This is a genomic window from Paucibacter sp. B51, from assembly GCF_027863535.1.
Taxonomy (GTDB): domain Bacteria; phylum Pseudomonadota; class Gammaproteobacteria; order Burkholderiales; family Burkholderiaceae_C; genus Paucibacter_A; species Paucibacter_A aquatilis.
In genome coordinates, this window is sequence record NZ_JAPIVN010000001.1 from 3,973,784 (window position 1) to 4,031,454 (window position 57,671).

Below are 57,671 nucleotides of genomic sequence, written 5' to 3' on the forward strand. Positions count from 1 at the left end.
GCCCTCCCAGGTCTTGCAGATCCAGCCCTTCTTGGACAGCTTCTGAATCCAACCCGCCCGCTCGCCGCTGGAGTAGCTCCAATTCAAGGCAGCGTAAAAATAGGCCACAGCCAGAAGCACCAGAACCAGCAAAGCGATGAGCAGACGTTTGATCAACATAGGACCGTAGATTTCAATGGGAGGGGATGAGATGGGATGGGATGAAATTGGGCGGAAGCGCATGCCTTGGCGGCAAACCAGACGCGCCATCATCGCAGCTTGAACGGCGCTTGCCTGTGACAGACCCCGCTGGATGCAGCCCGCAGCTCTAGAATCCCGCCCCATGTACATCTGCAGCAGCGTCGCACCTCGCGAGTTTGAGGATTTCATGCACCATGTCTTGGAGTATGGCGCGCACAAGGGCGATCGCACCGGCACCAGCAAGCGCACGCGCTCGTCGCGCGGTCCCCAGATGCGCGTCGATCCGAGCCCGGGCTTTGCACGGGCCACGACCACGGCGGGGCAGCTGAAGTCGATCATCCAGGAGCTCCCCCGGCTCCTGCGCGGTGCCTCGAAGGTGAAATCGCTGCCGGAACGCGGCGACACCGTCTGGGACGAATGGCCGCGCGAGAACAGCCGCCAGGGTGCGGCCTACAGCGTGCAAATTTCGATGGGTACCGGTACACATCCGACCCCCCACTGACCAGCCATAAAAGCCGCCTGCGGATAGCTTTCTGTCCGGCGGGCAATGAACGTATACAAGTCAAGGTGACCGCAGTCACCGGCCTAACCTGGACGCGACATCCCATGCAGCAATATCTTGAGCTACTCCAACGCGTAATGGATGAGGGAACCGACCGGCCAGACCGGACCGGGACCGGCACGCGCGCTGTCTTCGGACATCAGATGCGGTTCAACCTGGCGAAGGGATTTCCAGTCCTGACGACCAAGAAGCTGCATCTGCGATCCATCATCGTTGAGCTCCTGTGGTTCCTCCGCGGAGACACAAACATCAAATGGCTCAAGGAGCACAAGGTCTCCATTTGGGATGAATGGGCCGACGAGAATGGCGACCTTGGGCCGGTCTATGGAAAACAGTGGCGCCACTGGACGACTTCGGACGGGCGCACTATTGACCAAATTGCTGAGCTAGTTCAGCAAATCAAGCGCGACCCAAACTCACGCCGTCAGCTCGTTACTGCCTGGAACCCGGGCGAGCTCCAACAGATGAAACTCGCTCCCTGCCATTGTCTTTTCCAGACGGCTGTGATCGGAAACAAGCTTCACCTCCAGCTCTATCAGCGCTCTTGTGATGTGTTTCTGGGCGTGCCCTTCAATATCGCAAGCTATGCGCTGCTGCAGTTGATGCTTGCGCAGCAATGCGATTTGGAACCCGGCGACTTCGTTTGGACGGGGGGGGATGTTCACATTTACAGCAATCACTTCGAGCAAGTGAAGCTGCAATTGACGCGCGATCCGCGCCCGCTTCCCAAAATGAACCTTGTTCGGAAGCCGGACTCGTTAGACGGTTATGTCCTCGAGGATTTCCAGCTCACCGACTACGAACCGCACCCCCACATCAAGGGCGCAGTCGCGGTTTAGTCCTTGTAGGGCAATGCCGCCTTCACTCCTTCGAACAGCGTGCTTCGAAGGAGAACGAACTCGCATCGCTTCTGGACGCGCCCCATCGCCAGCACGCCTCAGCATCGCTGGGCGCAGCGGACATTGCTTCAAGCTGGATCAGCCAGTCAAGATAGCTTGGCTGGACGCATGCTCACGCCCCTCCAAAGACCTGGTGTGAGCCCGAGTCAGATGGCTTGAAAAATGCGTTTTTGGGCACGCTAACTGAGCGATGCCCACTCAAGAAGCATTCTTAAGATGGTTGGCGAATCCGCCTCCTGCACCGTGCAGCCCCGCGCGCCCCACAACTGTGCAGGCATCAGGGCAGACCCGGTGCCAGGCAACCGCCCTCACCTGCCGTCTTCTGCCATGACTCCACGTATCACTTCCTCTGCCACCGACGTCGACACGAGCGCGCACGCGTTTCACGGGGCTTTTGCCAATCGCCCCTCACGTCGGCTGATGCTGGCGCAAGGCTGGGGCATTCTGTGCCTGTGCGCACCAACTGCAGCCTGGCCACAGGCGGTCACGGCCGGCCCCAACTATTACGTGTCCGATGCCCGCAGTGGCGCCAATGGCACCGCGGGCAAGGATGCGGTCGGCGGTGGCTCTTGCGTCAGTGGCCCCGTACCGGGTACGGCGGGCGGTACCGGCCCTTCGATTGACGAGACGATCAAGCTCGGCCTCGTGTCCCTGAGCTACCCAGGGACGCTCATCGGCGTGAGCAGCAGCGGCGGCAATGGCGGCAATGGCGGCAATGGTGACCCTTCCGGTCAATGCGGCAAGGGCGACTTTGACGGTCGCCCTGGCGGTGCAGGCGGCTCCGTGACCGTGTTCGTGAAGCCCGGCGCCAACCCGGCAGAAGCAATCTACAGCACCACGAGCACCGGCGTGGTGGCGGTCAGCCATGGTGGCTCGGGCGGCAATGGTGGCGACAACACCCGCGGCAAAGACGACTACAAGGGAGGCGATGGCGGGGCGGGCGGTGCTGGCGGCAATGTCCGGCTGGAGAACGCGCTGTCCATGCAGGTCAGTGGTGGGCTCGGTGCGGCGGGGCTGGTGGCCCAAAGCGGTGGCGGCGCCGGTGGCACCGGCGGCGATGCCGCCAACAAAGCCAATGCGGGCAGTGGCAAAAGCGGAGGCACCGGGGGTGATGTGGTGCTGCGCAACACCGCCAAGATCCTGACCGACGGCGGTAACGCGATGTCTGCGCAGAGCATTGGCGGCTTTGGTGGTGATGGCGGTGTGAACACCAAAAGCCACAGTGGCAGTGGCGGCACGGGTGGCAATGGCGGCACCCTGGCCGTGGACAACACGGGGGCGCTGCTGGTCGGATCAGGATCCCGCCTGGGCTGCAGCGACAGTGTCACCACGAACTGCAATCCCGTGGGCGGATTCGGCCTGGCCGCGCAGTCGGTCGGCGGCGGCGGCGGCCATGCCGGCGCCAGTGCAGGGCTTCATATCCTGGGTGCAGATGGTGGGGCAGCCGGGCATGCGGGCGCCGTGGTGGTGAACAACACCGGATCGGTTTCTGTGTTCAGTCCCGCGAGCACCGCCTTGTTCGCCCAGGCCATTGGCGGCGGCGGCGGCTCGGGCGGCATGGCCATTTCCAGCGGCAGCAAGACCACGGCCGTCGGCGGCGCCGGCGGCGCGGGCGGTGACGGTGGCGCCGTGACCGTCATCAACTGGAACAGTCTGTGCACCGGCGTCGCCTGCAACGGTCAGGACCGCTGGACGGCCGATGACTCGAGCGCAGGGGGTGCCATCGCGCTGGTGGCCCAGAGCATCGGCGGCGGTGGCGGCGTGGGCGGCTTTGCCAAGGCCAAAGGCAAGGCGACGACCATTTTCGGCAATGCCTCGGCCATGGCCGTGGGCGGAACCGGCGGCAGTGGCGGCGCAGGCGCGCAGGTGCTGGTCACGCATGTCGGTCACCTCGGAACCGCCGAGATCAGCTCACCCGGCTTGCTGGCCCAGAGCATTGGCGGCGGCGGCGGCAGTGCGGGCGGGGCCCTTGCTTATGCGACAGCCCTGGCCGGCGACAGTGCCGCCGTGTCTCATGGGGGTGCCGGCGGAGGCGGTGGCAACGGCGGCAATGTGCTGGTGAACTGCAACAGCTACAGCGCCCTCTCCTCCAGCTTCAGCCCCTGCGCCGGAACCCCTGTGCTGACCGCGGTCCGAACAGACTTCCGCATCGCCACCACCGGCCTCGCCTCGCCTGGCATCGTGGCCCAGAGCATTGGCGGCGGCGGGGGCGCGGGCGGCTACGCCATGTCGCTGTCCGGCAGCCTGATCGGCTCGCAGTCGCTGGGATTCGGCGGCAGCGGCGGCGCGGCAGGCACCGGGGGGCAGGTCTTTGCCAGCAGCAATGGGCAGAGCATCAACACCTCCGGGGCGCAATCACCTGGGCTGCTGGCCCAGAGCATCGGCGGCGGTGGCGGCTCCGGCGGCAGCACCATGGACCTGAGCCTGGCGTACACCGGCAGCTCGGCCTCTTTGGGTGTGGGCGGCAAAGCGGGCAGTGGTCAAGCGGCCGGTGCTGTGGCGGTCCACAACCCCGGTGGCGTGATCAACACCAGCGGCGAAGGATCACAAGGTCTGGTGGCCCAGAGCATTGGCGGCGGCGGCGGCAATGGGGGCTCGGCCATCACTTTGGCGGCCTCGGGACGCTATGCCGGCTCCCTGGCGGTCGGCGGCGATGGTGCCACGGGTGGAACCGGCGGCAACGTGACCCTCGTCAATGAGGACAGCAGCAGCAATCCGACTTACGGACGTGGCGCAATCACCACCCAGGGCAGCGGCGCGAGCGCCCTGGTGGCCCAGAGCATTGGCGGCGGTGGCGGCCATGGCGGGTTCTCGGTGGCCCTGTCCGGCGCGGAGTTCGTGGCCGGCGCGGTCAGCGTGGGCGGCAGCGGCGGCTCGGGCAACCATGCGGGCACAGTCAACGTCAGCAACAAGGGGGCGCTGACCACCCAGGGCGGTGGTGCCCCCGTGCTGCTGGCCCAGAGCATTGGCGGCGGCGGCGGCTCGGGTGGCCATGCCATCGCGGGCACCGTGGCGGGCATGGGCAGCATCAGCATCGGCAAGGGAGGCAGTGGCGGCTCTGGCGCTGCGGCTTCATCCGTGCAGGTCAACAACACCGGCGCCATCGCCGCCCAATCCAGTCAGGTCGGCCATGCGCCAGGCATCCTGGCGCAGAGCATCGGCGGCGGCGGCGGACAAGGCGGCTTCAGCGCCGCAGGTGCGCTGTCCTTTCAGGGCAGTGTCGCGCTGGCCGTGGGCGGTGGCGGTGGCAATGCGGGCAGTGCCGGCACGGTCAGCATCGACCATGGCGCGAGCCTGCTCACCCGCGGCGCCTTTTCTCCGGGCATTCAAGGCCAGAGCCTGGGCGGCAATGGCGGCAGTGGCGGGCACACCCTGGCAGGCGCCCTGGCCGGCGGGCTGAGCCTGGCCGCCAACCTGGGTGGCGGCGGTGGCAAGGGTGGCACCGGTGGGGATGTCTGGCTGCATGTCCATGGCCCCGAGCAGCGATTGGTCACCGAGGGCGACCAATCGCCTGGCGTGCTGGGGCAAAGCCTGGGCGGTTCGGGCGGCACCGGCGGCTGGGCCGCCAGTGCTTCGGTCAGCATGGCGGCAGCGCCCTCCGTCTCCCTGGGTGGCGCGGGTGGCGCCGGTGGCAGGGCCGGTCTGGTGGCCATGACGGCCCGCCTGCCCGTACAAACCAGCGGACACATGGCCCCAGGCCTGGCGGCTCAAAGCATCGGTGGCAACGGCGGCAGCGGCGGCTTCACGGCCGCCGGTTCGGCCACCACCATCGTGGCGATGGCAACCAGCATCGGCGGCACGGGTGGCTCGGGCGGACAAGGGGGTACGGTCAACATCAAGGCCGATGCGCCGGTGCTCACCAGCGGCCAGCAGTCATTCGGCCTGCTGGCGCAGAGCATTGGCGGGAACGGCGGCAATGGCGGCTCGGCCCTGTCGGCCAGCGCATCGACGGGCAACCCGTCCATGGCGGTATCCGTCGGCGCGGCGGGTGCAGCAGGTGCCACGGGGGGTAGTGGACAGAACGCCGGCAACGTCGCCGTGGTGGGCCGCAGCACCATCATCACCCAGGGTCAAGGGGCGGTGGGCGTGGTGGCTCAGAGCATCGGCGGCGGCGGCGGCCAGGGCGGGGCCACCGCCGCGATTGCGGCCTCAGCCTCTGGGGGCGACCCCAACAACAAGAGCATGGCCGCCGCTGTGACGGTGGGCGGCAAGGGGGCTGCCGGCGGCGCCGGGGCCGAGGCCGCCGTTCGCTTGCTGGATGCCGTGCAAACAGGCGTGCCCAGCCGCAACAGCGCTTCGGGCGCGGCCGGCCAGGGTGACCGTGCAGCAGGTGTGCTGGTGCAAAGCATCGGCGGCAGCGGCGGCCAGGGGGGCGCGGCCAGCTCGCACGCCATCGCCGGCTCCGCCGCAGCGGCTGTGGCGATCGGCGGTGGCGGCGGCAGCGGCAGCAACGCGGGCAATGCGCTGCTGAACTTCGATGCGCAAACCTATCTGGCCAGCAACGCCGACCTGCTCAAGGCTTATGGCAACAACCCGGCGGCTGCCCTCAAGCACTACATCGACTGGGGCTTCGGCGAGGCGCGCCCTACGCAGAGCTTCAATGCAGCGCAGTACATGGCGAACTACAGCGACCTGCAAGCCTCGTTCAACGGCGACCTGGCAGCTGCCACCAATCACTACGTGAGCACCGGCGTCAGCGAGGGCCGCAGCGCGAGCGCGCCCGCCGGCAGCACCCCGGTCTCACTGGCACTGACCGACAGCGCGAGTGCCTTCGTGGACCCGCTGATCTACATCGCGTCCCACCCCGACCTGATCCGCGCCCTGGGCAACGATCCGCTCGCCGGGCTGCGGCATTACCGGGACTGGGGGTATGGGGAAGGTCGCGTGACCAGCAGCTTCAACCCGGCCCAGTACCTGGCCAACTATGCCGACCTGCGGGCCAGCTTTGGCGACGACACCCGCGCCGCCACGGTGCATTGGATCACCAACGGCCAGGCCGAAGGGCGCTCTGCCAGCGCAGCGGCGGGCAGCACCCCGGTCAACAAGGTGAGCTTGCCCAGCGTCAGCACCTTCGGTCAGCAGGCCCCGGCCATGGTGGCTCAGAGCATCGGCGGCGGTGGCGGTCAGGGCGGTGCCGCGTCGGCCAGCGCCGTCAGCAACCAGCACGCGGCCTCGGTGGCCGTCGGCGGCTTTGGTGCCGGCGGCGGCGATGCCGGCATGGTGGTGGTGACCCCCACTGGCGCCCTCAACACAACGGGCGCGCAGTCGCCTGGGGTGCTGGCGCAGAGCATTGGCGGCGGTGGTGGTCATGGGGGCTCGGCATCGGCCTCCGCGGACGGCTCACAGGGCGCGGTGGAGGCCGCCGGTGTGGCCGCGTACACCGGCCTGGTGGGCTCGACCGTGGGCAATGCCACGGTGGCCGTGGCGCAGAAGTTCAGCCAGGACAACGGCGCCCCGAGCAGCTCGAGCGCCAAGAACGACAACGGCGTGGGGGCCTCCCTCAGCATCGGCGGCGCCGGTGGCCTGGGCGGCAAAGGCAACGCCGTGGCGGTGGACAGCAGCGCGCTGGTGAGCACCTTGGGTGACCTGTCGGCCGGTCTGTATGTGCAGAGCGTGGGCGGAGGCGGCGGTCACGGCGGCAGCAGCACCAGCAATGCCAAGGGCGGCAACAGTGCAGTCGCCGTCAGCCTCGGAGGCAGCGGCGGCACGGGCGGCGACGCGGGCTCGGTGCAGGTGCGCAACAGCGGCCGCATCGGCACGGCCGGAACCCAGTCCCTGGGCGTCTTTGCCCAGAGCGTGGGCGGCGGTGGCGGTGATGGCGGCTCGGTCAGCGCCACCTCACAGGCCGGCGGCAAGGCCGCCGCCTCCTTGGGTCTGGGCGGCAGCGGCGGCGGCGGTGGCAGTGGCGGCAACGTCAATCTGATCAACACCGGCAGCGTCAGCACCTGGCTGGGCAACGCCGGCGGGCTGTTTGCCCAGAGCGTGGGCGGAGGCGGTGGCAACGGGGGGGCGGCCAGCACGGCCGCCAGCGTGACCCCGGCCGCAGACGACGGCAAAACCAGTGCCAGCACCGGCACGGCCAGCTCATCGCCCAACAACCAGAGCAACTCGGCCAGCGCCGGCAGCGTGTCCGGCAGCACCCCGACCAAGGGCGGCGCCGCAGGGGCCAGCACCGGCTACGCAGCCAGCCTCGCCCTCGGGGGAGCGGGTGGCAAGGCGGGTCATGGCGGCACGGTGGTGGTGCAGCACAGCGGCAGCGTAAGCACAGGCCTCGCGGTGCAAGACGGTGTCGTGCACAGCATCGCCCACGCCCCGGCCCTGCTGGCCCAGAGTGTGGGCGGCGGCGGTGGCCAAGGGGGAAGCAGCAGCAGCAATGCCGATGCGGCCAAGAGCAGCGTGGCCATCTCGCTGGGTGGCTTGGGCGCTGGCGGTGGAGATGGGGGCACGGTGGCCGTGCATGCCAGCGCCGGCAATCTCAGCACGCGGGGCGCCTTGTCGTCCGGGCTGATCGCGCAAAGCCTGGGCGGCGGTGGCGGCAACGGGGGCTCGTCCACCTCCACGGCCAGCCAAGGCAGTTCGGCCTCGGTGGCCATGGGACTGGGGGGCACCGCGGGTGGCGGCGGCCACGGCGGTGCGGTGACGGTGTGTGGCACGCGCCAGGCCGATGGCAGCTGCGGCACTGCGCTGGGCAGCAGCATCAGCACCGGCGGCGTGCAGTCGCACGGCGTGTTCGCCCAGAGCGTGGGCGGCGGCGGTGGCAGCGGCGGAGCCGTCAGCGCGGCAGCCACCGCGGGTGACGCCAGTGGCAGTGACAACAGTGCCAGCACGGGCAATGGCAGCAGCTCGGCTTCCGCCTCCAGCGGCGTGGCGGTGGCCGCCGCCCTGGGGGGCAGCGGTGGCAGCGGCGGCTACGGGGGGGATGTCCGGCTGTCCATTGCGGCTTCAGTCAGCACCCTCGGGGCGCGCTCGACAGCTTTGTTTGCTCAAAGTGTGGGCGGCGGTGGCGGTGAGGCCGGCAGCAGCAGCACCAACGCCAGCAGCGGCGCCCATGCGGTGAGCCTGGCGCTTGGCGCCAGCGGCGGCAGCGGCGGCCGGGGCGGCAATGTGTCGGTGGACCTGGCCAGCAGCGCCCAGCTGCAAACCCGTGGCCTGATGTCTCAGGGCTTGATGGCCCAGAGCGTGGGCGGCGGCGGCGGCGTGGCGGGCAGCACCAGCGCTACCAGCGCCGATGCCGGCAACAGCAACACCAGCCTGGCCTTGGGCGGCAAGGCGGGGAGCGGCCAAGATGGCGGCACCGTCAAGGTCAACAGCGGCGGCAGCATCAGCACCAGCGGTTGGGGCGCAGATGGCCTGGTGGCGCAAAGCGTCGGGGGTGGCGGTGGCACCGGAGGCGCAGCGTCGAGCAGCGCATCGACAGGAACAGCTGCTGCGTCCCTCGCCCTGGGCGGCCAGGGCGGTGCATCCGGCAAAGGTGGCGATGTCGCGGTCACGCTGTTCTCTGGCAGCGTGAAGACCGAGGCCGAAGCGGCCCGCGCCCTCTTGGTGCAGAGCATTGGCGGCGGTGGCGGCAGCGGCGGCAACGCCAGCAGCAACACGGGTGGCGACAACACCAAGTCGGTCAGCCTCGCGCTGGGTGGCCAAAGTGGCAGCAGTGGCGGCGGCCAGGGTGGCACGGTGAGCGTCAACGCCAACGGTACCGCGACCTTGGCAACCCAGGGACATTTCGCCACCGCAGTGATGGCGCAGAGCATCGGCGGCGGCGGCGGCGTGGGCGGCAGCAGCCAAAGCAGCAGCAGCGCCAAGGGCAGCAGCTACAGCCTGGGGCTCAACCTCGGGGGCGCTGGCGGCGCCGGCGGCAACGGCGGTGCGGTGACGCTGGCTCTGCGTGATATCAACTCCAACATCAGCACGCAGGGCTTGGCCGCCTTCGGGGTCATGGCACAGAGCATTGGTGGCGGCGGCGGTGTCGGGGGCGCGGCCGCCTGGCAACAGTCCGGCAGCTTGGGCAGCGTCTCGATCAGCAGCCAGCTGGGCGGCAGCGGCGGAGATGGGGGCGATGGCGGCGGTATCTGGCTGCTGTCCGACCAGACCTTGAGCACCGCAGGACACCTGGCCGTGGGCCTGCTGGCCCAGAGCGTGGGCGGCGGCGGTGGCGTGGGTGCAGCGGCCACCTCGTCCAGCGAGGGCAGCGCCTTCAGCGGCAGCGTGAACCTCGGCGGCAGCGGCGGCAAAGGCGGCGCGGGCGGCACGGTGGAGCTGGCGCTGGGTCAGCGTGTCAGCACCTCCGGCAACCTGGCGCATGCGGCGGTGGCGCAGAGCATTGGCGGCGGCGGCGGTCTCAACCTCAGCCGGGCCAGCGGCACCGTCCTGGGGAACAGTCAGGCCAAGGCGGGCGCTCGCGTGCTGCTGTCCAGCAGCGCTGCGGTGGAGACCAGCGGCACGGGGGCCGCGGGCCTGGTGGCCCAGAGCATCGGCGGCGGCGGCGGCCTGTCGACCTCCTTCGGATCAGCCACCCTGGGTGGCGCGCCGGGCTTTGCCAACGGCGGCGTGGTGCGCCTGTGCAATGGGCTGGACAGCGCCGGTCAGTGCAGCGGCGATGTCGCACTGACGGGCAGCATCCGCACCCATGGCGCACTCGGCCACGGCCTGGTGGCCCAGAGCATTGGCGGCGGCGGCGGGATGGTGCTCAGCCCGGAGAACCCGCTGCAGACCACTTTGCGCGGCAGCGGTGCCATCGGCAGCGACGTGACCGTCTGGACCGCCCAGGCCATCAGCACACAAGGCCATGGGGCCGCCGGCCTGGTGGCACAGAGCATCGGGGCGGGCGGCGGCCTGGTCGGGGACCACTACTGGGGAACAGGCAGCGTCACCCACAAGCTGAGCGCGGCCAGCAGCACAAACCTGTCCACCGGTGCGGCGGTCAGCGTGGATGCATCCAAAGGCTCGCAGGCCTGGAGCACCAGCGGCATGAATGCGCCCGTACTCGTGGCGCAAAGCATTGGCGGTGGGGGCGGCTACTTTGCCCACACCAATCTGACTCAGGCCAGCCGGGTGGACCTGAGCTTCCAGCTCGGCGGCACCGACGGCAGCAGTGACGGCGGCACCGCCCGGGTGAACCTGGGCTCGCGAGCCATCAGCACCGCTGATGCGGGCAGCCTGGGTGTGCTGGCGCAAAGCGTGGCGGGCGGCGGCGGTGTGTTTTCCCGGGTGGCGCCGACCGTGGCGGCGCCCGGCAGTGCGACCAGCACCAACGCCACCCTGAGCGGCCAGCTGGGCCAGACCGGCAGTGGCAGCCGCGCCTTCGATGCCAGCGTCAGCGGCAGCCCTTCGATCAGCACCAGCGGCTTGCACTCGGCCGGGCTGGTGGTGCAGAGCGTCTCCAATGGCGGCGGCGTGGCCCTGGCCGCAGGACGTGCGGGCCAGGTCTTCAACGGCACGATGAACCTGGGTTCAACCGCCAATGGCAAGAACGATTGGAAGTTCAGCGGGCCGGTCACGGTGCAACTGGACGGTGGCAGCATCAGCACACGCGGCGACATGGCGCCGGCCTTAGTGGCCCAAACGGTCAGCGGCGGCGGCGGTTTGAGCCTGGCGCTGGCCAGCAATGCCAAACTGGGCGGGCTGCCTGGCAGCCCTGCCTATCCGGGTGAGGATCAGCGATCCAAGCCGGCTGTGCTCGTGAACAACCGCGCGGCCATCAGCACCACAGGGGCCGGATCCATCGGCATCGTCGCGCAGAGCGTGGGCAATGGTGGCGGCCTGGCCTATGCCAGCAACAGCGCCACAATCGGCGCGGGCGGCGGCGGCGGCCATGGTGGCAAGGTGGAGGTCAACAGCTATGCACCCATCCGCACCTCGGGTGTGAACGCCTACGGCATCCTGGCCCAGAGTGTGGGCGGCGGGGGTGGCGCCGTGATTGGCGTGGGCAATGCCTTGACCCCGACCCACAACACGGGCCGTGGAGACGCCGGCGCCGTGACGGTCAATGTCTATGCGGACATCAGCACCAGCGGAGATGGCGCTCACGCTATCGTGGCGCAATCGATCGCCGGCGGCGGCGGCATCATCGCCAGCGGAACCAAGACCACCACCTACAAAGGCAGTGACGGCAAGAGCGGCGATGTGGTGGTGAACTACGCCGCCGGTGTGAAGGTGACGGCCTCAGGCCAAAACGCACACGCCTTATGGGGCTCATCCTCGACCGACCCGATTGTCAATGTCGCTGAGGGCGCACGCTTGGTGGGCGGCAGCGGCGGAGCCGCCATGTACTTTGAGGGCCCCATCAACGAACTGCACAACCGGGGGTACGTGGGCAGCGCCGACGGGCACGCCGGTCGCGCAGTGCAGACCATTGGAGGCGACATCGCCATCCACAACCATGGTGAGCTGCTGGGTGACCTGCACCTCACGGAGGGCGCGCGCAACGAGGTGCACAACCACAGCGGCGGCAAGATGCTGCACGGTGGCACGCTCAACCTCGGTGGCAGTGGCACGCTGCACAACCAGGGCACGGTCATGCACGGCGGCGAGACCGGTGCTGCCACGCGCATCGACGGTCATCTGATTCAAGGGGAAGGCGGCACGCTGGCGCTGCGCATGGACCATGCCAGCGGGGTGGCCGATCAGTTGCACGTCACTGGCAACGCCACCCTCAAGGGCCGTTTGCAACCGGTGCTGCAGACCGCTCACGTGATCACGCCAGGCACGCACTCGCTGGGCACCATCTTCAGCGCGGGCGGGGGCCTGGACGCCAGCGCCTTGTCCGTGACCGACACGGCCATCCTGGACTTCCGCCTGCACCCTCAGGATGGCAAGCTGGGGTTCAGCATGCACGCCGATTTCAGCCCCGAGGGCATGAACGAGGACGTGCAGCGACTGGGCGACCTGCTGGCCACCGCCCAGTCGGAGTCACGCGACAACTACCGCGACCTGACCGCCCGCCTGGTGACCCTGTCAAGCCCTGAGGCGCTGCACCAGGTGTACTGGGACCTCAGCGGCGCCGGTGCTACGACGGTGGCGACGGTCGGCACTCGGCTGAGCACCCTGTTCGGGCGCCTGTTGACGGACCGCCTGGGCGCCCTGCCCGCCGCACCTTCATCGGGTCAGCTGACACGACATGCCTGGGTCCAGGCCCTGGGTGAACGCCACAGCGCCAGCTACGACGGCGCAGGCAGCTCGGATGTCAAGGCCCACTTGGGCGGTCTGGCCTTCGGGCTTGAAACTTCGCTCGACGCCAACACGATGGTGGGCGCCGCACTCTCGAGCAACCGCTCCAGCCTGGAGATGTCCCACGGCTACCAGGCGCGCGGGCCCGGCGTTCAGCTGGGCGCCTATGCGGTGCGCCAGGCGGACAGCCGCTGGGGCCAGCTGTACCTGACGGGCTCGCTGACGCATTCACGCCAGACGCTGGATACCGAGCGACGCTTTGAACTGACAGGCGCACACCACCAGGCTCAGATGCGCACCCAGGCCTGGGGTGCGCGGATCGAGACCGGCCTGCGCATCAATCCTCCAGGATGGCGCATCGCCCCCTTCGCGGCCTTGCAACTGCAGCATTTCACGATCCACGCGCACGACGAGGAGGCCTCGGCCCAGCCTCACCTGGCCCTGAGCTACCAGCGCAGCGCATTCACCCAGCTGCGCAGCGAGTTGGGCACGGCGGTGGAGGGCCGCATGATGCTGCCCAGCGGCGCCTCGCTCCAGCTGAAGGGACGCGTGGGTTGGGCTCACGAGACCTGGAGTGAGCACCGCATGTTTGCCGCATTCAAAACCCTCAACGGACGAGCTTTCAGCGTCAACGGCCTGATGCCCACGCCCGACCTGGCCATCCTGTCCGGCCAGGCCGAGCTGCGCCTGAGCCCATCGCTGGCCGTGGAGTTCAACCTGCAGGCTGAGTACGGCCGGGACACCCGCACGCGGGCGGGTGGTGTTGCGCTGCGCTACAGCTGGTAAGGAAAGCTGGTCAGGAAACTGCCCCTGCGTGCTCTGGTGCCGCAGGGGCCTGCAGCAGGGCCTGGGCAACCTGAATCCGACAGACCAGGTCAAAGCACCAGTCATCGGGCAGGCGACGACGCCGACAGGCGATTGACCATGTCCAGGGGTTCGGCATCGCCGGTGCCAGCAAGCTGACGCAGCGGGTCCATCACGCCCCCGCGTGCCTGGGTCTGAGCTTCAAACTGGAGGCCTCGGACATCACCGGTCCGATGGGCCGTGTTCAGCGTTGCAGAAGGCAGCCTCTCCTGCGCGGCAGAGTCCCCAAGGCTTCCCATCGAATCGGTTTGCGGGAACTTCTTGCCTCAGAGTTCGCCAGCAACAGGCGCAGGTCTTCGCTCAACAAGCCCCGCGGATCACCGCACGACAGCATCGCCTCGAGGGCCTCACGCGCCCGTACTTTGGCATCGATGCGAACCGATGCGACGCTGCGGCAGAGGGAACAGACACTGAAGGCGGCCTCAAGACAACCGACATCATCCCTGGCCTCATTGCGACTCATGTGCGGCCATCGCCCGGCGCGTGCTTCATGGCGCGGACCGTGCGGACGTTCCTAACGGGCCGGTTTGCGTCAGCAAGCCGTTCTCGAGGTTCTTCACCCTGGCAGGGATCGGCAGTCGGTGGGCCATGGAAACTCTTGCTCGCCAGATCGAGCGGGCCGTGATCCGACCTGGCAGCCCCACGCCCCGCATAATTGCGGCCCGCAGTCTCTGCACTACTTTCATGGGCGCCCGGTTGTGGGTACTTTTTTGGAAACCTCGTCAAGAACACCTATGCGTACCGTTCGGGCTCGGAAATGGGATGTCGCAAATCGTCACGCCACCTTTCGGTCTTTGCTCGCGACGCCTCAGACGCTGGGCCGGCGTGACCGCACGTCCTGCCCGTGCGACCAGCGCAACCTCGACGTTTTCCTGGGCCTGCCCTTCAAAATCACCAGCAACGCCTTGCTGACCCAGATGCTGGCGCCGCAGTGCGACCTCGACGATTTCGCCTGGACCGGCGGCGATCGCCCTGTCTACAACAGCCGTATTGACCAGATGCGTACCCAGTTTGGCCGCGAGTCGCGCGCCTACCCGCAGACGAAGATCCGCCGCCGGCCGGATTCCATCTTCAGCGATGAGTTGGAGGACTTTCAGCTGCTGGGCTACGCCCCTCACCCGGCCACCAAGGCCATGGAGGCCGTATGAGCGAGCAGCGGACACCCGCCATTTCCACACGACCCCGGGTCGTGCTGGTCGCCGCCCTGGGCCGCGGTCGAGAGATCGGCCGCGACAACGGCTTGCTCTGGCACTTGCCTGAAGACATGGCTCATTTCAAGGCCTTGACTCAAGGACAGCCGGTGCTGATGGGCCGCAAGACCTGGGACTCCCTCCCTGAGCGTTTTCGGCCCCTGCCGGGTCGGCGCAACATGGTTCTGTCACGGCAGCCGGGTCTGATGCTGGCCGGGGCCGAGGTATTTGCTGATGTTCCGAGTGCCTTGCGGGCCTGTGACGGCCTGCCCCAGGTCTGCGTGATCGGAGGCGCGCAGATCTACGCAGAAGCATTGGCCCATGCCGATGTGCTGGAACTGACCGAGGTGGCCGCCGACTTTGCGGATGCCGACAGCTGGTTTCCGGCCTGGCCCGCGACCGAGTTTGCGGAGACTGGGCGGCAGACGCTGCACAGCGAGAAAAATGGCTGGCGCTTCGACTTTGTGCGTTACGAGCGCCGCGCCCAGCCTTGAAACAGAACGATTGGATAGCGAGAGAGGACTGAAGCCACCATGTCTGGACACGGATTCCATGTGCACGGCCCGCACGACCACGAGATTGAACATGCTGCCCATGCCGACCCCAAGGGCCTGGCCGGTCAGTTGGCGGTGATCACGGCTGTCCTGGCCACTGTGGGCGCGATGTTCTCTTATATGGGCGGGGCCACACAGGCCAATGCCGGTCTGTACAAGAACGATGCCGCCATCAAGAAGACCGAAGCGGCCAACCAATGGGCGCTCTACCAATCCAAGAGCAACAAGCAAAACATGGCCGAACTGGCCTTGGCCCTGGTGCCCGAGGACAAGAAAGCCGGCTACCAAAAGGAAGTCGAACGCTACAAGGAAGAGAAAAGCGGCATCCGAGAAAAGGCCGAAGCGCTGGACAAGGAGTCTCAGGCTTTTGACGAAAAGAGCGCCGAGCAGATGCATTTGCACCACCGTTGGGCACAGGCCACCACCGCTTTGCAGGTTTCGATTGCCTTGGCCGCCATCGCCTTGCTGACGAAAAAGCGCTGGATGGAATGGGCCACGGTCGGCCTCGGCCTGCTGGGTTTTGGCCTGGGCGGCATGGCCGCGCTGCATCTGTAATATTTCAGTTTTCAGTCAAGGCCCGCGATTTTCACCGGCTCCCGCTGGCTTTTTCGGGCGTTTTGGCGTCCACTGCCTGGGCCGCTTGGGCCAGAAGGCAGTGACATATGACAGTCGTCGCCTTGTCACATGACAGGCGGCGATTTTCATTTGTGACGCCGGATGTCAAATTCCGTCATATCTCTGTCACGACCGCTGTTTAGCATCCGGGCTGCTTCAAGACAAAGCACACCCCTTCTAATCACTGGAGTTGACGAATGACCCCTTCTCGCCTTGCCGCTGCCCTGCAAATCGCAGGCTTGATGTTTGTCGCAACCTCCGCCACAGCCCAGGCTGTCAAGGTGGATCCGGCACTGCCCGCATATCAAAAGGCATCCGGCGTCTCCGGCAACTTCACCAGCGTGGGCTCTGACACGCTGAACAATCTGATGACGCTGTGGGCCGAGGAGTTCAAGCGCCTCTACCCCAACGTCAACATCCAGATCCAGGGCGCGGGTTCGTCCACCGCGCCGCCGGCCCTGACCGAAGGCGCCGCCAACTTCGGCCCGATGAGCCGTCTGATGACTGCCCGTGAAGTCGAAGGCTTCGAAAAGAAGCACGGCTACAAGCCCACCGCCGTCGGCGTGGCCATTGATGCCCTGGCTGTGTACGTCAACAAGGACAACCCGATCAAGGGCCTGACCATCACCGACCTGGACGCCATCCTGTCGGTCAGCCGCAAGTGCGGCGGCGCGTCTGACTTCACCAAGTGGGGCCAAGTCGGCCTGACCGGTGAGTGGGCCAGCCGCGACATCGCCATGTACGGCCGTAACTCGGTCTCGGGCACCTACGGCTTCTTCAAGGACGTGGGCCTGTGCAAGGGCGACTTCAAGCGCAATGTGGCCGAGCAGCCGGGTTCGGCTTCGGTGGTGCAGAGCGTGTCCACCCAGATCAATGCCCTGGGCTACTCGGGCATTGGCTACAAGACCTCGGGCGTGCGCGCCCTGCCGCTGTCGAAGAAGGCCGGTGAGCCCTTCGTCGAACCCGATGCCAAGCACGCCATCGACGGCACCTACCCGCTGGCCCGCGTGTTGTACGTCTACGTGAACAAGAAGCCCAACCAGCCGCTGAACCCGCTGGAGCGCGAGTTCTTCAAGATGGTGCTGTCCAAGCAAGGTCAGGAAGTGACCATCAAGGACGGCTTCGTGCCGGTGCCCGCCGCCATGGCCACCCGCTTCCTGGCTGAGATCAGCAAGTAAGAAGCAAGCCAGAGGATGACGCGGCTGCCGCCCAGCCCTCGTGGCGCAGCGGCAGCCCGACCTCAAGCTGCAAAGGAACCCAAGCAATGAAGACGACTGCACTGAACTCGGCCCTGCTCGTGGCCGTCCTGGGTTTGAGCGCTTGCGCCAACACCCAGCCTGTGGCCGCTCCGGCTGCCGCGCCGGCACCCGCTCCGGTGGTGGCCGCTGCGCCGGCACCGGCTCCGGTGGCTGCCCCGGTCGCTGCGCCGGCGCTTGAACTGATCAAGGAGTTGTATGTGGTGCTGCCCGAGTCGGGCCGTGTCCATGCCTTCGGTGATCTGAAGAACTACCAGGACTTCCTGAACCACGGCGAAGTGACCCTGACCCGCACCAAGATCGGTGAAGGCCCGGGCGGCGCGACCCTGGTGTTCGGCATCACCGGCGACGATGTCAAGGGCAACCGCCCCAGCCTCGGCGAAAAGGCCTTGAGCGGCCAGTTCGGCGGCGCGCCCGAGTTCTACGGCGAAGTGCTCAAGGGCAATCGCTTCTACGTGTTCGGCGACCTGAAGGACATGAAGGACTTCCTGGCCTTCGGAGAAGTGCCTTACAGCTTCACCGAGATCGGCAGCGGCCCCAAGGGCGAGACCCTGGTCTATGTGATGAACAAGGACAGCGTCAAGGGTGGCAAGCCGATGAACCGGGTGGAGCGTTTCAAGTCCCTGCGCGTGGCGCAAAAGTCCTGAATACAAAACCTGGCTCTGTCCTTACTTTGAGCCTCTGAGAGAAAAAGGGTGAGCAGGCCAGTCCTGCCCACCCTTGACCACCATCAGCGCGGAACTTTTCCAAGCCATGAATACTGCCAGTCCCACCCAAACGGCCATCAGCGTCGACCGAGCCATGAGCCGGCGCCTGCTGACCGACAAGCTGTTCGAGAAGTTGATGACCGTCGGCGGCCTCAGCGTCATCGTCGCCGTGTCGGCCATCTTCGTCTATCTGGTCAGCGTGGTGGTGCCGCTGTTCATGCCGCCTGGCATTGATCACCGCGCCCAGTTCGCCACCCCGGGCGGCAACGCTCAAGCCACCCTCACCCTGACGGGTGAGGAACAGCGCGAGATCGGCTCGCGCGTGGGCGCAGGTGGCGCCATCACCTTCTTCAAGTTCGCCTCGGGCGAGACCATCGGCCAGGTGCAAGTGCCCGTGCCGGAGGGTGTGCGCATCACCAGCGCCGAGACCGGCGAGCGCCGCAGCTTCTCACAGGCCTTCGGTCTGTCGGATGGCCGCGTGCTGCTGGTCAAGCAAAGTTTCTCGGTCAGCTTCCCCAACAACAAGCGCGTGATCACGCCCGCCCTGGCCTACCCGGTCGGCGAAGCACCGCTGGCCCTGGACCCGCAAGGCCGCGCCATTCAGCTGATCGGCATGCAGCAGTCGGACGATGGCTCGACCATCGCCGCCGTCACGGAAGACGGACGCCTGCTGCTCTCCGCCGTGAACATCAGCAACAATGCGATGACGGGCGAGACCAAGAGCGAGGTGCAGAGCTCCGAAATCGCCAACCCGCCCGCCGGCATTCGCCAGCTGGTGGTGGAAGCCAAGCAACGCGAGCTCTATGTGCTGCACGGCGACGCCAAGCTGGCGCGCTACAACATCAGCGACAAGAGCAATCCCAAACTGCTGGAAACCGTGGAACTGGCCAAGGGCCAGAAGGTCACGGCCCTGACCATGCTCAGCGGTGGCTACTCGCTGATCGTCGGCACCGACAAGGGTGAGCTGAGCCAGTGGTTCCTGGTGCGCACCGAAGGCGCCAACTTCAGCATGACCCGTATCCGGGACTTCAAGCCCATGCCGGCTGCGGTCACGGCCCTGGCGCCGGAGTTCTTCCGCAAGGGCTTCATCGTCGGCGATGCCGCCGGCAATCTGGGCAGCTATTTCGCCACCTCGCAACGCCTGCTCTTCGTCGAGAAACTCAGTGACAAGCCGCTGACCGTGCTCGGCGTGCCGCCGCGCGGCAATGGCTATCTGGCGCAGGATGAGGCCGGCCGCGTCTACACCGCCGCCGTCGACAACCATTACCCGGAAGTCTCCTTCAGCAGCCTGTGGAGCAAGGTCTGGTACGAGAGCTATGAAGAGCCTGACTACGTCTGGCAAAGCTCGGCCTCGAATGCTGACTTTGAACCCAAGTTCAGCCTGGCCCCGCTGACCTACGGCACCATCAAGGCCGCCACCTACGCCATGCTGGTGGCGATGCCGCTGGCCATCCTGGGCGCCATCTTCACCGCCTATTTCATGACCCAACGCATGCGCGAAATCGTCAAGCCCTCGATCGAGGTCATGGCCGCGCTGCCGACCGTGGTGCTGGGTTTCCTGGCCGGCCTGTGGCTGGCTCCGCTGGTGGAGAACAACCTCGCCGGCGTCTTGATGAGTTTGCTGCTGCTGCCGGCAGCCATGGTGCTTGCATCCTTTGTCTGGCACCTGATGCCCCGCAGCCTGGTCGAACGTGTCGGCCTGGGCTGGGAAGCCGCCCTGCTGATGCCCATTGTCGCCCTGGCCATTTGGGGTTTCTTCCAGCTGGGCCACCCGATCGAGGCCGCCTTCTTCGGTGGTGACCTGCCGCACTGGTTGTCCAACACGGCCGGTATCAGCTTCGAGCAGCGCAACTCGCTGGTGGTGGGCATTGCCATGGGCTTCGCCGTCACCCCGACCATCTTCTCGATCGCCGAAGACGCGATCTTCAGCGTGCCCAAGTCGCTGACCTCGGGTTCGCTGGCCCTGGGTGCCACGCCCTGGCAGACCATGATGGGCGTGGTGCTGCTGACCGCCAGCCCTGGCATCTTCTCGGCCGTGATGATCGGCCTGGGCCGTGCCGTCGGTGAAACCATGATCGTGCTGATGGCCACCGGCAACACCGCCGTGATGGACTTCAGCATGTTCTCGGGCTTCCGCACCCTGTCCGCCAATATCGGCGTCGAAATGCCCGAGGCCGGCGTTGGTGAAACCCATTACCGCCTGCTCTTCCTGTCCGCCCTGGTGTTGTTCGCCTTCACCTTCCTCGTCAACACCCTCGCCGAGCTGATTCGTCAGCGCCTGCGCGAGAAGTACAGCACCATCTGACGGAGCACGATCAATCATGAAAGACTGGTTCAAAAGCGGCTCGCCCTGGATCTGGCTCACCGCCGGTGCCGTGGCAGTGTCCGTGCTGGCTGTGGCCGGCGTGATGGCCCTGACGGCCCTGCGTGGCCTCGGCCACTTCTGGCCCAAGGCGGTCATCGAGACCACCTACAAGGAACGTGACGGCTCCACCATCGGCCTGATCGGCGAAATCCGTGAACGCGAAGAGGTGTCTGTGCGCCGCCTGCGCGAAGCGGGCTTCGTGATCCCGGGTGATGACACCTTCACCGACCGCGTGCTCATCAAGATGGGCAACCGCGATGTGTCGGGTGTGGATTTCCGCTGGTTCCCTCTGCCCTTGCTGGGCGAACAGACCAAGCCGCACGACGTCATCACCGTCGAGCGCCGCGAGTGGGGCAATTTCTACGGTCATCTGGTGGCCGTCAAGCAAGAAGGTCAACTGATTGCCAGCGGCGAAGCCGCCTGGGCGCCGCTGCAAGAACGCACCGCCCGTGCCCAGGACCTGTTCAAGCAGATCCACAAGCTCGAGAAGCAAGAGATTGGCAAAGTCAACTACGAGCTCGAGCGCCTGCGCCTGAGCGAACGCCGCCTGCAACTGGAAGACCACCTGGACGATGCCGCCAAGGCCAGTCTGGCTGCCAAGCGCGAAGCCCTGAACAAGGAGTTCGGCGCCCTGCAGGAAAAGACCGACGCCTTGCGCAAGCAACTGGCCCGCGACAGTTTTGTCGCCCGCGTGGCCGACGGCCGCGAAGTGGAAGTGCCCCTGGCCCAGGTGGCCGATGTCTACCGCGCCAACACCATGGGCCTGTTCGACAAGATCAGCCACTACGCCAAGAAGCTGGGCGAGTTCATCTGGGACGACCCGCGTGAAGCCAACACCGAAGGCGGCATCTTCCCCGCCATTTTCGGCACGGTGATGATGGTGCTGCTGATGGCCGTGATCGTGACGCCGCTGGGCATCATGGCTGGCATCTATATGCGCGAGTACGCCAAGCAAGGCACCCTGATCCGCATCATCCGCATCTCGGTGAACAACCTGGCCGGCGTGCCCTCCATCGTCTACGGCGTGTTTGGCCTGGGCTTCTTCGTCTACTTCCTGGGCGGCAATATCGACCGCCTGTTCTTCCCCGAAGCCCTGCCCGGCCCGACTTTCGGCAGCCCCGGCATCCTGTGGTCGGCCCTGACCCTGGCCCTGCTGACCCTGCCGGTGGTGATCGTGGCCACCGAAGAAGGCCTGGCCCGCGTGCCCCGCTCGGTGCGCGAAGGCAGCCTGGCCCTGGGTGCAACCAAGGCCGAGACCCTGTGGCGCACCGTGCTGCCCATTGCCAGCCCGGCCATGATGACCGGCCTGATCCTGGCCGTGGCTCGCGCGGCTGGCGAAGTGGCGCCGCTGATGCTGGTGGGCGTGGTCAAGCTGGCGCCGGCACTGCCGCTCGATGGCTTCTTCCCCTTCCTGCACCTGGAGCGCAAGTTCATGCACCTGGGCTTCCACATCTATGACGTGGGATTCCAAAGCCCCAATGTCGAAGCTGCACGGCCCCTGGTCTACGCGACCGCCATGCTGCTGGTGGTGGTCATCATCGGCTTGAACCTGACCGCCATTCGCATGCGCAACCGTCTGCGCGAAAAATTCAAAGAGCTGGACTCGGTCTGATGCCCTGATTGCATCGCCCTGCCCCACACTCTGCCCCACACTATTGATCTGGAGAGACTTTCATGAGCTCCCTCACCCAAACCGCCGAACTGCCCAAGCTGAAGATCGCCACCGCCGTGCCTGAGTCGGCCGTGCCGCTCAAGCCGCTGGAAGAACTGGACGTGGCCCTGGCGGTCAAGAACCTGAACCTGTTCTACGGTGCCAAGCAGGCCTTGCACAACGTCTCGCTGAACATTCCGCGCGGCCATGTGGTTGCCTTCATTGGCCCCAGCGGCTGTGGCAAGTCCACCCTGCTGCGCTGCTTCAACCGCATGAACGATCTGGTGGATGGCTGCCGTATCGAAGGCGAGGTGCAGCTGGACCAGAAGAACATCTTCGACCGCAGCGTCAACGTGGCCCAGCTGCGTCGTCGGGTCGGCATGGTGTTCCAGAAGCCCAACCCCTTCCCCAAATCCATCTACGAAAACGTGGCCTACGGCCTGCGCCTGCTGGGTGTCAAGGACCGTGCCCAGCTGGATGAAACGGTGGAGCGCTCGCTGCGCCAGGCCGCGCTGTGGAATGAAGTCAAGGACCGCCTGGACAGCAGCGGCCTGAGCCTCTCCGGCGGTCAGCAACAACGTCTGGTGATTGCCCGCGCCATTGCCCTGGAGCCCGAAGTGCTGCTGCTGGACGAGCCCTGCTCGGCCCTGGACCCGATCGCCACCGCCAAGATCGAAGAGCTGCTGCAAGAGCTCAAGACCAAGTACACCATCGTCATCGTGACCCACAGCATGCAACAGGCCGCTCGTGTCTCCGACTTCGTGGCCTATATGTACCTGGGTGAGCTGGTCGAGTACGGTGCCACGCGCGAGGTTTTCATGAAACCCAAGCGCAAGGAAACCGAAGACTACATCACCGGCCGCTTCGGTTGAGCCCACGGGCGGCACGGCCGCCTCTCAGCGCAAGCTGCTCGTTAGACTGCAACGATTGATTCAAATTCGCAAAGGGTAGAAGTCATGGGTGACAAACATCTGTCGAGCCAGTTCGATCTGGAATTGAGCGGTATCTCGACCCGCGTTCTGGAAATGGGCGGCCTGGTGGAATCGCAGGTGGAACTGGCTGTCTCGGCCCTGACCTCCTTCGACGGCGACATTGCCTCGCGCGTGCTGGTCGCTGAAGAGCGCGTCAACCAGATGGAGGTCGAGATCGACCACGACCTCTCCGCCATCATCGCCCTGCGCCAGCCCACCGCCCGCGATCTGCGCCTCTTGATCGCCATCTCCAAGACCATCGGCAACCTCGAGCGGGTTGGCGATGAAGCCGCACGCATCGCCCGCACCGTGCACCGCCTGATCAACTCGGGCGTGTTCAGCCGCCTGCGACTGCCGGTCAGCGACATCTCCTTCGAGGCCGAGCTGGCCACGGCCTCGCTGCGCAAGGCGCTGGACGCCTTCGCCCGCCTGGACACCGTGCAAGCGCTGGAAGTGATCAAGCAGGACAACCAGATCGACCAGGAATTCGACGGCCTGATGCGCAAGCTCATCACCTACATGATGGAAGACCCGCGCACCATCTCGGCCTCCATCGATCTGGTGTTCGTGGCCAAGGCGATCGAGCGTGTGGGTGACCACGCCAAGAACCTGGCCGAACAGATCATCTACATCGTCAAGGGCACGGACATCCGCCACAACCCCATGGACACCGTGGAATCCGTGGCCCTCAAAGACTGATCAACCTCATTCGAAAAGAAGAAGCACAGCATGTCGAGGATTCTTGTTGTCGAAGACGAGTCGGCGATTGCCGAACTTATCTCCATCAATCTGCGCCACTCCGGTTTCGAAGTGACCCTGGCCAGCAGCGCGGACCAAGCACAGTACGAGGTCGACAGGGTGCTGCCCGATCTGGTGGTGCTGGACTGGATGCTGCCCGGCCAGAGCGGTCTGGCCCTGGCCCGCCAATGGCGCGGCCAGCAACGCACCAAGGACCTGCCCATCATCATGCTGACGGCCCGTGCCGAAGAGACCGACAAGGTCTCGGGCCTGGACGCCGGGGCCGATGACTACCTGACCAAACCGTTTTCCACCAACGAGCTGCTGGCCCGCATCCGCGCGGTGCTGCGCCGCAAGGCGCCCGAGGCGCTGGATTCCGTGGTGACGATTGGCGGGCTGAGCCTGGACCCCGGCACCCGCCGGGTCAGCCGCGAAGGTGCCGAGGTCAAGCTGGGCCCGACCGAGTTCCGCCTGCTGCACTTTTTCATGAGCCACCCCGAGCGCGTGCACAGCCGCTCGCAGCTGCTGGACCGCGTCTGGGGCGACCATGTCTTCATCGAAGAGCGCACGGTGGATGTGCACGTCAAGCGCCTGCGCGAAGCGCTGGAGCGCGTGCAATGCGCGCGCATGATCGAGACCGTGCGCGGCGCCGGCTACCGCCTGTCGCAGCAAGCCCAGCCCGTTTCGGCCTGATGAATCCGCCTTCGCCTGGAAAGCGTTTTTCATGACCGTGATCGGTTTTCTCCCCCGCCTGGCCCTGGTGGGTTTGATCGTGTTTGCCGGTGATCTGGCCGGGCGCGGCATCGGCACGCTGACGGGCTACCCCCAGCTCAGCGAGTGGCTGGGCGTGGTCAGCGCCATCGTGGCCCTGCTGCTGATCGACACCTTGCGCATCCGCCGCCTGATGCAGTGGCTGCGCGAGAAGCAGCCCGGCGATGCGCCGCGCAGCAGCGGCTACTGGGGCGACCTGGCCTATCTGATCGAGCGCGCCCTGCGCAAACGCGACCGGGCCATCGCCCACGAACGCCTGCAACTGCAGCAGTTCCTGTCGGCCATCGAGGCCTCGCCCAACGGCGTGCTGATGCTCGATGCCCACGACCATGTCACCTGGTGCAACCGTGTCGCGGCCGACCATTTCGCGCTCGACCCGCAGCGCGATCTGCAGCAGCGCATCACCAACCTGGTCCGCTATCCGAGCTTTGTCAGCTATTTGCAGGCCGGGCGTTTCAACGAGCCCCTCTTGCTGACCAGTTCGCGCGGCTCGGGCACCTTGTCGGTGATCGTGCGGCCCTACGGCGACGGCCTGCGGCTGGTGCTGAGCCAGGACGTGACCGAGCGCGAACGCGCCGAAGCCATGCGCCGTGATTTCGTGGCCAATGTCTCGCACGAGATCCGCACGCCCTTGACCGTGCTCAGCGGCTTCATCGAAACCATGAGCTCCCTGCCCCTGAGCGAGCCCGAACGCCGCCGTGTGCTGACCTTGATGGGCCAGCAAACCGAGCGCATGCTGAGCCTGGTCAGCGACCTGCTGACCCTGGCCCAGCTGGAAGGCAGCCCGCGCCCCGGCTCGGACCGATGGATCGGTCTGGCGCCGCTGTTTCAGCGCCTGGGCACCGATGCCAAGGCCTTGTCCAACGGCCGGCACCAGCTCAAGGTCGGCGAAGTCGGCGCGCTGGAACTGGCGGGCGTGGAGACGGAGCTGATCAGCGCCATCAGCAATCTGCTGAGCAATGCCGTGCGCTACACCCCCGAGGGCGGCGAGATCGAATTGAGCTGGCGCCTGGCCGCCGATGGTCACGGCGAAATCTCCGTCACCGACACCGGCCCCGGCATCGCCCGCGAGCACCTGCCGCGCCTGACCGAGCGCTTCTACCGTGTCGATGGCAGCCGCAACCGCGAGACCGGCGGCACCGGCCTGGGCCTGTCCATCGTCAAACATGTGATGCAACGCCACGGTGGCGAGTTGCAGGTGCAGAGCGAAGTGGGACAGGGCAGCCGCTTCACACTGCTCCTGCCCCCCTCACGGGTGCGCCAGGCAGCGCCCTGATTTCGCGCAGGCTTCCCAGCGCTGCATCCTCACCAGGGCCGGCCAGGCGTTAAGCTGCCGGCCCTGCGTCATTTCTGACGCATTCGACCATTTGCTTGATGTACGCGACCTGCACCGGAGCACGCCCCATGAAATTTGCCACCTGGAATGTCAACTCCCTGGCCGTTCGCCTGCCCCAGGTGCTGGACTGGCTGGCGGCCAACCCGGTCGATGGCCTGGTGCTGCAGGAAACAAAACTGACCGACGACAAGTTCCCGCAGGCGGACTTCGAGGCTGCCGGCTGGCAGGTGCAGTTCTTCGGTCAGAAGACCTACAACGGCGTGGCCTTGATCAGCCGCAGTCCGGCTACCGACGTGGTGAAGAACATCCCCGGCTTCGAAGACCCCCAGGCGCGCGTGATCACCGGCACCGTCGACGGCGTGCGCTGCATTGGCGCCTACTTCCCGAATGGCCAGGCGCCCGACAGCGACAAGTTCGTTTACAAGATGGCCTGGCTGGAGGCCTTGCGCAGCTTTGTCGCGGCAGAGCTTCAAACCCACCCGAACCTGCTCCTGATGGGCGACTTCAACATCGCACCGGACGACCGTGATGTCTACGACCCGGTGGCCTGGGCCGGCCAGATCCACTGCACGCCGCAGGAACGGGCGCATTTCCAGGCCCTGATCGAGCTGCCACTCTGCGACGCCTTCCGCCTCTTCGAGCAAGCACCCAAGAGCTGGAGTTGGTGGGATTACCGCAACCTGGCCTTCCGCAAAAACCAAGGCCTGCGCATCGACCACATCCTGGCCAGCGCCGCCCTGCAGCCCAGGGTCAAGTCTTGCGTCATCGATCGCGCCCCGCGCAAGAACGAACGCCCCAGCGACCACGCGCCGGTCTGGGTGGAACTGGGCTGAACGCCCGCCGCGGCCTGCAGCCGCAGCGCCGCGCACGGGGGCTGGTCATGAAGCGCCCGGGCGCGTGATACTGCGCCCAGCAGACGCGGATGCGGCCGGGACCACCGGCGGCCACGGGCGATCTGCGCCGCGAGGACGCTGCCCATGCGAAGCAATCTTCCCGTCAGCCAGCAGGAATTCCCCTTCCCCAGCGGGCGCACGCTGGTGTCCACCACCGATCTCAAGGGGCGCATCCTGCACTGCAATGCGGCCTTCATTCAGGTCAGCGGCTACAGCGCGGACGAGTTGCTGGGCCAGCCCCACAACCTGATTCGTCACCCGGACATGCCCGAGGAGGCCTTTCGCGACCTCTGGGACACCGTGGCACGCGGCCTGCCCTGGTCCGGCGTGGTCAAGAACCGCCGCAAGAATGGCGACCACTACTGGGTGCTGGCCAATGTCACACCGCTGAGCGAGAACGGCAGGCCGGTGGCCTACCTGTCGGTGCGCACCCAGCCCAGCCGCGAGCAGGTGCAGGCGGCAGAGGCGCTCTACGCCACCATGCGCGGTGAAGCGGCGAAAGGCGCTTTGCTGCATGTGCTGCACGAGGGTCAGGTCTTGCGCCGGGACTGGCGCAGCCGCTGGCTGCGCGCACTGCGGCCCGGCCCCTGGTTGCCCACAGGCCTGATCGTGCTGCTGGTCGCGGGCCTGAGCATGGCCGTGGGGCGCTGGGGCGTGGCGCCAGCCAGCCCCTGGTTTGTGCCCCAGGTGCTGCTCCTGGCCGCCCTGACGTTGGGCCTCGCCCGCGCCTGCGTGAATCGCGATCGCGCGGGCCTTCAGCGCCTGCTGGCCTTTGCCCATCAGCTCTCCGCAGGCGACCTCAGCCAGGCACTCAAGCCTCAGGCGAGTCTGAGTTCGGCCAGCGATCTGCAGGCGCTGGAAACCGCGCTGAACCAGCTGCGCGTCAATTTGCGCGCCTTGGTGGCCGACACACTCGATGAGCTGCAGGACATGAACTGTCTGAGCCGCGAGATCGCCCAGGGCAATGCCGATCTGGCCCAGCGCACCGGGGCTCAGGCCGCCAGCCTCGAGCAAACTGCCGCCGCCATGGAGGAAATCACCGGCACGGTGCGCAGAAGCACCGACAGCGCCCACCAGGCTTCGTCGGTGGCCGAGGAACTGAGTCGGGTCAGCAGCCAGAGCGGCGACGTCGTCCACCATGTCACCGACACCATGGGCGGCATTGCCGGCGCCTCTCGGCGCATCGGTGAAATCATCCAGGTGATCGACTCCATTGCCTTTCAGACCAACATCCTGGCACTCAACGCCGCCGTCGAATCGGCCCGCGCCGGGGAGCATGGGCGAGGTTTCGCCGTGGTGGCCAGCGAAGTGCGTGCTCTGGCCCAACGCAGCCAGCAGGCAGCAGCTGAGATCCGCCAGCTGATTCACGATTCAGCCGAAAAGGTCGAGGCCGGAGAACGCCAAACGCGCAGCGCCCAGGACAGCATCGAACAGACCCTGCAGTCGGTGCAGCACTTCACGCGCCTGATCGGCCAGATCCACCTGGGTGCCGATGAGCAACTGCGCGGCATCTCGCAGATCAACCAGGCGATCAGCCATCTGGACGGCATCACGCAGCAAAACTCGGCCCTGGTGGAGCAACTGGCACGTGCGGCCAGCGTCTTGCAGGCCCAGGTCGGCGAGGTGCAGGCCGCGGTGCAGATATTCCGCCTGCAACATGGCGCAGCGCGCGAGCTGCCCGATGCAGTGGCATTGCGCCGCGCCGCGCGTCCGCCACAACAGGCTTGAGCCCTCGCCTGCGCGAAAAGCTGGGCAATTGCGGTCCACCAGTCCCGCTTCGCGGGTACCCAAGCGCCCAGGCTTCCGATATAAGCAAATCTGCATGTGCGCTTGACGGATTCGGGCTCGCACGCAGCCCGCGAGCGTGACAAACATCGCAGACCTAACTAGATACCAGTCTGTAAAATTGGTATCTAGTTGGTTTTAATGTTGTGTGCACAGGCCGAAGCGAATTCGCGGCCGTTTTTGGCCTGTTTGTCCAGCGCTTGCGAGGAATGATCTTGAACACTGCTCCTGCTGTTGCCCCCAAGTCCTCGACGGCCGCGGCCCCGGCCTATCGCCGCGCGCAGCCCACTGCGGCACAGACCGGTTTCACTCTCGTCGAGTTGATGATTGCCGTGGTCGTGCTGGGCATCCTGGCCGCCATCGCCATCCCCTCCTACACCAGCTATGTCAACAAAAGCCGCGCCAAGAGTGGCAGCGCCGACCTCGCCGCCCTGGCGCTGAACATGGAGAACCGCTATCAGCTGCAGCTGAGCTATCCGGTCAATGCTGCCGGCACGGTGGCCACCACCACCATGTTCCCCGCCTGGGCCCCCACGCAATCGGCCTACTTCAACTACACCCTGGTCAGTACGGCCACCAGCTACACCCTGACCGCCACCGGCAAGGGCAGCCTGGCCAGCTGTGTGCTGACCCTGAACAACAGCAACACGCGCACCGCCACCAATGCCTGTGGCTTCACGACATGGTGATCCGCGCATCGTTGGGCACGAGGCAATGCGGGGTGTCGCTGATCGAAATGATGGTGACCATTGCCATCATGATGCTGCTGGCCCTGGCCGTCGCGCCGTTCTCGGCCTCCTGGGGCGCCCAGGCCTATATGCGCCAGAGCCAGACCTTGCTGATGCAGGGCATGAGCCAGCTCAAGGCCCTGGCGCTGCGCAATCCGAGCGCCAGCAGCGCCGGCGCCTCGGCGGTGATGATCAGCATTCCCGGCAAGCTCTGCGTCGCCAGCGGCGTGCCTGCCGCACTGAACTGCACGGCCGCGGCCTGGACCTCCAACCCGCCAGCCAGCATCCAGGTCAACGGCGCCGACAGGCAGTGCGTGGCGCTGGACAGCGCAGGCATGCCGATCGCGGCCACGGTGGCCGGCACCGTGTGCGGCACTGCCCTGAATTTTCGCGTCAGCCGCGGCTCTGAAGCTCCGCTCGATGGCACGCTCAACTGAGATGACGGCACCCATGACAGCGACCTCTCCCTCCGTCCCTCACGCCTGCGTACCGGGCAGATCCGCTCGCCGGCGCGGCGAGCGCGGCGATGCCTTGATCGAGTCCTTGATCGCCATGGTGTTGCTGGGCGTGATCGGCCTGGGCCTGGTCTACGCCGTCAGCCGCGCCATGGTCGCGCAGAAGTACCAAAAGGGACAAAGCCTGGCCATCCAGAGCATCCGCGCCGATCTGCAAGGCGCAGGTGTGGCCAATGGCTGCCCGGCCACCGGCGCAAGCACCAGCAGCAGCAACCTCAGCCTCGGCGGAAGCCTGCAGGTTTCGGGTGTGCAAAAGACCTGCACCATCACGGCCGTGACGGTCACCGTCAACGGTGTGGCCAAGGCCACCAGCCTGCCGCAGATCCAGTACGCTGCCGATGCCCAAACCTTGTTCGGGCCTGGCACGCTGACGGTGAGCAATTGAGGCCCGAGCCAATGTCCACGCCCCGGCTCACCTCCGCAAGCCGACGCCCCCAAGCGGGCTTGAGCCTGATCAGCTTGATGGTGGGCATGGTGATTTCCTTGATCGCCGTGCTGGGCGCCTTGGCGCTGTACCGCAGCACCACGCAGACCGTCTTCGGCGACGGAGGCCTGGTGCGCAGCTCCATCCAGGACGGTCAGCTGGCCACCGGCCTGCTCAGTGCACAAATCGCATTGCAAGGCGCGGGCTACGGCATCAGCAGTCCGAGCAGCGGCAACCATTTGCTGCTGATTCGCAACGCCGTGCTGAACTCCAGCACGGGCAAGCTCGATGGCACCCCGGTCACCCTCAGCAGCGCGGCGCAAAGCGGCAATGCCCTGGTCTGGGTGCACAACCCGGGGCTCAGCGCCAACACCGCCAGCTACAGCTGCGGCGCCCTTCTCTCCAACAGCAGCAACAAGGCGCTCTACCTGCTGCAGGCCAGCAGCGGCTGTCACCCTTTGAGCAGCAACTGGAAAACCATCAGCTGGACCAGCCGCGCACTCGTGGAAGACCAGGTGCTGGCCCAGGCAGTCACCTTGAGCGCCCGCAACGGCAGCAATTGCTGGCCCTACGGCGCCGTGCCAGAGGCCATCAGCAAGCTCAGCGCGCCGGCCGCTTCGGTCAGCGTGAGTCTGGGTTATGCCTCAAGTGTGAGCGGCAGCAGCAACACCTACATCAGCTGCCTGGCCAATCTGATTTCCTGATCTCCCATGGCCATTCGCATTGTTTCAAGCACCCGCCTCGCACGCTCATTGCAGCAGGGCATCTCCTCGGTGCTCTTCATGCTGCTGACAGGCCTGTCCCTGGGTGGCATGGTGTTCGGCGGCATCTACTACGTGCGCAGCCTGCAGGTGCAATCGGTCACGGTGCATGCCCTGACGCAGGCGCAGCTGAAAGCCTGGAGCGGCATTGAAGCGGTGCGGCAGTACCTGTTCCAGATCGGGGCGGTCGAGGCGGCCAAGCTCAGCGCCAATCAGGTGGTCAGCTTCGCCGGTGTCAGCGGCATTGCCGCCACGGTCAGCGAGGTGCTGGCCAATGACACGGTCAACTGCGGCGGTGGCACCCGGGTGGGCTTCAACATCACGGGCAGCAGCGGCGGCGCGAATGCCCTGCTGGCGGCCACCTTCTGCGCCAAAGGCAGCCCGGGCGGCGGCGGTGGCGGCGGCAAGACCGCAGCCGTCAACATCAAGGGCAATCTCGACATCAGCGGTGACCTGACCGTGATCGGCGATGCCAGCAGCAAGATCGTGGTCGATGGCAAGGTCACCGGTGCCGGCAGCCTGGCCGGCATCTCGAATCTGTACGCCTCGGGCGACATCAGCCTGGGCGGCAGCACCAGCATCGAGACCCTGTTTTCCGAGGGCAGTATCGCCCTCAGCGGCAGCGGCAGCTACAGCCAGGTGCAGTCCCTCAAGAATGTGTCGCTGACCGGCGGCGTCAGCGCAGGCACGATCAAGGCCAACGGCACGGTCAGTCTGGAAAGCAATGCCGTGACCGAACTGCTCGCCATCGGCAATGTCACCCTGGGCAGCAGCGCCACCATCGCCACGCTCAAGACCAAGGGCAGCGTGGTCGCCAGCAATTCGCTGATCACGGGCTCGGCACAGGTGCAGGGCAACTACGAGGAACAAGTGGCCGGCACGGTGGCCGCCGGCAACTACGGCGGCAGCCTGACCGTGCAGCCCTGGAACACCGGAGTGCATATGAGCCGCGTGGCCGGCCTCAATGTCGCGATCACGCCGCTGACAGCCGGCACGATCAGCGTGCCGACCTTCGATGCCTACGCCTACCAGAGCTCCGCCAACTACGCGTTCGAGCGGGTCGGCAGTGACACCAAGGTCACGGTCAAGAACGTCAGCAACATCCCCGACGGCGTCTACTTTCTGGTCGGAAGTGGTGCCAACCAGGACTACGTTTGCAGCAGCAACAGCTACAGCCCCGCCAGTTGCCCGGCCAAGATCTGCACCGGCTACAGCGAATACAACAGCTGCCTGAGCTACAGCGGCGGCAAATGGACGCTGGCCGGCGTGACCATGGCACCCGGCATTGTCTGGTTCAAGGGTGATTTCGAAGCTGGCCAGGGCACCTTCTACAACAGCTGGCTGGCCACCGGCAACATCAACACCGGCGGCACCAATGTGTCCTACGCGGTCAACTATGCCGGTCACGCCTCGGTGTGCACCAACAGCAGCTACCCCAATCTGGCACCCAAGAACTTCTGCAAGGCCGGCAGCAGCACCCTGCTGTCGGTCGGCGCGGGCAATATCGCCTTCGGCGCCGGCGGTCAGGTGGGCAACAACTACACCGGCGGCAAAGTCACATTGGCTGCCTCCAACCATGTCTACGGCGATGTGCTGGCCGGAGACATCCTGGAAACCGGTGGCAGCACCACAGTGCACGGCTACATCTCGGCGGCGCGCATCGGTACCGCACCGGGTGCCAGCAAGATCGGCGCCAGCACCAAGATCGACCTGAGCAACCTGCCTTCCAGCTTCAAGCCGGGCGAGACAGCAGTGACCCCGTCCGCCGCCAACAGCGCCAACCTGCTGTGGTCGCGTTACCGCTGAGCTTCGTCGCCAGGCAGGGGCGCTGACGCCACCGCAGCGGCCGTTGCTGCAGCCGCTGCAGCGGCTTCCCTCAGCTTGTCCTTTTTGCTCTTGCGGCGGCCCTTGATGCCGCCGTTCGAGTTCAGAGCCTGTGCCTGCTCCGGGCTCAGGGGGCTGGCTGCGAAACCCGCGATCTGTTCACGCGGCACGCGCTGGCCCTGGCGCTTCTCGATCAGCCGGAAATGGGCCTCGGCGCTGGCCGGCACCAGACTGACGGCCAGACCGGTTTCGCCCGCACGCCCGGTGCGGCCGATGCGGTGGATGTAGTCGGCCGGCGAACGTGGCAGGTCGTAATTCACCACCACCGGCAGCTCGGGAATGTCCAGGCCGCGGGCCGCCACATCGGTAGCCACCAGCACCTGAATCTCGCCATGGCGCAAGGCCGCCAGCACCTGGGTTCGGGCACCCTGGCTCAACTCGCCGTGCAAGGCGGCAGCCTTGATGCCGTGGGACCAGAGCTTGTCGGACACATGCTCGGTCGCGTAGCGCGTGGCCACGAACACCAGCACCCGACTCCAACTGGGCTCGGTCTGCAACAGATGGCGCAGCAGCGGCGTGCGCCGGCTCTCGTCCACCTGAATGGCGCGCTGCTGGATGGCGGCCGTGCGCTGCGGCTCCGGCGCAATGCGGACTTCCACAGGCTCCTGCAGCAGGCCCTGGGCCAGGCCCTGCACCGCCTTCGGAAACGTGGCTGAAAAAAACAGGCTCTGACGGCGCGCCGGCAGCAAGGCCAGGATGCGCTGCAACTCCTCGGCAAAGCCCAGGTCCAGCAGGCGATCGGCCTCGTCCAGCACCAGCATCTCGACGCTGCGCAGATCCAGGGCCTTGTGCTCGATCAGGTCCAGCAAACGGCCCGGTGTGGCCACCATCACATCGGTGCCACCGCGCAAGCCCATCAGCTGCGGGTTGATGGAAACACCGCCGAAGGCCTCGGAAATCTTCAGGCGCGGCGAGCCGCTCAGGCTGCGCGCGAACTCCCGCAGCACCTCACCCACCTGGACCACCAACTCGCGCGTGGGCAGCAGCACCAGGGCCTGCAGGCGGCGCGGGCCTTGGCCGGGCGGCATGCGCAAGCGCTGCAGCAGGGGCAAGCCGAAAGCGGCGGTCTTGCCCGAACCGGTCTGCGCCAGGCCCAGCACATCGCGCCCGGCCAGGATGGGCGGAATGGCGGCGGCCTGGATGGCCGTGGGGGCGTGGTAGCCCTGCTCGCGAACGGCACGAACCCAGACGGGCGCAAGGCCCAAAGAAGCAAAAGACATGGTCGGACCTGGCTGCGAGACGGGCGCCGATTGTAGGTTGCCAGCGACGTCCGGCCGGCTTCAGCGGATCTTCACGGTGATTTGCCCCAAACCCTCGGCGCTGTGCTCCAGCACATCGCCTGCTTGCAGAAAGCGGCCCGACGCCAGGCCCTCGCGAATCTGAGCATCCAGCACATAGCGCACCGGTCCATGGTGCAGCCAGGACAGGCCGAAGAACCAGGCCAACCCATGACGCCACCGGAAGCCCAGGCTCGGCGCCCGGTAGACCACACCCTCGGGCGTGCCCGTCAGCAGCACCTGCCCCTGCCGCAGCACACCCGATTCCAGCAGCGGCACGGGCCGCCCCTGGTAGCGCCAGAGTGGCAGAAGGCCCCGTTGCCAGGCTTGCTGTAACAGGCGGTCGGGGGTTTTCAGCATGTCCGACGCCGCGGCGTCCTGGCGCAGTTGCCCGTTCACATGGCTGCGCAAGCGCACGCCCTGCAGCCAGCGGCGCCAGTCGCGCGGCACCACCAGATAGGGCCCGGTGGGCATGCGCCCTGGCCCGCTTTTCGCATCACTGAACCCATGGCCCGAAGTCAGGTCCTCGGTGTTGATGCGGCGCAGCAGCTCGGCACGATCGGTCAGATCGCCGCAGAGAAAAAAGCCCAGCTGCGCTGCCTGCAGATCGGCCAAGTTGGCCAGATCGCGATCGGCTCTCAGGCACAGTTCCACCTCATAGTCCAGCAACTGCCCCGCTTCATGGCGCAGCTCGCTGCGCGCCGGGCTGGGCGTGCTGAACTTGGGAAACAGAAAGACCTCGTCGATGTCGGCCTCGCGTGCATGCGCAGCGTAGTTGGTGCCCGCGGCAATATGGGAATGAGCCCTGGCGCTAGGCAGCAAGTCGCGCTTGTCGACCGCCACCCAGGGCAGCCGCTCCGAGAGCGCCTGCAGGCCCGCGTGGCCCATGCTGCGCACCAGCTCCAGACTGTCTTCGGGAAAGCGTTGCAAGCCCACGCTCAGGTCCTGCGCCAGCAAGCGCGCGCCCTGGTCCTCGCGCACCAGCAAGGTGTGGGCGCGCCCCTCGGGCGACCGGCGCTGCGCCAGCGTCCAGGCTTGATCCAGCGACGCCAGCTGCTGGGGCTGCGGTCCGTCTGGCTGTGTGTTCTGCGGCGTGCCTTGCGGCGCCGCGCAGACGGCCGGGCCCTGCACCATGAGTGCAACTGCAAGCCATGCACAGGCCCACGATCCGGCGCGGCGACAAGAGCGCTGCGCTGACAAAACCGAGGTGGGGGACAGGAAGGGATCTGAAATCGACATGAGGCAGCCTTGTGAACGTGAAGGGTCGGTCGGGTTGGAAAGGCTCGCTGGCCAAGCTCAGCGGCGCCCTTTCACCCTAGCGCCCGCCCTGTCACAAGCAGGTCAAATCGTGAGACAGCCCCTCAGACTCCAGGTCGGCGGACCGAGCCGGTCGGCTTCCTCGGTTAAGCTGCGCCGCCGCACGCGCTGCCTCCTGCTTCGCTCCCCCGGGCGGCGTGCTGAAACCAAGCTCGAACCATGCGTGTACTGATTGTTGAAGACTCGGCCGCCCTGGCCACCACCTTGGGTGACTACCTGGGCCTGCTGGACTGCAGCGTGAGTCATGCCCACAGCGCCGCCAGTGCATTGGCCAGCCTGCGCAGCCACTGCTTCGACGTGCTGTTGCTGGACATCAATATGGCCGGCATGGATGGCCTGAGCCTGTGCCGAAGCCTGCGCCAGGATCTGCAGATCGACACCCCCGTCCTCTTCCTCACCGCCCGAGATACCTTGCCGGACAAGCTGGCCGGCTTTGCCGCCGGTGGCGACGACTATCTCGTCAAGCCCTTTGCGCTCGAAGAACTGGGCTGTCGCGTGCGCGCCCTGCATGCCCGTCACATCGGCGCGCACAAGCGAGTCCTGCGATGCGGCGCGCTCGAACTGGACCTGGTCGGCCTGATCCTGAAACATCAGGACCGGCCCATCGCCCTGGATCCGGTGCAGCTGAAGATCTTGCGCCTGCTGATGCAAAAGGCCCCCGCCGTGGTCAGCAAGGCCGATCTGGAGTACGCGATCTGGCAAGACGAAGCCATCGAGGGCAGCGCACTGCGTACGCATGTCTACCGGCTGCGCCAGCTGCTGCCGCCCGGCTGCCTCAGCACCGTCCGCGGCCAAGGCTACCGGCTCGATGCGAGCGCTTGAATTGGCACTTGAACTGGCGCGTGGCCGAGTGGCCGACTGGTGGGCAGCCAGCCTTCGTCGCCGCGTGCAGCTGGCGGTGCTGGGTCTGGTCGCAGTGCTGTCCATGGGCATGGCAGTGATCGCTTGGGCAGCCACGGAACTGGCGGCCGACAGCTTCATCAACCAGGCGCTGGAGAGGCGCGCGCAGGATCTGCGCCAGCACTTGAGCCAAGGCGTCCCGCTCGCGCAACTGGCCGCCCAGGATTCTCGCCCTGCCTACCATTTCTACAGCAGCGCACAGGCGGGGCTGCCCGCCGTGCTGCAGCAATTGAGCGAAGAAGGCGTGCATGAACTGAGCGAGATCGATGCGCATGTGCTGGTGCTTGAACATCCGGCGCCCGAAGGCGGCCGCCGCGAGCAGGTCTTTCTGCTCTACCGGCCCGAGCTGGACAGCGAGTTGGCCGCCTACGACCGTGCGATCCGCGTCCACCTACTGCTGATGCTGGCCGGTGCCGCCCTGCTCGGCCTGTTCATGGCCTGGCGGCTTGGGCGCTGGACCGCAGCCCCGATCGAGGCCTTGACCGCCCAGGTCCAGGCCCAGACGCAGGGCCTGGCGCCAATGCGCAGCCCAGTGCTGGAGCGGCCCGACGAGATGGGGCGGCTCAGCCACAGCTTTGCCCGGGCTTACCAAGATCTGGCCGACTATGCCCGGCGCGAGCGCGACTTCACCCGCTTCGCCAGCCATGAGCTGCGCACACCGCTGAGCGTCATCCAGGGCGCCGCTGAATTGATGCGTTTGGCGCCCAACCGCGAACGCATGCTGGCACCGCTGCAACGGGTTCAGGAGGCCGGCGCTCGGATGCAGGCCTTGATTGAGCTCTTCCTCTTGCTCGCCCGCGAGCAGCAAGGTCCGGCGGCTGACCACGAACCCTTGTTGCAAGGCCTGCGCGCCTGTCTGCAGGAACTTCCCGCCGCGACCACAACGGCGCCTCATGTGCAATGGCCCGCGGACGGTGCGGAGGACTGGCGAGAGCTCGAACAGCTGTGCCTGCCCCGGGCACTGGGACGCATGGCCCTGGGCAATCTGCTGCGCAATGCCTGGCTGCATGGCGACGGCAGAATCTGCATCACCATGCGCGAGCGGCGGCTGCAGCTCAGCAATGGGCGGAGCGCCAGTGCAGCCATCCGCCACGCGGGCGCGCCGCCGGAGCCTGGCCACGGCCACGGCCTGGACATCGTGGCCGCCATCGCTGAGCGCCTGGCGTGGCGCCTCAGTACCGAGGTGCAGGCCGAGCGATATCGGGTCGAGATCGAGTTCCCGGGCGGCGCAGGGCCTGCTGCCGGCGCGCCGGCAAGCGCCGCCGCGGAGCCCTGCTTTCCGAATCATGCAAACCCTGCGAGCCCTGCGAACCCTGCGAACCCTGCGAGCCCTGCAACCGTGCCGCCCGACACGGCCGGTCTGACCGCCACGGCCCCGGAACGAACGCTGTGACCTGGCTGTGACGCGCTGATTTCTAGAGTGTCGACATCCCCATCACACAGGAATCGACACCATGGCATTCACCGCCTCTGTTCTCCCGCACGCCGCTCAAACCGCGTCGCCTGCCCACCGCCGAGCTGGCAGGGCGCCCGCCCTGGCGCACCGCCTCGCTTGGCGCCTCATTTGTGGGATCGGCTTGGGCCCGTTCCTGAGCCTGCCCCCTGCCCACGGGGCAGGCACGTCAGCCGCATCACCGGTACCGCAAGAAGCAGGCGACTCAGTCGGCCTGCACGGGCATATCAGCCTGCTGCTGATGGCCGAGCAGCGCCGATCCCGCCTGGACGGCGAGGGGCAAGCCCAGCAAGAGTCGCTGCAGTCCACGGTTGACGCACACCGGCAGCTGCTCCTGCGCCCCATGTTCGAGTTGCGTCAGCGCCTGGGGAGCACGGCGGGCGAGTGGCGGGTCAGCAGTGCCGTGGGCGGCGTGGCCGATGGCTATCACATGCTGCTCGGCTCTCGCATGCGTTGGGATGATGGCTCCACTCTGGGCCTGTACTGGATGCCGGCTCTGCCCCAGCGCGAAGTCTGGCAAGACCCCTATGCCCTGGGTGTCGTGCGCCAGCGCAGCCGGGAAAGCCTGCAGGGCTGGCAGATCGAGGCGTCGCAGTTGCTGGGCAGCAGCTACAACCTGCGCTTGAGCAGCGCGCAGCGCCGAATCGCCACGGAACTCAGTGGCCAGCAGTCGCTCGCGGAGGCCGAGCGTTTGCTGCTGCGACGTTCGGGCCGCGTCAGCGAGCTGAGCCTGTGGCGAAGCCACGATGTCGGCGCCCACCAGACCTTGAGCTGGCAGCTCGACGCCCGCCACGACACCGCCGAAGGGCAGGCCATGGCCCACCGGCGCTGGGGTGGCGAGCTGCGCTACCAGCAGCAATGGGGACGTCAGGGGCTGGCACTGAGCCTGGCCTGGCATCGGCAGAAGCAGCGCGGCCCGCATCCCCTGGCTCCAGCGTCGAGCGGGGTAGGCAGTGAACAGATCCACAGCGCGGCGCTGATGGCCTCTCACGCCGCACCCTTCGGGCTGCGCAAGTTCACGGCCTTCGGGCGCCTGTCCTGGCGCCATCGCCAATCGTCCTGGGACTTCCACGACGCGCGAGACCTGAGTGCGGCCATCGGCCTGCGTCGAGACTTCTGACCCGCCGTTGCGGGCAGCCGCAGGCCGGCACCGCCCGCCCCAGGCATGCTGCAGCTTCATGGCAATCGACCTACCAGAGTTGATAGGTTTCAAACCACAGCGCTTTGCGTATCGTCCGCACCGTTCCAAACGGAGGAGATGGACGTGCATATCAGTGCTGTTTCGCGAGACGAGATGGGGGCGCAACTGCTGGCCGAGATTGCGGCCTACCGCTACCAGGTGTTCGTCGAAACCTTGGGGTGGCAGCTCGACTGCCCTCCAGGCTGCGAGCTCGATCAGTTCGATCATGCCCATGCCCATTACCTCCTGCTGCGTGACGAATCGGGCGCTCTGGGAGGATGCGCCCGCCTGCTGCCGACGCTGAGGCCCTACCTGCTGCAGGAGGTTTTCCCCATGCTGGCGCCGGGGCTATTGCCGCGCGATGCGGCGGTTTGGGAGCTCTCGCGCTTTGCAGTTCTCAATCCGAGTCAAGCCTTGATCGATGCAGACCGGCCGCGCGCCCACAGCACGCTGCCCCAGTTTTCCTCGACCGAGGCCATCGCCTTGCTGCAGGCGGCCCTGGACCACGCCCGGGGCCTGGGCGTTCGCAGCCTGGTCACCGTCTCCCCCGTGGGCATCGAGCGACTGCTGAACATGGCCGGCTTTGTCACCCGCGCCCTGGCGCCCGCGCAGGTGGTTGGTGGCCACCGCCTGTTTGCCTGCCAGATCGAATGCCAATCCCGTCGCCCCCTGCGCGTGCAAGCGGCCGGCCGCAGCCCCAGCGTTCAGGCGGCCTGAGCCCGGCACCCAACCGCGAGAGCACCATGAGCTTCGACGACACCCTGATCGCCCCTTCCACCCGCCCTCGTGCGGTGGCCCCGCCGCAGGAGCACAGCATCAGCCATGAGCTGCCCGAGTGGCCCCGAGCGCGCAACTTTGCCGAGGCCTTGCGTCGCAATGCCGCAGAACAGGGCGACGCCCTGGTCTACCAATTCTGGCAAACCGAGGACGATCAGGACGAGCAACTGAGCCACAGCCAATTGGCCGCTTGGGTGGGTCGTTATGCCCAGGCCTTGCGCCAGCTGCCGGGTGCGGACGAGGGGCGTCTTCAGCTGGTCCTGGCCCTGCCGCAGGGGCGGCAGTTCGTGGTGGCCTTTCTGGCCTGCCTGGCGGCGGGTGTCGTGGTCGTGCCGACCTTTCCGCCGCGCAGCCCCTTGCAGGCCGATCGTCTGCGCCTGGTGCTGCGTGAGCTGGGCCAGGCCCATGTGCTGTGCCGCCGGGCCAGCCTCCATGAGGAACTGGCCGAGCTGCGCACCGACCCTGAGCTTGGCGCCACTCGATGGATCTGCGTCGAGGAGCTGGATCAGGCGCCCGCAGCCAGCCTGGCCGGGCTGGATCCCGACCCGGAGGCCCTGGCCATGCTGCAGTACACCTCGGGCTCGACCGGCCGGCCCAAGGGCGTGATGCTGAGTCAGCGCAATCTGGTCGAGAACTCGCAACTGATCCAGGATTGTTTCGGCCACCGCAAGGGGCACAGCCGATCGGTGATCTGGTTGCCGCCGTATCACGATATGGGCCTGGTCGGCGGCGTCTTGCAGCCGGTCCATGCAGGCTTCGCCACCTTGCTGATGCCCACCAGTGTGCTGGTGCGCAGCCCCGCCCGATGGCTGCAAGCAGTGAGCGAGTTCAGCCAGGGCTGCAGCGGCGGGGTCAGCAGCGGCGGCCCCAACTTTGCCTTCCAGCTCTGCGTCGACAAGGTGCGTGATCGCGAGCTGCAGGATCTGGACCTCAGTGGCTGGCGGGTGGCCTTCTGCGGCGCCGAGCCCATCCATGCGCGCTGCATGGATGCCTTCGCTCAACGTTTCGCCGCAGCGGGCTTCAAGGCCGAAGCACTGTTCCCCTGCTACGGCATGGCCGAGACCACCCTCATGGTCAGCGGCAAGCCCCTGGGTCAGGCACTGGGGCGACGCCACCTGGACGCACGCGCCCTTGCGCGCCAGCAATGGCTGCCGCAGGATGCGCAGCTGCCGCACAGCCAGACCGTGGTCAGCTGTGGCAGGCCTCACGCCAGCCTGGAGCTTCGCATCGTCGAGCCCAGCTCGCGACTGGCGCGCGGCGAGCGTGAAATCGGCGAGGTCTGGGTGCGCGGCTCCAGCGTCACCCACGGCTACTGGCAAGACCCCGAGCGCAGCGCCCAGAGCTTCAACCAATGGCTGGACGGGCAAGGCGGCTGGCTGCGCACCGGCGACCTCGGCGCCCTGGATCAAGGCGAGCTGTTCATCACCGGGCGCAGCAAGGAGCTGCTGATTGTTCGCGGTGCCAACTACTTCCCTCAAGACCTCGAACATGAAGCCCTGAGCGCCTGCCCCGAGCTGATCAACTGCCGTGCTGTGGCCTTCCAGCATGGTCCGCTGGGCGAGGAACAGGTGGCCCTGGCGCTGGAGGTTCCGCGCAGCGCGATCGACGAGCTCGACATGCAGCGCCGCATCAACGCCCGCCTGAGCGAGAAGTACGGCATCACGCTCGATACCTTGCTCTTCATCCCGCGCAAGACGGTGCGCACCACCTCCTCGGGCAAGCTGCAGCGCGTGGCGCTGAAGCAGGATTTCATTGAAGGCCGGCTGCCCATCTACCTGCGCATCGATGCTCGGACTGAAGCGATCGAAAGCCAGGCCGCGGCAAACACGCTGCCCACGCGCCTGGACAGCGCGGCCGCCATCGAAAGCTGGTTGCTGCTTCGCATCGCCCAGGCGCTGCGTTGCACGCCTGCGCAGCTGCACCCCGAGGACAGCTTTGCCAGCATGGCGCTGGATTCGGTGGCGGCGCTGGAGCTGCTGGCCGATCTGGACAGCAGCCACGGCATCCAGCTGGAGCCTGATGCGCTCTACCGCCACAACAGCCCCGCCCTGCTGGCCCAGGAAATCTGGCGCCGCACCCAATTGCACCCTCTTGCCTGCTGAAGGAGCACGCCATGGCTGACAGCCATTTCTCACTGACCCTGTGCCGATTCATCGCCGATGCCTTCCTGGGTGACGGCAGCCGCGTGCAGCGGGACACCCCCTTGCTGGAGCTCAACATCCTGGATTCCGCCGCGCTCTTCGATGTCGTGGACTACATCCGCCAGGAGTTCGGCGTGCAGATTCCGGTGGCCGACATCCACCCCGAGCATTTCGCCAATGTCGCCCAGCTCGAAGCGCTGGTGCTGCGTCTCAACCCCTTGGAGAAAATCGCATGATTCCGAACCAGTGGTATGCCATCCTTCGCAGCGAAGACGTCAAGAAGAAAAAACCCGTCGGGATTCGCCGCTTCAACAAGAACCTGGTGGTCTACCGGGACACCGCCGGCCAGGTGGTTTGTCTGGCCGACCGATGTGCCCACAAGGGCGTGCCCTTGAGCCACGGTCAGCAGCATGGCGACTACATCGCCTGCCCCTACCACGGCTTCCAGTACGACGCCAATGGCCGCTGCGTGCACATGCCGGTGCTGGGCAAGAACGGCGTGGTGCCCAAGCACATGCAGGTGCCCAGCTTCACGGTGCGCGAGCAACATGGGCTGATCTGGTGCTGGACCGGCGAGCAGGTGCCCGAGCAACTGCCGGAAGTGCCCATGTTCAAGGAGTTTGCTGAGTACACCGGCTTCACCTCGCGCTATGCCTGGCATGCGCCCACGCATTACACACGTTATGTGGAGAGCGTCTGCGAGGTCTACCATGTGCCCTTCGTCCACAAGGGTTCGGCCCTGAACATCTGGGACCCCAAGGGCGGACGCGTCGATGACTTCAGCTGCCATCTCGAAGGGCACCTGATTCGCAGCGATTTCATCCTGCGGCCCGACGACGACCGCACGGCCGAGGAAACCCTCAGGGCACGCCTGCCCTGGACCCGCGGCTGGCGCATCGGCGTGGATGTGCAGATGCCGAACATGGTGCAGATCCGCAACGATGTGTTCGACGTCTACCTGATCGCCACGCCCATCGACGATGAGAACTGCTGGCTCTGCATTTGCTACAAGGAGCCCAAGCGCGACCTGCTGTTCCCGATGGTGAAGCCCCTGCCCATCCCGGGCTGGCGCCGCGTGCGCCCCTGGCTGATGTGTCGCATGGAGCGCTTCATCCAGCAATCCAAGGACATGGCCGCGCTCAGGGGCCAGACTCCCAAGATCTCCAGCCTGGAGGCCAACCGGCTGATCTCGGTCGACAAGGTCAATGCCTACTACCTGCGTCTGCGCGATCAGCTGATCCAGGAGGCCCAAGCTCAAGCGCAGAGCCAGGTGAGCGCTGCCTCGGCCCAGCGAGCCGCCAACGAGCAGGAGGCGCCGCCTTGCGAGATCAAGCCCATCCACATCTTGCCGCACAAGCCGCAAGCCGCCTGAAGCCCAGCAGCCAGGCCAGCACTTCAGTCAGCCCCTCAACCACGCAGCACGCACCATGAACGCAGCACATCACGACATTGCGGCCACCGTCAGGGCGGTCGTTCAGAAGCACTCGCAGTACGCCGATGAGGCCTTGCAGGACCATGTCCTGCTGCAAGAGGATCTGGGCATCGACTCCATCATGCTGGCCGGCATCGTCAGCGAGCTCAACAGTCTCCTGCAAACGCGGGTGAGCGTGTCCCCGGGGGATTCCGACACCCTGGTGAGCCTGAGCGCGCGCTTTGCGGCCCAGCTACCGGCACAGGCTCCGGTGCAACAGCCGCCAAGCGCCGACCCGGCTGCGCTGGCACGGGCTGCAGTGGCCGCTGCAGCCGCCTTCAGCGCGCCCGCGCTGGCCACGGCTGACTCCAGCAGCAGCACGGGCAGCACGGGCAGCAAGACGACCATGCGTGATTTTGTCGGCAACGGCACCGACCCGGACATCTTCACCAAGACCCGTCGCTTCCAGCGCTTCCAGCGCGAGCGGGCCGAGCAAGGCCACTTCTGGTACGGCATGGCCTCGCGTGGGCGCAGCAGCAACCGTGCGCGCATCTTCGACCGGCACGAGGGCCGGGAGCGTGAGTTCCTGCTGTTCGCCTCCAACAACTACCTGGGCCTGGCCAATGACGAACGGGTGCTGGACGCGATTCAGCAGGCCAGCCGCGAGTACGGTGCCACCAACACCGGCAGCCGTCTGATCGCCGGCACCACCGAGGTGCATCAGGTGCTGGAGCGCAAGCTGGCACAGCTGAAGGGCCGCGAGGATTGCCTGGTCTTCCCGTCCGGCTACTCAGCCAATCTGGGCACCATCGCCGCCTTGGTGGGACCGGGCGATCAAGTCATCGGCGATGTCTACAACCACATGAGCATTCAGGACGGTTGCAAGCTCTCGGGCGCCACCCGCCGGCTCTACCCGCACAACGACATGCAAGCGCTGGAGGACATGCTGGCGCGCCATGAAGACCAGTCGGGCGGGCGCCTGATCGTCGCCGACGGGGTCTTCAGCATGCATGGAGACATCGTGCATCTGCCCGAGCTGCTCAAGCTGGCCCAGCGCTACCAGGCCCGCGTGCTGATCGACGAGGCCCACAGCACCGGAGTGCTCGGCACCACCGGCTCCGGTACCACCGAGCATTTCCAGCTCAAGGGCCGGGTGGATCTCGAGGTCGGCACCATGAGCAAGGCCCTGGGTGGCCAGGGTGGCTTTGTTGTTGGTGACGCCGAGGTAATTGACTACCTGCGCTACTACGCCAACAGCTATGTCTTCGCGGCCACGATTCCGGCCCCCGTGGCCGCGGGTTTGAACGCCAGCCTGGACATCATGGCAGCGGAGCCAGAGCGGCTGGCGCGGCTGTGGAGCAATATCGACTACCTCAAGGCCAGCCTGGACCGACTGGGCTTCGACACGGAGCAGTCAAACAGCGCCATCATCCCGGTACGCATCGGCGACGAGACCCTGGCCATGAATATGGGTCGCTCCCTGCGTCGGCGCGGTCTTTACTGCCAGACCGTGGTCTTCCCCGGCGTGGCCGTGGGTGATGCGCGCCTGCGCATCAGCGTGCTGGAATCGCACACCCGGCAGGATCTCGACCAGGCGCTGGACATGCTGCTCGCGGCCGCCCAGGAGAACCGCCTGCCCCTGCATGAGGCCTTGGCCGCATGAGCAGCCCCACGCTGGAAACGACCCCAGCAGCCATGGATCGGCGGTCCCTGGGACTGCAAGCCGTGCTGCAACGCGGCGTGCATCAAGCCCTGTTGAAATGGCCCGACGCCTGGCCGCTGCTGCGTGATGCTGAACATGAGCTGAGCTATGGCGATTGCCGCCAATGGGTGTCCACGGCGCGTGAGCAGCTGCTGGCGGACTGCGGCGACCAGGCCGTGGCCATCTGGATGGACAAGCAGGCGCTGTACGCCCAGTGCATTCTGGCGACGCTGTTCTCGGGCGCACGCTACCTGCCCCTGGACGGCGCGCAGCCGGTCGAGCGCGTGCAAGCCATCGTGGCCGACGCGCGGCCAGCATTGCTGATCCTGGATGCCGCCCATGCCGAACTCTGGCTTCAGGCCCAAGCGCAGCGCCGCGATCCCGACACACGCCCGACACGCCTGCTGGTGCTGAGCGAGCAGACGCCGGCACTGGAGGCCTGGGCGGACGCCTGGGCCGAAGCCCAGGGACGCTGGCTTTCTTCGAAGCTGACCGGCCTTCCCCCGGGACCGGCCTTGCAGGAGGAGCGCATCGATCCCGGAGCGGTGGCGGCCATTCTCTACACCTCGGGCTCCACCGGGCTGCCCAAGGGCGTGCAGCTGAGCCAGCTCAATGTGCTCAATTTCGTCAGCTGGGCCGCCCAGACCTTGGGCCTGCAGCATGAAGACCGCCTGCTCAATCTCGCAAGCTTCAATTTCGACCTCAGCACCTTCGATCTCTTCGCTGCCTTGCAGGCCGGCGCCAGCGTCTACATCAGCCACGAGTCGGAGCTGCGTCATATGGCGCGACTGGGCGAGCTGCTGGAGCAGCAAGCGACCACCGTGGTCTACGGCGTGCCTTCCACCTTCGGCCTTCTGCTGCGCAGCGGCGTCCTCACACCGGAACGCCAGTCGGCCCTGCGCCACCTGATCTTTGCCGGCGAAGTCATGCCCAAGCCGCTGCTGCAGGCCCTGGCAGCGCAGCTGCCGCGCGACTGTCGCCTTTACAACTTCTACGGCCCGACCGAGACCAATGTCTGCCTCTGGCATCCGGTCAGCGCCGAAGACCTGGCCAGCGATGGGCCTGTGCCAATTGGCCGCCCCATCCGCGGCGCCGAGGTCTGGCTGCAGGACGAAAGCGGTCGCCACATCGTCGAGGAAGGCCATCAGGGCGAGATCTGGGTGGCCGGTGACTGTGTCACGCCCGGGTACTGGCAACGCCCCGACGATGCCAACAGCCACCAGCACCGGCTGGGCCGCCATGCCACGGGTGACCAGGGCTCCTGGCATCGGGGCAGCCTGCTCTATCACGGTCGCCGCGACCGCATGGTCAAGATCCATGGCTTCCGCGTCGAACTCGGGGAGATCGAGGCGGCCCTGGCTCGCCAAAGCCAGTTGGCCGAATGCGCGGTGCTGGCCCTGCCAGGCGCAAGTGGCACCCGCCTGCTGGCCGCCTATGTGCCGCGCGAAGGCTGCTGCGTGCCCGGCACCCTGGCTCTGAAGCAGCATTGCGCCAGCCTCCTGCCGGCCTATATGGTGCCGCAGCAATGGGTGGCGCTGGCTCAGTTGCCCAAGAACGCCAACGGCAAGATCGACCTGCGCCGGCTTCAGGCCCTGATCCTGGATGAAGAGGCCGCCCAGTCATGAACGCTTCCGCCGCACACCTGCTGGGCATGGGCTTGCGTCACGCCAACCTGCCAGCAACCCAGGATTGGCTGGATCGGCTGGCGGCCGTCCGCTCGGCCTGCACGGGTTCAGGCGCGGACCATGCCTTGCCGCTCCATAACCTGCCGCCCTTGCCTGCCGAGCAGCGCCTGCCCGTAAGCGCGGGCGATCTGGGTCAATTCGGCATCCCACCGATCTATCGCGCGTCCATCCACCGCATTCAGATCCATCTGCTCGAACTCGCGCAAGAAGCGCTGCAGCAGGCCGAGCGGGCGGGCGTGAAGCTCGAACGCGAGCACTGCGATGTGATTCTCGTCACCGCCCTCGGGCTCAACCGCAGCCACGAAAACGAAGCTCGCGCGGCAGCGCTGCGCTGGGCCGCCGCGGGCTGGCGCGACCACCCCGATGCACGTGCTCTGCTGGAACTGTGGCGTCAGGATCTGGAGCAGGGCTTCACCGCCAGCTCGCACGACAAGGTGGGCGAAATGGCCAGCGCCCTGGCCGCGCGGGTGGCCGCGCATTTTCAGCTGCGTGGACGCGTGCTGGCCCTGGAGGCACGTGCCGAAGGTGGGCGCGCAGCGCTGGCCGCAGCCCTGAACTGTCTGTCGCATGGCGGCAGCCGGCAGGTGCTGATCCTGGGCGCGCAAACCCTGGACAGTCCCCTGCACGAACGCCCCGACCTGACGGACACCTCCACCCCTGAGCTGCCCACCTGGCGCGAGTCCGCCTGCGCCCTGCTGCTCGGCGATGTGTCCGCCGCCCACGCCGGGCAGATGATGCTGCAGCTGCCCCCCGCCACGCCCGTCTGTCCAAGGCCCGCAGCGACCGTGGCCGCCGGGCCGGTGGTGCACATCGAGGGTCAGGTCTTGCCTGTGCAGACGGTCTTGGGCTACGGCCATGCGATGCAAGACTTGCAGGCCCTGGCTCTGGCGGCCCTGGCTCAAGCACAAGCACAAGCACAAGCACAAGCACAAACCGCGGGAGCTGGTGCGAGCCGCAGCCCAGCCGTCCACGCCGAACTCGGCCCGCAGGCGCGTCTTGTGCTGCAGGCCGCCGGCCAGCCGCTGCCGGAACAGGCTGGCTCCGAGACGGGCCCGGTGGCCGTGGTCGGCTGCGGCAGCGCCTTTGGCGACACCCGGGGCAATGCCGAGTTCTGGGCAGCCCTGAGCCAGCCCGGCCACCGCTTCCGCCCGCTCGACCCGGCGCGCCATCATTGCGATCCCTTCCTGGACCCGCAAGCCCGCCACAGCCTGGCCTACTACATCGAGCAGGCCAGCCATGCCGGTCTCGAGCCGGCCGTGCACCCGCATGCAGCCAGCATGCATCTGGCGCGCAGCGTGGCCAGCGAGGCCTGGTCGGCTGTCGCCGGCCTGGCCCCGGAGCGCCTCGGCCGGCTGCAAGTCATCTGCGCCAGCAATCTGACGACGCCGGCCTTGCGCAGCGCCGGCGCCCAAGCCCTGCTGCCGCGCGTGCTGGAGCGCCTGGATGCGCTCGGCCGCCTGCAGGGCTGGAACGAGGCACTGCGCCAATCGCTGGCCCACGCCCTGCACAACCAGGCCCAGGCCGAACGCCTGCCTTCCGCCGAGGACCAGGGCCTGGCCACCGCCAGCGGCCTGGGCCGTGCCGTGGTCGGCGACCTGCCGGCCCAGGTTCTGGCGCTTGAAGCCGCATGTGCCAGCTCCATGGCGGCGCTCGATCTGGCCGGCCTGGCCCTGCGCGCCGGTCAGGTCGACACCGTGCTGGTGCTGGGTGTGGAGCTGCCGGTCAACAGCAGCGATCTGCTGCTCTGCGCCGCACAACGCATGCTGGCGCCCGGCTTGATGGCCAGCTTCGGCATCGATGCCAGCGGCTTCACGCCGGGCGATGGCGCCGGCGCGGTGCTGCTGATGCGCAAGCCCCAGGCTGAGGCCCTGGGCTTGCCAGTGCTTGCACAGTTGCTGGCTTTCGGCGCCAGCACCGACAGCAAATCCATGATCGCGCCGAACCAGGCGGGCCAGACCCAGGCCATGCGTCGTGCCTTTGCCGCGCTGACGACCCAGGGCATCGGCCCGTCGGCGCTGCAGTATGTGGAGACCCACGGCACCGGCACCTTGATTGGCGATCAGGTGGAAACCGCCTCGCTGGCCGAGGTCTACGCCGGGGCCACCCAAGGCCTGGCACTGGGGGCGCTCAAGTCCAAGTTCGGCCACTGTTTTGCCGCGGCCGGCATGGCCAGCCTGATCAAGACCGTGCTGGCCCTGGCCCATGAGCGCATGCCGGCCAACCACTTCGAACGCCCGCTCAAGCCCGAGCTGGAATGGCCGCGCCTGGGCCTCGACCCCTTGTTCACCGAGCGCCCCTGGCCACGCAACCCTCAGCAGCGTCGCCGTGCCGGCATCAATGCCTTTGGCACCGGCGGCATCAATTACCACCTTGTGTTGGAAGAGGCTTGAATGCAGTTCGCCCTGACCCCCGCGCAGCATGCGCTGCAAGCGCGTATCGCCACCCTGGCCTCCAGTTTGCAGGACCCGCTCTTGCACGAACGTGACCGGGCCTGCGAGTTCTCACGGCCGCTCTGGCAGGCCATGGCCAGCGCGGGCCTGCACCTGCTGCCCGCCCCGGCCGAGTACGGCGGGCAGGCCCTGGGCGCCCTGGATCTGGCTCTGGCCCTGGAGACCCTGGGCGAGCAGGTACCGGACACCGGCCTGGTGTTCGCCCTGGCCGCCCACCTGTGCGCCTGCATCCATCCGCTGCTGACCTTCGGCAGCGAGTCGCAGCAAAAGGAATGGCTGCCGCAGATCGGCAAGCAAGGCTGGCTGGGCGCCCATGCGATCACCGAGGCGCAAGCCGGCTCGGACATCTCGGCCATGCGCACCCGGGCCCAACGCGAAGGCCAGGGCTATCGCATCAGCGGGCGCAAGTGCTACATCAGCAATGCGCCGGTCTGCGACTTCCTCATCGTCCACGCCCGCACCGGCGAGAGCGGCAGCTTTCTCGACTACAGCAGCTTTGTGCTGGACCGCCACAGCAGCGGCGTGCACATCAGCGCCACGCCGCATGAGAAGCTGGGCCTGCGCACCACGGCCATGGGCGATGTGGAGTTCGATGGCGTCTGGGTTCATGAATCCCAGCGCCTGGGCAAGGAGGGCAGCGGCGGCCCCATCTTCCAGGCCAGCATGGCCTGGGAACGCAGCTGCCTGTTCGCCATGTACCTGGGCACCATGAAGCGCCAGCTGCGCGCTTGCTGGTCCCATGTGGAGGAGCGCGAGCAGTTCGGTCGCCCCCTGATCGAGCAGCAAAGCCTGGCCCACCGCCTGGCCGATATGCAGCTGCGCTACGAGTCGGCGCGCCTGCTCTGCCTGCGCGCCGCCTGGTCGCTGGACCTGCCGCAGCCCGCCCGCGGTGATGCCAGCCTGGCCGCCAAGCTGGCCCTCAGCGAGGCCGCCGTGCTCAACGGACTCGATGCAGTGCATCTGCACGGCGCGCTCGGCATGCTCAGTGGCGCCATCGAACGCGAGCTTCGCAATGCCCTGCCCAGCAGCGTGTTCTCGGGCGGCAGCGAAGTCTTGAAAAACCAGCTCGTGCAGCAACTGCGCGGCGACTACAAGCGTGAAGCGCGCGGAGGACGTTGAACATGGCAAGCATGGTGGGACAAGCCACATTGGGCAAGGAAGAGCTGCTGGAGACGGCGGGGCTGATGGTCGAGTTCACCCGCGCGCGCGGAGACCATCTCTACTACCTCGATGAGAACGGGAAGGAACGGCAAGTCCTGGATCTGGTCGGCGGCTTCGGCTCCACCCTGCTGGGCCACAACCACCCCGAGCTGGTGGAGCTGTTGACCCGCTGCCTGGCGCAGCAGCGCCCGGTGCATGCCCAGGGCTCGCGCAGGCAACAAGCCAGCGAACTCAAGCAGGCCCTGGCCGACTACCTGCACCAGCACAGCGGCGAGCGCTACAAGATCTACCTGCTCAACACCGGCACCGAGGCGGTCGAAGCCGCCATCAAACATGCCCGTTATGCCTATGCCCAGCGCATGGAGGCCATGAGCGATGCCTGCGCGGCCAATGCCCGCGAGCTGCAGATCCGGCTGGAGCGCGGCGAGATCCAGATCGACGCACCCCTGCTGCAACAGGCCGAGCGCCTGCTGCAACACGAGCCCCTGGACCATGTGGACGCCTTGCTGTCCGCCGTGAACCAGCGCAATCTGCAAGCCCTGGCCACGGCGCCGCTGATGGCGGCCCTGCCCTATGCCTTCCATGGCAAGACCCTGGGCTCGCTCGCCCTGACCTGGAACCGCGATGCCCGCCTGGCCTTTGTGCGCAACAACCCCGACGCCTTGTTCGTCCATGAGCCCAGCCAGTTCCTGGCCCAGCTGCGCGAACACAGCGTCAGCGTCTACCAGTTCGAGTTCCAGCCCCTGCGCCTGGTCGAGCGCCGCCTGCCCCGGCTGGCGGGTCTGATCTACGAACCCCTGCGCGGCGAGGGCGGCATCCTGGAGCTGGATGCGGAGTTCCGCACCCTGCTGCAAGCACTGCGCGAGCACCACCCCGAGGTGGCCCTGATCGCCGACGAGGTGCAGTGCGGCCTGGGCCGCACCGGCCGGCCGATCGAAAGTGCAGCACAAGGGCTGCCGGCCGACTACCTCACCTTCGCCAAATCTCTGGGTGGTGGCCTGTGCAAGATCTCGGCCCTGGCGGTGCGCGAATCGCTGCAGCACCGCGAGTTCGGCATGCTGCACAGCTCGACCTTTGCCGAGGACGACCTCAGCGCCAGAGTAGCGCTGCGCAGCCTCGAGATCCTGCAGCGCGATGCTGTGGCGCAACGCTGCGCCTCGCTCGGCGAGGCCTTGCTGGAGGGCTTGCAAGCCCTCCAGCGCGCCCATCCCGAGCTGATCCGCGCAGTGCGCGGGCGCGGCTGCATGCTGGGTCTGGAGTTGCAGGACCTGAGCGAGCATCGCTCCCCCCTGCTGGCCAGCCTGGCCCAGGAGCAGCTCCTGGGCATGGTCTGCGCCGGCCATCTGCTGCACGCTCATGGCTTGCGGGTGCTGCCCTCGCTGGGCCGACGCAGCGTGCTGCGCATCCAGCCCTCGGCCTATTTGCAGCCCGCCGATCTGCAGCAGGCGCTGCAAGCCTTCCGGGCCTTGTTCGAGACGCTGGCCCAGGGCAATCTGCAAAGCCTGCTCGCCCACATGCTGTCCAGCGGCTTCACGCCCCTGGTCCTGCCGGCCGCGCGGACGGGCAGCGGCGCCGAGTCTCTGGCGCCCGCTGGCAGCGCCACGGCCGTGGAGCGCATCGGCTTCCTGGCCCACCTGATCGACGCCCAAAGCCTGCGCGAGTGGGAGCCCGGCCTGGCCGGCCTCAGCGACGAACAGCTGAGCGAGCTGTGCAGCCGCGTGCAATGCGCGATGGAGCCGCAGCTGATTGCCAGCCGGCGCGTGCGCTCACCCCTGGGTCGCGAGGTCGAGCTGCGGCTCTACGGCATCATGATGGATTCGGAGAGCATTGCCGCCGACATCCGCTTCCACCGTGCCCAGCAGATTCGGCGTCAGGTCCAGCATGCCTACCAGCGGGCGCGCGATGAAGGCTGCGGCCTGGTCGGCTTTGGCGGCTACACCTCCATCGTCACCGCCAACTGCATCGATTTCGAGTACGAGCATCCGCCCGTCACCAGCGGCAACGCCCTGACGGTGGCGGCCAGCCTGGCCGCGACCCGATCCAGTGCCGCACGCATGGGCCTGGTCAGTTCCGAAGCGGTGGTCGCCGTGGTCGGCGCCGCCGGCAATATCGGTCAGGTGCAAGCGCTGCTGCTGGCCGCGCAGTGTCGCCGCCTGATCCTGCTTGGACGCCCCGGCCATGAGGCCCGCCTGGCCCAGGTGCGGCGCGACATCGCCAGCGAGCTGCTGCAACAGCCGCTGCCCAGCATCGATGCCGCCAGCACCTGGGCCCGGGCGCTGCGGGAGTGGCGCCAAGCCCAGCAAGGCACGCCGGACCTGGCCCAGCTGGATGCCTGGTTGGCGCAGCAGGCTTGGGTGCAGCTGAGCACCTCGCTGGACGCCTGCCGCGAGGCCGACATCGTGATCAGCGCCTCCAGCAGCCCCCAGCCCGTGCTGCGGGCCGAACATTTCGCGACCGACCGCCCGGTGCTGGTTTGCGATGTGGCGGTGCCCGGCGATGTCGATGCCGACAGCGTCCAGGCCCTGCCGCAGCTGCGCCTGATCCGCGGCGGCGTGGTGCGCCTGCCGATGGCGCCCGAGCTGGAGCTGCCCGGCATGCAGCTCGATCCGGGCCTGATCTTCGCCTGCGCCGCTGAGACCTTGCTGCTGGGCCTCTCGGGCATCCGCGCCGACTTCAGCAAGGGTCCGGTGCGGCCCGAGCAGGTGCGCGAGATCGAGGGTCTGGCACGCCTGCACGGTTTCGAGATCGATCATGAAAAGCGCGTCGGCGCCTTCTGAGTACGAGGCCCCATGCACGACGCCGTGATGCCCGACGCCTTGCTGCAGCGGATCGAGCCCTTGCTGGCCCTGGCTGCACGGGCGCCGTCCTCGCACAACAGCCAGCCCTGGCGCTTGCGCTGCCTGCCCGCGGTTCCGCCACGCTGGCAAGACAGCGGCCCCTGGACCCAGGCCCTGGCCATCGAGCTGGACCCCGCGCGCTGCCTGCGCGCCCTGCCGGCGCTGCAGCGCGAGATGCTGATCAGCCTGGGCGGCTTTGCGGCCATCTTGCTGAACCTGCTGCGTCTGAGCGCCTGGCCGGTCAAGGCGGTGCCGGCCGAGCCGAGTCAAGAAGGCCAGGAAGGGCGCCTTCTCTTGCTGCTCGGCGCTCAGCCCTGCGCCGAGCGCGTCGATCACGCCGGCCTGGCACGCCTGAACCGCGCCCTGCGCCTGCGCCACACCGAGCGCGGCCCCTACCTGCCAATGCAGGGCCTGCGCTTTCACCTGGAGTCACCGGACAACCCGCTGCCCTACACGCTGGACCTGCAGGAGCCGCGCCCGACGCTGCGCTGGCAAGCCCTGCATGCCAGGTCCGCACGGGCCGAGTTGGCCGAGTTCTATGCCCGCCACGGCGCCCGCGATCTGATGCACCCGCAGGCCTGGGCCGAGACCTATGCCCACCTGAACTTTGCCGCCGAGCAGCCCGCCCGCCCTGTGCCACAGGGCATGCCAATCGAACGCTTGTTCGGCCCCCTGCCCGCCTGGCGCCGCCGCCTGCTGCAGCTGTTGCTGCACCCGCGCTTGCTACGCGGGCCGGCCGGCCGCCCGGTGACGGCCGAGGCCGGACGCCAGCTGCGCGCCCTGATCCTCAGCAGCCCCGCCCTGCTCTACCTCAGCACGCCCCGCGAGAGCGGCACGGCGCTGGAGGGATGGCTGGCCGGGGAGGCCATCGCCCGGCTCTGGCTGGCGGCGGCCGATGCCGGCCAGGCCCTGCACCCCTTGAGCGTGGCGCTGCAGCACGAGGACCTGGCTCAGGGTCTGGCGGGTCTGCTCGGTTGCCGCGAGCGCCTGCTGTTCATCGCGCGCGCCGGCACGCCGGCTCAGGCCCTGCGCCAGGCCCAGCACCACCGCCGTGCGCCATCTGCGTTCTGCGTCTCGCAGCGTTCCGACGCATCACCCTGTTTGCCTTGCAGCCCCAGCCCATGACCGCCACAAAGCCGCCCTCGTCAAGACCGCCCTCGCCGAGCTCGCCCTCGCCCACCTGGCGTTCGCTGGCAGCGCCGCCCGCGGCGCGCCGCCTGTTTCTGCAGCTGCTGGCCTTGCTGCCGGCCGCCGCCGTGCCCATGCAGCTCCGGGCCGCGGAGGCGGTCTCCGAAGCCGCGCTCAGCCAGTGGATCCACGAAGCCGAGCGCGTGCTGCGCGGGCGCAGCTCGGCCGCGGTGATGAAGATGCACATCGAGCGCAGCGACTACCAGCGCAGCTACGACCTGATGGTGCTCAGCGATGACCGCAGCGAGCCCGGCAAGGTCCTGATCCGCATGTTGGGCCCGGCGCTGTGGCGCGGCAATGCCACGCTCAAGGTCGGCGAGCGCATCAGCTTCTACGACCCGCGCAGCCGCCGCATCACGGTGATGGGCAGTTCCATGCTGGCCGACAACTGGATGGGCAGTCACTTCAGCAACGACGACCTGATGCGCGAAACCGATCTGGCGCGGCACTACGGCTACGAGCTGCTGCAAAAGACACGGGACAAGGACGAGCTGGGCCGCCCGGTCGAACGCGCCCTGCTGCGCCTGAGCCCCAAGCACGCAGCACCCGTGGCCTGGGGCAAGGTGGAATATCAGCTGCAGCTGCTGGAAGGCGGCAAAGGCGCAAGCGTGCTGCCGCTGCAGGTGGATTACTTTCGCCGCGCCGATGACACGCAGGCCCAGCGCTCGCTGCGCTACAGCCAGCTCAAGCCCTTGGAGGGCCGCGTGCTGCCCACGCGCCTGACCATGAAGGCCCTGGACAAGCCCGACGAATACACCCGGATCGACTACGTCCGGCTCAAGTTCGACAGCGACTTCGGTGCCGACGACTTCTCGGAGCGCGCGCTGCGCTGAAACCCCATGAGCACCGTCTACCGCATGGCCTGGCGCAATCTGGGCCGCAACGCCAAACGCAGCCGCGTCACCGGCCTGGGTCTGGCCCTGGCCCTGGCCTTGTGCATGGCCACCCTGGCCCTGATGGATGGCCTCAGCCAGGAGCTGATTCAGGGCACGACCGAGGGCGAGGTCGGCCACATCCAGATCCACGAGCCTCGCTACCTCGACAGCCGCGCTCTGCGCCGCAGCGTGCCGGCCGACGCCCAGGCCCTGGCCGCGCTGAGGTCGGCCGAGGGCGTGCAGGGCGTGAGCGCCCGGCTCTATGCCTTCGCCTACCTCAGCCACGGCAGTCGCTCCAGCGGAGTGCAGCTGCTGGGCATCGATCCTGAACAGGAAGCCGCCGTCACCGTGCTGCATCGCAAGCGCAGCAGCGGCGAGTGGCTCTCGGCCGAGGCCACGCCCTGGCGCCAGGCCCAGGCGCTGAGCGAAGCCCAGCAGGCCGCCGACCAGGCCCTGACCGAGGCGGCCATCGCCGAGGCCTTTGCCCGGCTGGAGGGGCGCGCCAGCTCCACGGCCACGCCCACGCCCACGCCCGCGCCCTCACCCACCGCCACGTCGGGTGCCGACGCCAGCCTGGCCCTGGCCGAGCAGTTGGCACCGGGGCCAAGCCGGCGCCCCGGCGTGGTGCTGGGCGCCAAGCTGGCCGCCAATCTGGGCCTGAGCGCCGACCCCGAAGGTCGATGGGGCCAGGTGCTGGAGCTGCTGGTGGAAGGCGCCCACGGTGTGCAAAGCCATCTGGAACTCGAAGTGCGCGGTGTGCTGCAAACCGGCCTCGACCACCAGGACCGCAGCCGTCTGCTGCTGCATCTCAGCGATCTGCAGCACATGCTGCAACTGCCCGATCAGGCGCACGAGATCGCGCTGCGCCTGACCGACCCCGGCCAGGCCGATGCACGCGCCGTTGCTTTGCAAGCCCAGCTCGGCGAGGGTCAGCAGGTGCAGAGCTGGTCGCAGCTGCGGCCCGATGTGCTGGCCCTGATTGCGGCCAATCGGGCGCTGATGGGCACCCTGGTTTTCATCGTCTTTCTGATCGCCGGCGTGGGTGTGCTCAACACCATGCTGGTCAGCGTGATGGAGCGCCAGCGCGAACTCAGCCTGCTCAAGGCCCTGGGGCTGGCGCCGAGCAAGGTCTTGCTGCTGGTGATGGCCGAGACGGTGCTGCTGTGTCTGGCCGGCGGCCTGGCGGGCCTGACGGCTGGGGCCGCGCTGGTGGGCTGGCTGCAGGTCCATGGTCTGGATGTGTCGCGCTTCGGCGAGTTCAGCCTGTCGGGCGTGGGCATGGCGCCGGTGCTGCGGGCGCAGCTGAGTGCGGCCGGCGCGGCCCTGCCCCTGGCGATGCTGGTGCTGATCAGTGTCGTATCGGCCCTGGTGCCGGCGCTTTGGGCTGCTCGCCTGGCCCCAGCTGCCGGCATGAGAGCGCAGTGAGGAGATGAGCATGCTTGCCCACCGTTTGGCCCTGCGCAATCTCTTGCGCCACCGCCGCCGCAGCGGTTTCACCGCTGCCATCATCGTCATCACCATGGCCCTGCTGACCTGCTTCCAGGGCCTCTCCGACGGTGGCCACCAGGCCATGATCCAGGTCGGCGTGCGCATGGGCCTGGGTCATTTGATCCTGTCCCAGCAAGGCCATGCCCAGGACCCCAGCCTGGAGCGGCTGATCAGCGCCGGGCCGCAGGCCCTGGCTCTGGTGCGCGCCAGTGCCGGCCCGCTGGCCCAGAGCGCCGTGCCGCGCCTGCGCTTCTCGGCCATGGCTCAGGCCGGGGCGCAGCAGATCGCGGTCACCGCCTCCGGGGTGGACCCGGCGCTGGAGCTGCCGGTCTCCGGCATCGCCGATGCCCGCGCCATCGTGCAAGGCCAGCCCTTGCCCGCGGAAAGCGCCACGGAAGACGGCCGCTCTGCGTCCGGGCAAGCCGGCCTGCCGCCCTTGGTGCTGGGTGAGCGCCTGGCCAAAGCCCTGGACGTGCGCATCGGCGATCGTGTGACGCTGACGGTCAAGCCCCTGGGTGGCGGCGAATTTGCCCGCGCTGCGTTCCAGTTGCACGGCATCTTCCGCACCGGCATTCAGGAACTCGATGCCTTCTGGGTGGAGCTGCCCTTGCCGCAGGCGCAAACCCTGAGCCGCAGCGGCCAGGGCATCAGCCATCTGGCGCTCTACCTCCAGGATGAGCGCCAGCTTGCAGCCCTGCAAGAGCGACTTCAGCCGGTGCTGCAAGCGCGCGGCTGGGAGGCACAGACCTGGACCGAAGCGGCGCCGGAGCTGAACTCGGCCGTGGCCATGGATGCGGCCGGCATGGCCCTGCTGATGGTGATCGTAGTCGTGGTCGTGGTGGCGGGCATCCTCAACACCGTGATCATGTCCGTGCTCAAGCGGCACCGGGAATTCGGCGTGATGCTGGCCCTGGGCAGCAGCCCGGGCCTGATCGTGCGCGTGGTGCTGCTGGAATCCCTGTACCTGGCCGGCGCGAGCCTGGCCTTGGGCCTGATGCTCGGCCTGGCCGCCCA

40 protein-coding genes (2 of these 40 running past the window's edge) are annotated in these 57,671 nt (G+C 67.2%); 37 read left to right on the forward strand and 3 right to left on the reverse strand.

Annotated features, from left to right (window positions below):
* Positions 1-159, reverse strand: the 5' end (the start) of a protein-coding gene (locus tag OOB33_RS16800; protein WP_271009514.1) for a hypothetical protein. 291 nt of this gene lie to the left of the window's left edge; 159 of the gene's 450 nt are visible here — the first part of the coding sequence; its start codon is at positions 157-159; its stop codon lies off the left edge, out of view.
* Between the two features lie 163 nt (positions 160-322).
* Between OOB33_RS16800 and OOB33_RS16805 the strand changes: the two genes are divergently transcribed.
* The 21 genes from OOB33_RS16805 to OOB33_RS16905 all read left to right on the forward strand — a co-directional run bounded on the left by OOB33_RS16805 (position 323) and on the right by OOB33_RS16905 (position 32,737).
* Positions 323-682: a thymidylate synthase gene (locus tag OOB33_RS16805; protein ID WP_271009515.1), complete on the forward strand. Its 360-nt coding sequence runs from the start codon at positions 323-325 to the stop codon at positions 680-682.
* A gap of 104 nt (positions 683-786) precedes the next feature.
* Positions 787-1,581: a thymidylate synthase gene (locus tag OOB33_RS16810; protein WP_271009516.1), complete on the forward strand. Its 795-nt coding sequence runs from the start codon at positions 787-789 to the stop codon at positions 1,579-1,581.
* A 387-nt stretch (positions 1,582-1,968) separates the two neighbouring features.
* A complete protein-coding gene (locus OOB33_RS16815) occupies positions 1,969-13,593 on the forward strand; it encodes an autotransporter outer membrane beta-barrel domain-containing protein (RefSeq protein WP_271009517.1) in 11,625 nt (3,874 codons plus the stop codon).
* 872 nt (positions 13,594-14,465) lie between these two features.
* Positions 14,466-14,819 (forward strand): thymidylate synthase, encoded by a 354-nt coding sequence (locus OOB33_RS16820; RefSeq protein ID WP_271009518.1) that lies wholly within the window; start codon positions 14,466-14,468, stop codon positions 14,817-14,819.
* Positions 14,816-15,355, forward strand: a complete 540-nt coding sequence (locus tag OOB33_RS16825; protein ID WP_171828877.1) for a dihydrofolate reductase — start codon at positions 14,816-14,818, stop codon at positions 15,353-15,355. The genes OOB33_RS16820 and OOB33_RS16825 overlap by 4 nt, the downstream gene beginning before the upstream one ends.
* 39 nt (positions 15,356-15,394) lie before the next feature.
* Complete coding sequence (locus OOB33_RS16830; RefSeq protein ID WP_102766746.1) at positions 15,395-15,970, forward strand: DUF4337 domain-containing protein; 576 nt, start codon at positions 15,395-15,397, stop codon at positions 15,968-15,970.
* 257 nt (positions 15,971-16,227) lie between these two features.
* Entirely contained in the window at positions 16,228-17,208 is a 981-nt protein-coding gene (locus tag OOB33_RS16835) for a PstS family phosphate ABC transporter substrate-binding protein (protein ID WP_271009519.1), read from the forward strand.
* Between the two features lie 86 nt (positions 17,209-17,294).
* On the forward strand, positions 17,295-17,933 hold the full coding sequence (locus OOB33_RS16840; protein WP_165794469.1) for a hypothetical protein: 639 nt from the start codon (positions 17,295-17,297) through the stop codon (positions 17,931-17,933).
* Between the two features lie 106 nt (positions 17,934-18,039).
* Complete coding sequence (locus tag OOB33_RS16845; protein ID WP_271009520.1) at positions 18,040-20,298, forward strand: ABC transporter permease subunit; 2,259 nt, start codon at positions 18,040-18,042, stop codon at positions 20,296-20,298.
* Between the two features lie 16 nt (positions 20,299-20,314).
* Positions 20,315-21,970 carry a phosphate ABC transporter permease PstA gene (pstA, locus tag OOB33_RS16850; protein WP_102766750.1) on the forward strand — a complete coding sequence of 552 codons (1,656 nt, stop codon included), beginning with the start codon at positions 20,315-20,317 and terminating at the stop codon, positions 21,968-21,970.
* 62 nt (positions 21,971-22,032) lie between these two features.
* The gene (pstB, locus tag OOB33_RS16855; protein ID WP_102766751.1) at positions 22,033-22,881 is read left to right on the forward strand and encodes a phosphate ABC transporter ATP-binding protein PstB; all 849 of its coding nucleotides are present in this window, start codon (positions 22,033-22,035) and stop codon (positions 22,879-22,881) included.
* 84 nt (positions 22,882-22,965) lie between these two features.
* Positions 22,966-23,679: a phosphate signaling complex protein PhoU gene (phoU, locus tag OOB33_RS16860; protein WP_102766752.1), complete on the forward strand. Its 714-nt coding sequence runs from the start codon at positions 22,966-22,968 to the stop codon at positions 23,677-23,679.
* Positions 23,680-23,709: 30 nt separating this feature from the next.
* On the forward strand, positions 23,710-24,411 hold the full coding sequence (gene phoB / locus OOB33_RS16865; RefSeq protein ID WP_171828872.1) for a phosphate regulon transcriptional regulator PhoB: 702 nt from the start codon (positions 23,710-23,712) through the stop codon (positions 24,409-24,411).
* Positions 24,412-24,442: 31 nt separating this feature from the next.
* A complete protein-coding gene (gene phoR / locus OOB33_RS16870; RefSeq protein ID WP_271009521.1) occupies positions 24,443-25,765 on the forward strand; it encodes a phosphate regulon sensor histidine kinase PhoR in 1,323 nt (440 codons plus the stop codon).
* A gap of 128 nt (positions 25,766-25,893) precedes the next feature.
* Complete coding sequence (xth, locus tag OOB33_RS16875; RefSeq protein WP_271009522.1) at positions 25,894-26,658, forward strand: exodeoxyribonuclease III; 765 nt, start codon at positions 25,894-25,896, stop codon at positions 26,656-26,658.
* A gap of 144 nt (positions 26,659-26,802) precedes the next feature.
* Positions 26,803-28,446: a methyl-accepting chemotaxis protein gene (locus OOB33_RS16880; RefSeq protein ID WP_271009523.1), complete on the forward strand. Its 1,644-nt coding sequence runs from the start codon at positions 26,803-26,805 to the stop codon at positions 28,444-28,446.
* 272 nt (positions 28,447-28,718) lie between these two features.
* Positions 28,719-29,192 carry a type IV pilin protein gene (locus OOB33_RS16885; RefSeq protein ID WP_271009524.1) on the forward strand — a complete coding sequence of 158 codons (474 nt, stop codon included), beginning with the start codon at positions 28,719-28,721 and terminating at the stop codon, positions 29,190-29,192.
* Entirely contained in the window at positions 29,186-29,668 is a 483-nt protein-coding gene (locus OOB33_RS16890) for a pilus assembly FimT family protein (RefSeq protein ID WP_271009525.1), read from the forward strand. The genes OOB33_RS16885 and OOB33_RS16890 overlap by 7 nt, the downstream gene beginning before the upstream one ends.
* Before the next feature lie 13 nt (positions 29,669-29,681).
* Positions 29,682-30,131 carry a type IV pilus modification PilV family protein gene (locus OOB33_RS16895; protein WP_271009526.1) on the forward strand — a complete coding sequence of 150 codons (450 nt, stop codon included), beginning with the start codon at positions 29,682-29,684 and terminating at the stop codon, positions 30,129-30,131.
* Between the two features lie 11 nt (positions 30,132-30,142).
* Positions 30,143-30,874: a prepilin-type N-terminal cleavage/methylation domain-containing protein gene (locus OOB33_RS16900; protein WP_271009527.1), complete on the forward strand. Its 732-nt coding sequence runs from the start codon at positions 30,143-30,145 to the stop codon at positions 30,872-30,874.
* Positions 30,875-30,880: 6 nt separating this feature from the next.
* Positions 30,881-32,737 carry a hypothetical protein gene (locus OOB33_RS16905; protein ID WP_271009528.1) on the forward strand — a complete coding sequence of 619 codons (1,857 nt, stop codon included), beginning with the start codon at positions 30,881-30,883 and terminating at the stop codon, positions 32,735-32,737.
* Here OOB33_RS16905 and OOB33_RS16910 read toward each other — a convergent pair.
* Both OOB33_RS16910 and OOB33_RS16915 read right to left on the reverse strand, forming a co-directional pair.
* On the reverse strand, positions 32,728-34,035 hold the full coding sequence (locus OOB33_RS16910) for a DEAD/DEAH box helicase (RefSeq protein WP_271009529.1): 1,308 nt from the start codon (positions 34,033-34,035) through the stop codon (positions 32,728-32,730). The two genes, OOB33_RS16905 and OOB33_RS16910, sit on opposite strands and share 10 nt — an antisense overlap.
* Before the next feature lie 60 nt (positions 34,036-34,095).
* On the reverse strand, positions 34,096-35,226 hold the full coding sequence (locus OOB33_RS16915) for a fumarylacetoacetate hydrolase family protein (RefSeq protein ID WP_165794472.1): 1,131 nt from the start codon (positions 35,224-35,226) through the stop codon (positions 34,096-34,098).
* Between the two features lie 342 nt (positions 35,227-35,568).
* Between OOB33_RS16915 and OOB33_RS16920 the strand changes: the two genes are divergently transcribed.
* The 16 genes from OOB33_RS16920 to OOB33_RS16995 form a co-directional block, all read left to right on the forward strand.
* Positions 35,569-36,231, forward strand: coding sequence for a response regulator transcription factor (locus OOB33_RS16920; protein ID WP_102766764.1), 663 nt, complete (start codon positions 35,569-35,571; stop codon positions 36,229-36,231).
* 1 nt (position 36,232) lies between these two features.
* Entirely contained in the window at positions 36,233-37,702 is a 1,470-nt protein-coding gene (locus OOB33_RS16925; protein ID WP_271009530.1) for a sensor histidine kinase, read from the forward strand.
* A gap of 61 nt (positions 37,703-37,763) precedes the next feature.
* Entirely contained in the window at positions 37,764-38,882 is a 1,119-nt protein-coding gene (locus tag OOB33_RS16930; RefSeq protein WP_271009531.1) for a DUF2860 family protein, read from the forward strand.
* Between the two features lie 144 nt (positions 38,883-39,026).
* The gene (locus OOB33_RS16935) at positions 39,027-39,659 is read left to right on the forward strand and encodes an acyl-homoserine-lactone synthase (RefSeq protein ID WP_271009532.1); all 633 of its coding nucleotides are present in this window, start codon (positions 39,027-39,029) and stop codon (positions 39,657-39,659) included.
* A gap of 26 nt (positions 39,660-39,685) precedes the next feature.
* Positions 39,686-41,821, forward strand: a complete 2,136-nt coding sequence (locus tag OOB33_RS16940) for an AMP-binding protein (RefSeq protein ID WP_271009533.1) — start codon at positions 39,686-39,688, stop codon at positions 41,819-41,821.
* Between the two features lie 11 nt (positions 41,822-41,832).
* Positions 41,833-42,096 (forward strand): acyl carrier protein, encoded by a 264-nt coding sequence (locus OOB33_RS16945; protein WP_102766768.1) that lies wholly within the window; start codon positions 41,833-41,835, stop codon positions 42,094-42,096.
* Positions 42,093-43,232 (forward strand): aromatic ring-hydroxylating oxygenase subunit alpha, encoded by a 1,140-nt coding sequence (locus OOB33_RS16950; RefSeq protein WP_102766769.1) that lies wholly within the window; start codon positions 42,093-42,095, stop codon positions 43,230-43,232. Before OOB33_RS16945 ends, OOB33_RS16950 begins: the two co-directional genes overlap by 4 nt.
* A gap of 55 nt (positions 43,233-43,287) precedes the next feature.
* Complete coding sequence (locus OOB33_RS16955; protein WP_271009534.1) at positions 43,288-44,934, forward strand: aminotransferase class I/II-fold pyridoxal phosphate-dependent enzyme; 1,647 nt, start codon at positions 43,288-43,290, stop codon at positions 44,932-44,934.
* Positions 44,931-46,598, forward strand: a complete 1,668-nt coding sequence (locus OOB33_RS16960) for an AMP-binding protein (protein WP_271009535.1) — start codon at positions 44,931-44,933, stop codon at positions 46,596-46,598. Before OOB33_RS16955 ends, OOB33_RS16960 begins: the two co-directional genes overlap by 4 nt.
* Complete coding sequence (locus OOB33_RS16965) at positions 46,595-49,048, forward strand: polyketide synthase (RefSeq protein ID WP_271009536.1); 2,454 nt, start codon at positions 46,595-46,597, stop codon at positions 49,046-49,048. Before OOB33_RS16960 ends, OOB33_RS16965 begins: the two co-directional genes overlap by 4 nt.
* Complete coding sequence (locus OOB33_RS16970) at positions 49,049-50,227, forward strand: acyl-CoA dehydrogenase family protein (RefSeq protein WP_102766773.1); 1,179 nt, start codon at positions 49,049-49,051, stop codon at positions 50,225-50,227.
* Between the two features lie 2 nt (positions 50,228-50,229).
* Positions 50,230-53,046, forward strand: a complete 2,817-nt coding sequence (locus OOB33_RS16975; protein ID WP_271009537.1) for an aminotransferase class III-fold pyridoxal phosphate-dependent enzyme — start codon at positions 50,230-50,232, stop codon at positions 53,044-53,046.
* A 12-nt stretch (positions 53,047-53,058) separates the two neighbouring features.
* Positions 53,059-54,231 (forward strand): hypothetical protein, encoded by a 1,173-nt coding sequence (locus OOB33_RS16980; RefSeq protein ID WP_271009538.1) that lies wholly within the window; start codon positions 53,059-53,061, stop codon positions 54,229-54,231.
* Complete coding sequence (locus OOB33_RS16985) at positions 54,228-55,127, forward strand: outer membrane lipoprotein-sorting protein (protein WP_271009539.1); 900 nt, start codon at positions 54,228-54,230, stop codon at positions 55,125-55,127. The genes OOB33_RS16980 and OOB33_RS16985 overlap by 4 nt, the downstream gene beginning before the upstream one ends.
* Before the next feature lie 6 nt (positions 55,128-55,133).
* The gene (locus tag OOB33_RS16990; RefSeq protein ID WP_271009540.1) at positions 55,134-56,594 is read left to right on the forward strand and encodes an ABC transporter permease; all 1,461 of its coding nucleotides are present in this window, start codon (positions 55,134-55,136) and stop codon (positions 56,592-56,594) included.
* A 10-nt stretch (positions 56,595-56,604) separates the two neighbouring features.
* On the forward strand, positions 56,605-57,671 hold the 5' portion of the coding sequence (locus tag OOB33_RS16995; protein WP_102769463.1) for an ABC transporter permease. Its footprint extends 223 nt past the window's final position; the window shows 1,067 of its 1,290 coding nt (coding positions 1-1,067); the start codon lies at positions 56,605-56,607; its stop codon lies beyond the right edge, outside the window.

What these genes read in the sequence shown, in the direction of transcription:
- OOB33_RS16900 (WP_271009527.1), top strand. Translation starts at nt 30,143, where the DNA reads ATGTCCACGCCCCGGCTCACCTCCGCAAGCCGACGCCCCCAAGCGGGC.
- OOB33_RS16960 (WP_271009535.1), top strand. Translation starts at nt 44,931, where the DNA reads ATGAGCAGCCCCACGCTGGAAACGACCCCAGCAGCCATGGATCGGCGG.
- OOB33_RS16840 (WP_165794469.1), top strand. Translation starts at nt 17,295, where the DNA reads ATGAAGACGACTGCACTGAACTCGGCCCTGCTCGTGGCCGTCCTGGGT.
- OOB33_RS16835 (WP_271009519.1), top strand. Translation starts at nt 16,228, where the DNA reads ATGACCCCTTCTCGCCTTGCCGCTGCCCTGCAAATCGCAGGCTTGATG.
- OOB33_RS16825 (WP_171828877.1), top strand. Translation starts at nt 14,816, where the DNA reads ATGAGCGAGCAGCGGACACCCGCCATTTCCACACGACCCCGGGTCGTG.
- OOB33_RS16910 (WP_271009529.1), bottom strand. Translation starts at nt 34,035, where the DNA reads ATGTCTTTTGCTTCTTTGGGCCTTGCGCCCGTCTGGGTTCGTGCCGTT.
- OOB33_RS16895 (WP_271009526.1), top strand. Translation starts at nt 29,682, where the DNA reads ATGACAGCGACCTCTCCCTCCGTCCCTCACGCCTGCGTACCGGGCAGA.
- OOB33_RS16985 (WP_271009539.1), top strand. Translation starts at nt 54,228, where the DNA reads ATGACCGCCACAAAGCCGCCCTCGTCAAGACCGCCCTCGCCGAGCTCG.
- OOB33_RS16845 (WP_271009520.1), top strand. Translation starts at nt 18,040, where the DNA reads ATGAATACTGCCAGTCCCACCCAAACGGCCATCAGCGTCGACCGAGCC.
- OOB33_RS16905 (WP_271009528.1), top strand. Translation starts at nt 30,881, where the DNA reads ATGGCCATTCGCATTGTTTCAAGCACCCGCCTCGCACGCTCATTGCAG.
- phoU (WP_102766752.1), top strand. Translation starts at nt 22,966, where the DNA reads ATGGGTGACAAACATCTGTCGAGCCAGTTCGATCTGGAATTGAGCGGT.
- OOB33_RS16810 (WP_271009516.1), top strand. Translation starts at nt 787, where the DNA reads ATGCAGCAATATCTTGAGCTACTCCAACGCGTAATGGATGAGGGAACC.
- phoR (WP_271009521.1), top strand. Translation starts at nt 24,443, where the DNA reads ATGACCGTGATCGGTTTTCTCCCCCGCCTGGCCCTGGTGGGTTTGATC.
- phoB (WP_171828872.1), top strand. Translation starts at nt 23,710, where the DNA reads ATGTCGAGGATTCTTGTTGTCGAAGACGAGTCGGCGATTGCCGAACTT.
- OOB33_RS16890 (WP_271009525.1), top strand. Translation starts at nt 29,186, where the DNA reads ATGGTGATCCGCGCATCGTTGGGCACGAGGCAATGCGGGGTGTCGCTG.
- OOB33_RS16980 (WP_271009538.1), top strand. Translation starts at nt 53,059, where the DNA reads ATGCACGACGCCGTGATGCCCGACGCCTTGCTGCAGCGGATCGAGCCC.
- OOB33_RS16805 (WP_271009515.1), top strand. Translation starts at nt 323, where the DNA reads ATGTACATCTGCAGCAGCGTCGCACCTCGCGAGTTTGAGGATTTCATG.
- OOB33_RS16970 (WP_102766773.1), top strand. Translation starts at nt 49,049, where the DNA reads ATGCAGTTCGCCCTGACCCCCGCGCAGCATGCGCTGCAAGCGCGTATC.
- OOB33_RS16990 (WP_271009540.1), top strand. Translation starts at nt 55,134, where the DNA reads ATGAGCACCGTCTACCGCATGGCCTGGCGCAATCTGGGCCGCAACGCC.
- OOB33_RS16880 (WP_271009523.1), top strand. Translation starts at nt 26,803, where the DNA reads ATGCGAAGCAATCTTCCCGTCAGCCAGCAGGAATTCCCCTTCCCCAGC.
- OOB33_RS16950 (WP_102766769.1), top strand. Translation starts at nt 42,093, where the DNA reads ATGATTCCGAACCAGTGGTATGCCATCCTTCGCAGCGAAGACGTCAAG.
- xth (WP_271009522.1), top strand. Translation starts at nt 25,894, where the DNA reads ATGAAATTTGCCACCTGGAATGTCAACTCCCTGGCCGTTCGCCTGCCC.
- OOB33_RS16965 (WP_271009536.1), top strand. Translation starts at nt 46,595, where the DNA reads ATGAACGCTTCCGCCGCACACCTGCTGGGCATGGGCTTGCGTCACGCC.
- OOB33_RS16815 (WP_271009517.1), top strand. Translation starts at nt 1,969, where the DNA reads ATGACTCCACGTATCACTTCCTCTGCCACCGACGTCGACACGAGCGCG.
- pstB (WP_102766751.1), top strand. Translation starts at nt 22,033, where the DNA reads ATGAGCTCCCTCACCCAAACCGCCGAACTGCCCAAGCTGAAGATCGCC.
- OOB33_RS16945 (WP_102766768.1), top strand. Translation starts at nt 41,833, where the DNA reads ATGGCTGACAGCCATTTCTCACTGACCCTGTGCCGATTCATCGCCGAT.
- OOB33_RS16930 (WP_271009531.1), top strand. Translation starts at nt 37,764, where the DNA reads ATGGCATTCACCGCCTCTGTTCTCCCGCACGCCGCTCAAACCGCGTCG.
- OOB33_RS16975 (WP_271009537.1), top strand. Translation starts at nt 50,230, where the DNA reads ATGGCAAGCATGGTGGGACAAGCCACATTGGGCAAGGAAGAGCTGCTG.
- OOB33_RS16920 (WP_102766764.1), top strand. Translation starts at nt 35,569, where the DNA reads ATGCGTGTACTGATTGTTGAAGACTCGGCCGCCCTGGCCACCACCTTG.
- OOB33_RS16915 (WP_165794472.1), bottom strand. Translation starts at nt 35,226, where the DNA reads ATGGTGCAGGGCCCGGCCGTCTGCGCGGCGCCGCAAGGCACGCCGCAG.
- OOB33_RS16940 (WP_271009533.1), top strand. Translation starts at nt 39,686, where the DNA reads ATGAGCTTCGACGACACCCTGATCGCCCCTTCCACCCGCCCTCGTGCG.
- OOB33_RS16955 (WP_271009534.1), top strand. Translation starts at nt 43,288, where the DNA reads ATGAACGCAGCACATCACGACATTGCGGCCACCGTCAGGGCGGTCGTT.
- OOB33_RS16830 (WP_102766746.1), top strand. Translation starts at nt 15,395, where the DNA reads ATGTCTGGACACGGATTCCATGTGCACGGCCCGCACGACCACGAGATT.
- pstA (WP_102766750.1), top strand. Translation starts at nt 20,315, where the DNA reads ATGAAAGACTGGTTCAAAAGCGGCTCGCCCTGGATCTGGCTCACCGCC.